This is a genomic window from Pseudanabaena sp. Chao 1811 (genome assembly GCF_027942295.1).
In the GTDB taxonomy this organism is placed as follows: domain Bacteria; phylum Cyanobacteriota; class Cyanobacteriia; order Pseudanabaenales; family Pseudanabaenaceae; genus Pseudanabaena.
The window spans coordinates 1,613,397-1,671,067 of sequence record NZ_CP101416.1; the positions used below are offsets into that span (position 1 = coordinate 1,613,397).

A 57,671-nucleotide genomic window follows, 5' to 3' on the forward strand; every position below is an offset into this window, starting at 1 on the left:
ACAAACGACTGGCTCGAAGAAGCCGAATCACGCGATCATGATCTAACCAGTGGCGAAGTAATTGGCTATCCTGCCAGCCAAGTATTTGCAGACCTTCACGACTATCTCAAAAACCTAGAAGACTACGAAGAAAAACTAGTGCGCGGTGAAATCCAATGGTAAAAATCATCAGAAGCGATACCGTCTAATCGATCAATCTAGAGTTTGCAAATTAGAGAGTTAACCCACATGAAAACAACAACCATCTCCCGCCATGTCACCCGTAACCCTGAAATCCTCTCAGGCGAACCAATCATCAATGGAACCAGAACACCCGTTAGAGCGATCGTCGAAAACTGGCGCTTAGGAGTTAGACCAGAAGAAATTCCATTACACTTACCACATCTCAATCTCGCGCAAATCTTTGATGCCCTTAGCTTTTACCTAGACAACCAAGCCGAAATCAACGAATACATCGAACGCAACCACGTCCCCGATGAGCTAGTACATCCACTTATCAAAGCTAGACTAAATCAAAAATGACAAATGCAGCCAAACTTCAAAACCTTCCAGCCTATACAGTAGCCGATGCCGCCCGTTACTTGCGAATTCCATCGGGTACATTACAAGCTTGGCTATACTTTGACTGGGAGTAGACTTTATTTTTCAAAAGGGGAAGAATGGAAGAAACGTTAACTTTGTTCCAAGATGATCCGACTAACATTTACCAAAGAAGAAATAGATGCGCTACATTACGAAAGATTCCATCATCCGCATCCACGAGTACAGAGAAAAATGGAAGCACTATACCTAAAAAGTCAGAACTACCCACACAAAGAAATCACAAAACTGCTAAGAATCAGTGAACCGACACTGTTGAGCTATTTACGAGATTATAAAGAAGGTGGGATAAGCAAACTCAAAGAACTAACCTTTAATCCCCCCCAGAGTGAACTAAAAAAGCATCAAGAAAGTATAGAGATATATTTTCGAGAACATCCACCCAAAACACTAGCTCATGCAGCAGCAAAAATTAGCGAGTTGACAGGGATTGTCCGAAGTCGAGAACAGGTGCGTCATTTCCTGAAATCGATGGGAATGAGTTGTCACCGAGTGGGTCTAATACCTGCTAAGGCTGACCCAGCAGCACAAGAGGAATTTCTCAAAAAAAACTAGAACCACGCTTAGAGGAAGCTAAATCTGGACAAAGAGCCATTTTCTTTGTCGATGCGGCACATTTTGTCCTCGGTGCTTATTTAGGCTTTTTGTGGTGTTTTGAACGCTTGTTTGTCAAATCTGGGGCTGGAAGGCAGCGTTTTAATGTCCTCTCTAGCGGGACAAGATTTTGCCTGTGCTGCTGACGCGATCGCTGCTGCTGAAAAATTATCAACCCAGATGAAATGGCACAAACTCGCAAATATTCAGACAGTGGAAAAACCTCATTATGCAAAACGGGGGAAGCCACAACCCGATGCGATACCCATCAGCATTAGTTATCGAGTTACGGCGACCGTGATTCCTATAGATTCTGAAATCTTGGCTCAGCGTCAGCGTTGTGGCAGGTTTATTTTAGCCACGAATATTCTTGATTCCTTACAATTTACGGCTGATGACGCTTTACGGCAATATAAGGCTCAGCAGGGCACTGAGCGTGGTTTTCGTTTCCTCAAAGATCCTTTGTTTTTCACTTCCAGTGTTTTTCTCAAGTCCGCTAAACACATTGAAGCTTTGGGCATGATTATGGTGCTGTGTTTGCTCGTTTATAATTTAGCTCAACGTCAACTCAGACTTGCCTTAGCTATCGCTCAAGACACTATTCCTAATCAATTGGGAAAACCCACTAATTCTCCAACTTTGCGTTGGGTTTTTCAATGTTTTATGGCGATTCATTTAGTCTCTTTTCAGGGAATCACTCAAGTTTTTAATTTGTCTCCTCTCCGCTTTCACATTTTGAATTTCTTTTCTCCTGCCTGTCAACGCTACTATCTCCTCCCTGTCACTGTTTCGTAATTGTTTTTTCCCTTCCATTACGAGCGGAATGTGGGTTTTACCCTTTCATTGCGATACAAGTAAATGTGCTGTGGCTAAACCACAAGCTCTCTGAATTGGAAGAGCTGCCGCTAAATCAAAGGCAGCTTGTCTTGCGATCGCCCCATCAATAGTTGTCGTGACCACCACATCTAAACCAGATTGTAGGGCAATTAACGCAGCATGATGCGCTGTGAGGATACCGCCTAATGCCATTGGTTTGAGAATGATAATATCGGCAGCTTGGGTCTGAATCACTCGTTGTAGTTGAGCGAGAGTATTGACGGATTCATCGGCGGCAATGGGAATTGATTGCGATCGCCGCACTTCCGCCATACCCGCTAAATCAGCAGCAGCGACAGGCTGCTCGACATATTCGATGTGGAGCGATTCTAATCTTTTTAAATTAGCGATCGCCTCAGCCACAGACCAGCCCTGATTAGCATCAATCCGAATTTGAATATCATTACCCACCTGCGATCGCACTGCTGCGACTCTTCGCCAATCCGATTCAAAATCTTGAGTACCGACTTTAATTTTGAGACAACGATAACCTTGCTCGATATAGGCTTGGGCTTTGGTAGCGGCAAGGTCAGGGGCGATCGCCCCCATCACCGCATTCACAGGGACTTGAGCGCGAACTGTACCATTGCATGAATTAGCTAATAATTGGGAAAGAGTTAGTTCTTGAGATTGGGCTAATAGGTTTAGTAAAGCTAATTCGATGCCATGTTTAGCCGCAGGTGTGCGATCGCAGTTTTTAAGTAAGTTCTCAATATCTTTTAGGCTTTTAATTTCAGCATTAATAAGTGACCTCTGCAATCCCTGTAAGACTTCTTCTGTTTCAGCCAATGATTCCATTCCAAATCCCACAAGTGGTGCAGCTTCCCCTAAACCAATCCGATTTTGGCGATCGCGAATCTCAATTACAAATCCTTCTCGATGGGAGAGTATTCCTAAGGCAGTCTGAAACGGTTCGCGAAAGGCAAAACGATAGAGATGAAATTGAATAGATTGGATTGTGAGATCCACAGTTAGAGAATTTAATTTAGAGTTTAGAAAATTTAGAGTTAAAGTCAGTTAAAAGTTATCAAAAAGTTATAAGAGTTGAAGCGAATAATAAAAATTATATTTTATAGATTATAGTCAGATGAAAACCTACTCTAGAGTGTTTAACATGATAATTAAACGCAGTCTGTTGGTCTCTACAAGCGTACTCGCTCTGAGTCTAGTCGCTAATGTTGCTTCTGCTTCTGCTGAACAATGGTATTTCTTCGTTAAGAATAATAGCAACTCTACAATCAAAAGATTATTGGTAGCTGAGCCGAATAAAAGTTGGGGAGAGTTTGATATTGGTTCAGGCATTGCCCCAGGGGAAAACACTAAGATGCTCTGGGATAGTTCCACCAACAATCAACAATGTAGACAATGGATCAAAGCTACATTTGCTGATGGTAGCGAAAGTACTCCATCAATAATCGACTTCTGTCAAAATCTAGACGATCCAATTGTATTCCAGTAACCTACGAACTAAGGTAGTGCTAAAAAGGTAAGGATGGGCGGCGCTTTGCGCCGCCCATCCTTACCTTTTTAGCGAATTAACTCTAAGCAGAAACTAGAAACTATTAGTAAAAAATCGCGATCTGAGTTTCTGTTAAGTATTACGTGAGTTCGATAATGCCATTTGCGCAGCGCAAATGGCGGAAAATGGTAAAAATCGCTAAGCGATTTTTACCATTTTCCGCTTTCGGTGAACTGACGTGATGTTACGGGGAAGTTTCTAAAGTAGGGGTGGGTTTTACATATAGATCTTGTTTTAGCCCAGAATTATCAACTAAACCCGATCCTACTTCAGGTGGGAGATCTACAGTTTCTGTACAGGGTAGATCGATCATAAAGCAACTACCAACTCCAATTTGGCTAGTTACTCCCACATCACCACCATGTAGTTCGACTATGCGTTTTACAAAAGTAAGCCCTAAACCGATTCCTTCATATTGACGATTAAGATCGCAATCAAGCTGCCTAAAAGATTGAAATAGCTTGTCAATATCCTCAGGAGCGATCCCAATCCCTGTATCAGTGATTTCAAAACGAAGATAAGTTTTTTGCCCCTTCCATTCTTGCTTCAAAATTGGAAATTTCACCGTTAAAGAAATGCTACCGCCTTGAGGTGTAAACTTGACTGCATTTTTCAATAAGTTGATTAATGCTTGGCTGAACCGTCTCTTATCTACCCTGATGTCAGGCAAGTTGATTGGCAATTCATTGAGCAGTTGAATTCCTTTTTTCTGGGCTTGTTCTTGAATCAAAGCTAAACTAGCTTGGCAAAGTTGGTCAACACTGACGTTACTATAATCCAGATTGATTTGACCTGATTCAATTTTAGCAACATCTAGAATATCCGTAATCAAAGATAGTAAATGAGAAGCACTACTTTCTACAATTTGTAAAGCTTTAATTTGTTGTTCATTCATCCCTCCAAAAATTTCATCTTGCAATCCTTCAGTAATTCCTAAAATAGCATTGAGCGGTGTACGCAGTTCATGACTCATATTTGCTAGAAAGTAACTTTTGGCAACATTTGCCCTCTCAGCTTCTTCCTTTGCCTCCTTCAAAGAAACAATCTGAGCAGCAACTTCCTGTTCTAAATGTTGAGTGAGCTTATTTAGTTGCAAATGAGTTCTAATTCTTGCCAGTACTTCACGAGCTTGGAATGGTTTAGTCACATAATCCAATGCCCCTAGATCAAACCCCTTCATTTTGCTCTCTAAATCTGTTAAAGCAGTCATAAAGATGATCGGAATGTGACAAGTTTGCGGATCTGCCTTCAAGTTTTGACAAACGCTAAAACCATTCATATCAGGCATTTGGATGTCTAACAAAATTAGATCGGGTAATATCCGCGATATTTGCAATAATGCACGTTCTCCACTAGTTGCGATCGCCACTTCATAGCCCTCTGCACTCAGCGTTTCCGAAAGCACATCGAGATTAGCAGGTACATCATCGACAATGAGAATTAGACTAGATGATTTATGCAGTTGGTCAGACATATATTTACTCTTTTTCTAATGTAGTGTTGCCTCTAATGCTTCTCAAACTGCAAATATTGCATCATTAGCGCTTCAAGTTCTTCAATTTGAAACTGTTTTGCCATCTGGATGATCTTCATCGTAAAAGGCAAATAGCGATCGCTCTGTTGGTTTATCTGTTCCGCAATTTGCACTAATTTCATTAGTAGTCCCTTCTGGGTTAAATCCAAAAGTTGGCGCAAATACTCTGGAGGAGGAGCGACTATCTCAATATCTTGCTCCTGATTGGCTGATGTCAGTGAGGGTAATGGCTGTGTTTGAGTATATTGCCATGACAATTGGAGGTGTTTGGCAATGAGCATAAATAACTCCTCCGCATTGACAGGCTTAGGCAAGAAGTCATTACCACCCATATTTAAGCTTTTTTGGCGATCTATGTTAGATACAGATGCCGATGAAACGATTACAAGCAATGATTTCGTAGACTCTTCATTGCGTAATATCTGCAAGAACTCAAAACCATCCATCACAGGCATGACAATATCGGTGATCACCAGATCAATAGGCTGTAGTCGCAACTGCTCTAAAGCCTGTTGTCCATTTTCCGCTTCTATCACTTGAAAGCCAACAGCTTCCAATAAATCAACTAATACTGAGCGATTTTCCCAGCGATCATCAACAACTAGAATTTTACGGGATGCGCCATCATACCCAGTTATTTGCTGGTTAAGTTCGCTCAAAATAGTTTGAGTCCAGTTGCCAGACAGCGCAAACTCACTCTCAAAACTAAAGGTGCTGCCTACTCCTAGTTCACTCTCAACTTGAATTTGGCTCCCCATGATTTGCACAATTTTTTGGCTAATCGCTAAGCCTAACCCTGTGCCTTCGATATAGCGTTTTTTGTCGCCGACTTGTTCAAACGATTGGAAAATATTCTCTAGATCCTTAGGGGCTATACCAACGCCTGTATCTATAACTTGAAAAAGAATGCGCGTAGATGTTAAAAACGGAGTAGATGTAGTTACAGTAGGTTTCGCAATAAAGGTAACGTTACCATTGTGCTCAGTAAACTTAATCGCATTATTTAGAAGATTGAGCAACACCTGGCGCAGACGTTTTTCGTCAGCCAAAATGGCTGTGGGTAGATTTTCATCCACTTCATAAATAAACTGGATATTCTTTTTGTCAGCCCTAACGCGACAGATTTCGGCTACATCTTGCAAAAAAGAAGGTAAATGAATCACCTCAATCTCTAGATCCAGCTTGCGAGCTTCAATTTTTGATAGATCGAGAACATCATTAATTAAGGTAAGTAAATGTGTGCCACATTGATGAATGATATGGATCCCATGCTGTTCTTTCTCAGATAGACCTTTAGAACGACTGAGTATCTGGGTATAGCCGAGAATTCCATTGAGGGGAGTACGCAATTCATGACTCATGTTAGCGAGAAACTCACTCTTAGCATGGTTTGCAGCATCAGCGATGTCTTTAGCTTCTTGAATCTTGTCTGTATAGTTTTGTTGTGCTTGCAGAAGATCCTGCACATAATAAATCATCTGATTGAGAGAAGAAGCTAGTAAGCCAACCTCATCATTAGTTTCCACAGGAGCCTGAAGATTAAAATTTGATTCACTGGTAACTTGCAAAGCTACTTTATTTAAAGTTTGAATCGGACGCGCGATCGTCTGACTGATATACAGAGCAATAAAAACAGCAATTATCAGTGAGATACATAGACTTCCAATAATTATGTGGGTACGGAGCTTTTCGGCATTAATTAAGCTCAGTTCAGCTATATTTTCTAATTTTTCCGATTCCTCATAAAATGTTCTGAGGCGATCGGGAAACTCAATAAACTTAACAAATTCTTTGCTTTGAACTAAATTGACAACTAGTGTTTGTAGTTTTTGACGATCGATTGGCTCACTACTGAAAATGGCATCACTCTCTTCAATAAAATTTTTAGTAGTCTTCGAGAATTCTTTAACAGTTACTTCATAGTCCTGTAAGAGTGTTTGTAATCCTTCAAGAGTAGATAATTGTCCAGATTGATTATGATTAGTTACCAGTGACTGTATTTTGTTAATGCGTTCTACTAGTTTCAAGCTTTCTTGCCGAAAAGCCTGTGGATTTTTAATCAGTGGTGTTAGTTGTTTTGCAGGGCGATTATATAAAATATCAACCTGCAATGTACTTAGCAATTTTCGTTCTCTAAAAGCATTTTGTTGTGCTTTTAAGGCTTTGTGTTGATAGTAGTTTCCTATAAGTAACCCCCCGACAGAACCGATAAAAGCTATTCCTAATGCAAGTACATAGCCACAAATTATTTTACCTTTGATTTTCATATTCTCTATCTCTTTCTAGTTGACTGATTAACTATTAAAGTTATTAAGATGAATACCTCAACATAATTCAGTACAAGATCTAGAATCTGCTGCACACATAGTGTGGACAACAGATTTTAGGGTTTTATATTTAATTAAGTTTGCTTACTTATTACTGTCAAAGCAGTCAAATATATCCCCCCGTTACCTCCTATTATAATTATTATTTATCTCTTTGTTATTATTTTTTTGATAACTATTATTGCTATTGAGCTAGATATAAGAATGAGAAATTGTTTATACAATTCAATATACTTAATATATTTAGTTATTGTTGAGATGAATCTACTAAAAATGTCACTAGTGGTGAACACATAACTGTGGTCACGATCGCCATAATCACCATGATCGTAAATAAAGTTGGTGTGATTAACCCCTGCTCTAAACCAATATTTAAAATAATTAATTCCATCATCCCCCGCGTATTCATCAAAGCCCCCACGGTCATCGAATTGCGCCAATTCTCGCCTGAATATTTAGCAGCAAGTGTACAGGCTAGCCCTTTGCCCAGTACTGCAATCAGGATAATTAGCAAGGCGATCGCCCATAAATGGGGTGAATTCAGTAGCCCCAATTGCGTATTTAAACCTGAAAACACAAAGAAAATAGGTACGAGTAATGAGGTGGTGAGATATTCCAGATGCTTATGGACTGATTCGGCGAAATGACCGCGTGGCATGACAATCCCTAAAACAAATGCTCCAAAAATGGCATGAACACCTACAAAATCGGTGTAATAGGCGCAAACCATCATGATGATAAACACAAAGGTTAAGGTTTGCATCGTTACTTCACCATCACGTCTTGTCCAATAACTAAAGATGCGAAGAATGCGTTGCCCGAAGAACCACATGAAGATCACATAGGCTAATGTGCCACCGATCGCAATAATCGCCACGTTAATTGAGCTTTTAATACTGGCGAGAACTAAGGCTAGTAAACACCATGCGATCGCATCATCAAGGGAACCTGCGGCTAACACCAACGTACCGAGTTTAGTTTTGATTAACCCCCGTTCATGCAAAATTCTTGCCAACATCGGAAAGGCAGTAATCGACATGGAAGCGCCCATATACAAAGCGGCTGCCCAAGGCGTAATGTTGGGACTGAATAAGTCCTTGCCATGCAAACCAAAAGCAGCGATCGCCCCCAAGCTAAACGGTACGAGAATTCCTGCGATCGAGACGATGCCTGCACTTTTTGCCCGATTGCGTAATAGATCCATGTTTAGGTCTAAGCCCACCAAAAACATGTAAATCATCAACCCAATTTGGCTGAGCGCATACAAAATCGACATCGAAGGATTCGGTAAGAGATGTGTTGCATCGGCAATAATTGGGCTTTTGGGAAATAGCCATTGCTGGAGATCTGGTGCAATTACACCAAATAATGAAGGTCCCAGCATAATCCCCGCCAACATTTCCCCTACGACCTCAGTTTGTCCTAAATAGCGTTTTCCAAAGTAAGACACTAATTTGCAAGCAGACAAAATTACAGTCAATTGCAACAATAGCTCAAGCAGTAGTTCTGAATTTGTCATAAATTCTGGTGCTTTAATAGGGCGATCGCAATAAAAAAAGTATCCTCTCGCAAGGATACTTGAAATATCGAGATATTACAAAAAAGAAAAAAAGGTGGTTTAGCACCTTTTTTAAGTTTATGGGGTTGATTCAAGAACGCGATCGATCAGACCATATTCCAGAGCTTCCTGTGAAGACATGTAGTAGTCACGGTTCATGTCCCGCTCAATTTTTTCGAGGGGCTGACCAGTGCGCTTAGCATATTCCTCATTCAACTTATGGCGAATGCGAATAATTTCCTTTGCCTCAATCTCAATATCAGAAGCTTGACCTCTTGTACCACCTGAAGGCTGGTGGATCATGATCCGTGCATTGGGCAGAGCATAGCGCTTACCCTTGGAGCCAGCCATCAGCAGGTAGGAACCCATCGAGGCGGCAAGACCAACGCAGATAGTGGTGACATCTGACTTGATATGCTGCATGGTGTCAAAGATTGCCAAGCCTGCGGAAACTGAGCCACCGGGGGAGTTGATATACATGTAGATATCTTTGTTTTGATCTTCAGAATCAAAGTAGAGTAGACGGGCAATGATCGAGTTTGCCATGCCATCTGTAACTTCTCCACTCAAAAAGATGATGCGCTCCATCGATAGACGCTCGTAGATGCTGATCCACTGCGTAAAGGAGTCACCGGGATAGCGATAGGGAACTCTAGGAACACCGATAGGCATAAGTTTAATTACGAATTAAAAATTACGAATTACGAATTACGAGTTACGAATTACGAATTAATAATTCGTAATTCGTAACTCGTAATTAAGAAACAAGGGCAGGAACAGCTTTCGGTAAGTCCTTAGTACTTTCGAGAACGCGATCGATGATGCCATATTCCTTGGCTTGCTCAGGAGTCATGTAGAACATCCGATCCATATCTTTAGTCAGTACTTCGGGCGTTTTACCAGTAGTACGCGATAGAATGCGTAACATCGCTTCGCGGTTAGTTAAGACTTCCTTTGCCTGAATTTGGAGGTCAGAGGCTTGTCCTCTGGTTTGACGACGGGCTTGGTGCAGGACGATGCTGGCATTGGGCAAGCTGGCGCGGAAACCTTTAGTGCCACTGGCGAGGATCATCGCTGCTGTTCCCATGGCTTGTCCGAGGCAAATGGTATGGACGGGAGGCTTGATATAGTTGAGTGTGTCACAGATGGCAAAGGCTTCGGTTTCAAAGCCGATCGCATCACCTGTGTACCAAGATGTCCCCGTGGAGTTGATATATAGGAAAATCGGTTTTTCAGGATCTTCGTATTGCAAATAGAGGAGTTGGGCGATGAGCAATTCTGTAACATCGACACCAAGCTGCTGTTTGTATTCGTCGGGTGATACAAGAGGCAACCCAAAGTAAATAATCCGCTCTTTTAGCAATAGCGAAGGTAAGTCAGGCGGCGGTGTGCGTCCGTATGACGAATCCCCGTAATAGGCGGCTTGTGCGGCTTGGGGAACAGAGCGAGAAGGTCGATCCATGTTTATTCGTGTTAATGACACTAACACTGTTAGCTTATCACAGCGATCCCACAGCAATCGCCGATCTGAGCCAAGATTGATGTAGGGTTAGCCGCCTAAGTCTCGATCTTTGATGGCGATCGCCTCTAGTGTCAGCAAGCCAATTTTCTCGTTTTAATATCATTGATGTGACATCTAGAGCTTTTATCTTTGCTGCATCTTTAACTGCTAAGAGACTGCTAAGAGCGATCGCGTTGTCGTCTCAGCTTGCGGTTTGGTCAACTAGAAATTATTTAGCGGAGCAGTCAAGGCGGGTGAGTTGGGATGCATTTGAGAAAGTGTTGGCGAAAGTGCCTAATTGGGAAACTGATGAGCACGATCGCTTGTAAGCGATCGCCAAAAATAATGCCAATCTGTAGGGGTTAAGCATTTGCACCACAATATTCAAACTCCTCACCACAATATCGATCCGCAAATGCTTAACCCTCTTTGCTCTCACCGATAAATTGTGACTGCGTTGTGAGGTTTGGGCGAAGCATTACCGTTTGATGATCGCAATGATCTGCGTAAATGGTGACGATATTCTTGCATGTAAAATTCGCTAAAATAATCCGATGCGAACTGACACGATCTTTTTTCAGTTATTTCAAACCTTTGATGGCTTGCTATTTGAGTTGGTGGGATTACCACCCGAAACCGCAGCAGGATATCGCTTTACTTCTGTGGAAATTAAGGAAAAAGCCTTTCGCTTCGATGGCATTTTTATACCAGAAGCATTGGATAAAAATATTTGGTTTGTGGAGGTGCAATTTCAAAAACGTGCCGAATTTTATTGGGAGTTTGTTGGCGAGATATTTCTATATTTGAGCCAATACAAACCAGAGCATGATTGGCAAGCTGTCGCGATATTTGCAAAGCGCAATATTGAGCCTGAAGTACCAACACAATTTAGAACACTGTTTACTGATGGACATATTGGACGGATATATCTGGATGAGTTACCAGCAAATCAGTCGTTGCATTTAGAACTAGTGAGGCTGATCGTTGCCCCGAAGAAAGAAACAGTAGCTTTAGCAAAGCGGTTGGCTGGTCAGGTGGGGCAAGTAGATCGCGAGAGGATGATAGAATTTATTGAGACAGTTATGCTGTACAAGTTTCCCCAAATGAGTCGAGAGGAGGTTGAAGCGATGTTTACATTAGGTGATCTCAAGAAAACAAGGGTTTATCGGGAGGCAAAACTTGAAGGCAAACTTGAGGGCAAGCTTGAGGGTGAAAAGATTGGGACACAGCGTGGTCAAATACTAGGACTGAAGCAAGCTGTAGTAAGACTATTAACTCGAAAGTTTGGTAAGGTGACGCTGAAGACGCTTAAGCGGTTGGATAAGCTATCGGCGGAGCAGTTGGAGGATTTGGCGGAGGCGGTGTTGGATTTTGAGAAGGTGGCGGATTTGGAAGCATGGTTGTCAAGTAGAAAGTAAAAAATTTGCAGGGGTTAAGCATTTGCACCACAATATTCAAACTCCTCACCACAATATCGATCGCGAAAAATGCTTAACCCTCTTTGCTATCGCCGATCGCTTGTGGCTGCGTTGTGAGGTTTGGGCGAAGCATCACCGATTGGAGGTTGTGGTAAAATGCCTAAATGGTGGCGGTAATGCTGCGCCCCTAAGATAATTTTCACTTTCTACTTTTTCCTTTTTCCTTGCTTGGGTGAATGTTTAAAAAAATCGGGGAGATGGAAGTACAAGAAAATTTAGTGATATATTGACTGTGCGGATCGTAGGGTTGAGGATGTAATCGCGCCCAAAAGCCCCGAAAATCGACCACTTTTTTCTTTTACCTTTCTACTTTTTCCTTGCCAAATTATGATGCCCCATCGCAAGAAATCATCTAAACTCGCCCACTTTTTTCTTTTGCCTTTTTCTCTTTGCCTTGTTGGTGGTGTGGCGATGAGTGAGGTGGTGCTGGCGCAAACAGCAGAGGAGCGCAAGGCAGAAGAAGATCGAGTCTTAAAGTCATGTCGCGATAATTTGGATGCTCAAAAGTTTCAGGAAGCATTATTGGCTTGTCAGGGGGCGTTAGAGGATTTCAAGAAAACTGATAACTTGAGGGGGCAGGGGCTTTCACTTAATAACATTGGTGTTAACTATAAAGCTCTCGAGCAGTATCAAAAAGCGATTGATAATTTTCAACAATCTCTAAAAATCGTAAGAGAAGTTAAAGATCAACGAATTGAAAGATTAGTTGTCGGCAATCTGGCAAATAGCTACGAAAAGCTGGGCAATTATGACAAAGTGATTGAGTATCGGTTGCGCGGATTGGAGATGGTAAGGGAAGTTAAGGATCTCAATGGAGAGGCGGATTCACTCTATAATCTTGGGAATACATACCGTGACCTCAAACAGTATCAAAAAGCGATTGAGTACTACCAACAATCTTTGGTCATTGTGAAGCAGCTAGGCAATAAGAAGGCTGAGCAAAATGTTAATTTCATCATTGGGATTAGTTACATTTTATTAGAGGATGCTGTTAAAGGTCGAGAGTTTTTGTTGACGACGCAAGAGTTAGCGAAGAAGATTGGAGATCGCGATACAGAAACAAAGGTGACTAATTTACTGAATGAAATTAGCAAACATGTATCGTCATCTTCAAATAGTCGTCGCAAAGCAGAGGCAGATCGACTGTTAAAGCAAGGAATTCAGCAATGTCAAACTGGACAGTGCGAGGCAGCATTACAGTCATGGCAGCAAACATTGACAATCTATCAAGAAATCAAAAATCGTCAAGGTGAGGGAAAGGCGCTGGGAAATCTGGGAGTTGCTTACTATAGTCTCGGCAAGTACGACAAAGCGATCGAGTTCCAATTGCAAAGCTTAGAGATTGCGCGGGAAATCAAAGACCGTCAAGGTGAGGGAGCATCGCTGGGAAATCTGGGAAATGTTTACAATGCCCTCGGCAACTATGACAAAGCGATCAAGTTCCAAATGCAAAGATTAGCGATCGCGCGCGAAGTCAAAGACCGTCTCGGTGAGGGACAGTCACTGGGAAATCTGGGAAACGCTTACGATTCCCTCGGCAAATATGACAAAGCGATCGAGTTCCATCTCCAAAGCTTAGCGATCACACGGGAAATCAAAGACCTTAGTGGTGAGGGAAGGGCGCTGGCAAATCTGGGAAATGCTTACAATCTCCTCAGTAAATATGACAAAGCAATTGAGTTCTACTTGCAAAGCTTAGCGATCGCACGGGAACTCAAAGATCGTCTTGGTGAGGGCGCATCGCTGGGAAATCTGGGAATCGCTTACTCTTCCCTTGGCAAATATGACAAGGCGATTGAGTACCATCTGCAAAGCTTAGCGATCGCGCGGGAACTCAAAGATCGTCTTGGTGAGGGCGCATCGCTGGGAAATCTGGGAATCGCTTACTCTTCCCTTGGCAAATATGACAAGGCGATCGAATATAAACTACAAAGATTAGAGATCTCACGGGAAATCAAAGACCGTCAAGGTGAGGGAGGGGCGCTGGTAAATCTGGCAAATGATTACGATTCCCTTGGCAAATATGACAAAGCGATTGAGTCTTATCTACAAGCTTTAGCAATCTTACGGGAAATCAAATACCGTCAAGGTGAGGGAGCAGCACTAAAAGGACTAGGAAACACTTACCAAAATCTCGGCAAGTCTGACAAAGCGATCAAGTTCCATCTACAAAGTTTAGCAATTGATCGGGAAATCAAAAACCGTCGAGGTGAGGGAAGTTCACTCGGAAATTTGGGAAATGCTTACTATTCCCTTAGCAAATATGACAAAGCAATCGAGTATCACTTACAACACCTAGCGATCGCGCGGGAAATCAAAGACCGTCGCGGTGAGGAAACAGCGCTGGGCAATCTGGGACTCGCATACCAGTTCCTCGGCAAATATGACAAAGCGATAGACTCACAACTGCAAAGCTTAGAAATCGCGCGAGAAATCAAAGACCGTCGCGGTGAGGGAAGATCGCTGAGTAATCTGGGAATCGCTTACAGTTCTCTTGGCAAATATGATAAAGCAATCGAGTTTTATCTGCAAAGCTTAGAAATAAAGCGGGAAATTAAAGACCGTCAAGGCGAGGGAATATCACTGGGTAATCTGGGAATCGCATACCAGTTCCTCGGCAAATATGACAAAGCGATTGAGTATTTGGATCAAGTATTAACGATCACACGGGAAATCAAAGACCGTCTCGCTGAGGGAGCATCACTTGGCAATTTGGGAAATGCTTACTATTCCCTCGGCAAATATGATAAAGCGATCGAGTACCAACTGCAAAGCTTAGAAATCACAAGGGAAATTAAAGACCGTAACGGTGAAGGAAAGGCACTAAATAATTTAGCTGAGGTTTACGAAAAACTAAATCGAGATCGAGAAGCGATGATTTCTTTTAGGCAAGCCTTGTCTATCGCTAGAGAGATTAGCGACAGAAGTAGCGAAGGCTTATCTCTTGGAAATCTAGGGGATATATCATCCAAAGTAAAACAACCCGAACTCGCAATCCTCTTTTACAAACAATCGATCAACGTCCGCGAAGCGATCCGCAAAGACATTAGAAAACTCGATAAAGACATCCAACAATCTTACTTAGCCACAGTCGAAAAGACCTATCGCAACCTCGCCGATCTCCTCCTCCAACAAAACCGCATCATCGAAGCCCTCCAAGTCCTCGACCTCCTCAAAGTCCAAGAACTCGAAGACTACCTCAAAAACATCAAAGGTAGCGACAGATCCGCACAGGGAGTCAGACTATTAGCACCAGAACTATCTCTTAGCGATAAGCTGTTAGCTGTTAGCTTTGAGAATGCTCCAGAACTCAATCGACAACTCGCCAATCAAATCCAACAACTTCCCAAAACCGAAATCAACAAAGTTCCCGACTACCTCAACCAAATTCCACAGGGAACCGTATTACTCTATCCATTCATTTTAGGCGATCGCCTCGAAATCATCCTCTTTGCCCCCAACAATCTCCCCATCCGCCGCACCACCAAAATCTCCAAAGACCAACTAGAAACCTTAATTGTTGATTTTAGGACAGGACTCCTTGATCCTAGCTCCGAAGACTTCAGAGAGCCATCACTACAACTCTATAACCTCCTGATTAAACCCATTGAAGCCGAACTCGTTCAATTCAACGCCAAAACGATCCTCTATGCACCTGATGGACAGCTACGCTACATCCCCATCGCCGCACTCTATGACGGTAAACAATTGTTAGTTGAGAAATACCAGATTAGTAACCTCATCGCCTATACCCTCTCCGACTTTACACCACAACCTAAAAACGCACCCAACATCCTCGCAGGAGCCTTTGGTGGTAAAGCAGGCGATCGCAAATTTGGACAAACAGCCTTACCCGCAACCGTTAGAGAAGTCCAAGCGATCTCAAATTCATTTCAAAACTCAGTCACCCTCATCGAAGATCAATTTAGTCGCAAAGCCATTGAATCGAAGTTCAAAAACCATAATATTCTCCACCTAGCCACCCATGCCGAATTTAATGTTGGCTCTCCCGATCAGTCCTTCATCATCTTTGGTAACGGCGACAAAATCCGCCTCAATGAAATCACCGATTGGCAGATTCCCAATATCGATTTGATTATCTTGAGTGCCTGTCAGACGGGAGTAGGAAAACTCGGCAGTGGCGTAGAAATCTTAGGCTTTGGCTATCAAGTCCAAAAAGCAGGCGCAAAACAAGCGATCGCTTCTCTTTGGTCTGTCAATGATGATGGGACTCAAGCTTTGATGGCAGCTTTTTATCGGGAACTGCAAAAAGGCGATGTCACAGCGATTGAGGCTTTGCATAGAGCACAAGTTACCTTGATTAAATCAGATAAGTTTAATCATCCGAATTACTGGTCAGCATTTTTTGCGATCGGTAATGGCTTGTAAGTATAAGTAGCTCAACTTAATTAAACCCAAAAACTAGAAGTTTGTTCCGCCCGCGTAGCGGGCGGAACAAACTTCTAGTTTTTGGGTTACTACTGAATACGGAACAAAATTGCAATTTTTCAGACTATTTTGAACGTAAAAGCATCTGGTGCTAAACAGAAATTTGTATGAACTACCCAAAGATCATCGCGGCAAGTTTAGTAGCTTTAGTTCAAGCCTGTAGCACAACTTCCACCAAGGCTCTAGACAATACCCCAATATTGCAGGAATCGATCACAGGATCTGGGAGTAAAGCTCAAGTTGCGCCTAATTCTGCTCAGAATCCAATTAATGGAAGTTCTGCCCAAAAGATCAATACTACACAGCAAAATGCTGAATTTGAGCAACAGAGCAATGCACCTCTACCTGCCTCCTGTGCAAAAGAGGAATACAAGAGTTTCTTTGAGCAGTTTGTGCGTGGCAAAGATGATCAGGGTAATGAGATTCGCTATACCTTTACATCGCCCTATGTGCAAGTTAGAGATTATCAAGATCCTAGTAAGCTTTTGGAGATGATGAGTAGGAAGAATGATGAATTTAGTATTTCTCTCAGAGATTACACTTGGGTACAGCTAGTTCCGTCTCAAGTTGACAATGCTCCCTATACACGTTTGAAGTTAGACATTCAGCGAGTGAATGATAAAACCTTTCGCGTGGATTACATCAAGGCGCAATACGCAGGAGCGCATGAAAAGGAACGGCTAGTGCGAACCTATGGAGAACCCAATGCTTATATTTTTGAACATCGCAATGGTTGCTGGAATCTCACCCAAAAATTGCAATCAACTAATCGATCGCCAAATGATAATGCTCCGACAAGTAGCAAAGCGGCGATCGCATCCCAACTAACGCAACAAATGCCCTATGGCGATTTACGGAATATTTTACTGAAGAATGGTTGGCAACCTGTAGTTACGCCAGATTGCAAAATCAACGTTGGTGGCAAAGCGGAAGTCTGCGATCAACTCCCTGAAGTCGAGGCATGTAGTGGCGATGGATATTGTCTAATGAATTTTGCGAATCAAAGTGATGGCTCAAAGCTGACGGTTACAACCTATGGCGACTATCGCGATTGGCGCACCACAGGTCAAGAGTCGAAATTGCGGGTGACACGTTGGCAATAACAGAAGTTAATTTCCCCGCCAAAGGCAGGGAAACTAACCAAACGCTATAGATGGCATTGAAGATCGAAAAAAATTCGGGTATCGTTTATTGAGACTGCGAAAAAGCATTTTACTAATCAGGTTTAAGGCTATGAATCAAGGTTTGGGTATCGCCATTGCAGTATTGCTAGTTAGCTTACCTGTGCAGGGTGTGATCAGCGAGGCAACAATGGCTCAAGCAGCACCAGAAGACCGCAAAGTAAATGCAGATCAATTGCTTAATTTAGGTCGTCAAAAATATCAAGCTGGTCAGTTTGAGTCAGCCTTACAGGTATGGCAACAAGCCTTGGCAGTCTATCGAGCAATTAAGGATCGTCAGGGAGAAGGAAAGTCGCTAGATAATCTGGGAAAGGCTTACGAGTCGCTTGGTAAATATGATGAGGCGATCGCATCGCATACAAAGAGTTTAGAAATTGCGAAAGAGCTTGGAGAGCGTCGCAGCGAAGCAGAATCGCTAATCAATCTAGGTGTGGTCTATCGCTCTCGTGGTAACTATGCTCAAGCGATCGCATACCATGAACAGGGTTTAGCCATTGCCCGTGAAATTGCCGATCGCCGTGCGGAAGGCTCAGCCTTGGGCAATTTGGGCATGAATTACTATGCTCAGGGCAACTATCCGAAAGCGATCGATTACCACGAACAGCGTTTAGTGATTGCCCGCGAAATCAAGGATCGACAAGGCGAAGGCAATGCAATGGGCAATCTTGGCAATGCCTACCGCGCTCAGGGCAAATTTGCGAAAGCCATTGAATATCAAGAAAAGCGTTTAGCCATTACTCGCGAACTCAAGGAAGTACGCGGCGAAGGACAGGCTCTCGGTTTCCTCGGACTAGTTTATCGTTCCCTTGGCGACTATCCCAAATCCGTCGAATATTACCAGCAGAGCTTAGCGATCGCGACCAAGATTAATGATCGACTAGGCAAAGCCAAGTCTCTGGGGTACTTGGGTAATGTGTATTACGATCTAGGGGACTATCCAGAGGCAATTAAATATCACCTATCCAGCTTAAAAGCTGCTCAGGAAATTAAAGATCGGCGAGGGGAAGGAAAGTCCTTAGGATATTTAGGCAACGCTTATGAAGCTCAAGGGAAATATGATGACGCGATTAAATACTACAATTCCAGTTTAAAAATTGCCCGTGAAGTTAAAGATATCCGTGGAGCAGGAAAGACATTAAGCTCCTTAGGAAGTGCTTACTATCATCTGGGAGACTATAACCAAGCGATTACCAATCATCGATCAGGATTAGAAATTGCGCGTAGTATTAAAAATCGTGATGGCGAGAGAATTGCTCTTAGTAATCTTGGTTTGACTTTCCAAAAATTAGATCAACCTGATTTAGCGATTGTTTTCTATAAGCAGTCAGTCAATGTCAGTGAATCCATCCGCCAAGATATTCGTAAATTAGATCGCGATTTACAGAATTCCTATTTAAGTAATATTGAAGGTTCCTATCGCCGCCTTGCGGATTTATTGCTGAAGCAGGGTCGCGTGATGGAAGCGCTCCAAATTCTCGATTTGCTCAAGGTGCAAGAACTTGAAGACTATCTCAAAAATGTTAAAGGTAGCGATCGCTCGGCGCAGGGAGTGAGACTATTAGCACCAGAGAAGGCGATTAGCGATAAGCTATCATCAGTGAGCTTTGACAATAGCAAGGAAATCAATAGCCAACTTGCCAATCAGATCCAGAAACTTCCTAAATCAGAAATCAATAAAGTTCCTGACTATTTGCAACAAATCCCACAGGGAACAGTCCTTGTTTATCCCCTAATTTTAAGCGATCGCCTTGAGATTATTCTCTTCTCACCAAATTCGCTACCCATTAGCCGCACTGTCCAAGTCTCAAAAGAACAGCTTGAATCTCTAGTTAGCGAATTTAGGGCAGGACTGAGAGACAGTTCTTCAGAAGACTATAAAGAACCTGCGATCGCTCTTTATAAAATCTTGATTAAACCCATCGAAGCTGAACTCACACAGGTGAAAGCTCAGACCATTCTCTATGCGCCCGATGGAACTCTGCGCTATATCCCGCTTGCGGCTCTCTATGATGGTCAAAAATGGATGGCGCAAAGGTATCAAATTAGCAATCTGATTGCCTATAGCCTCTCCGACTTTTCATCCAAGTCCAAAATCATGCCGAATATCCTTGCAGGAGCCTTTGGCGGTAAGGCAAGTGAGAAGAAGTTTGGACAGCAAGCCTTACCTGCAACGATTAAAGAAGTACAGGCGATCGCCAATACCTTCCAAAATTCCGTTGCCCTCATCGAAGACGAGTTTAGCCGCCAAGCTACGGAAGCTAAATTTAAGGACTATAATGTGCTGCACTTTGCGACCCATGCCGAGTTTAACCAAGGTGTGCCAGACAACTCCTTTATCATTTTTGGCAATGGTGACAAAATTGGTTTAAGTGAAATCGCGGCTTGGCAGATTCCCCATGTGGAATTGATTGTACTCAGCGCTTGTCAAACTGGAGAGGGCAAGTTGGGAAGTGGCGTAGAGATATTAGGCTTTGGTTATCAAGTGCAGAAAGCAGGCGCAAAAACCGCGATCGCTTCTCTCTGGTCTGTCGATGATGTGGCAACACAGGTACTGATGAAGTCTTTTTATCAAGAATTTCAAAAGGGTAATGTCTCTACGACGGAAGCTCTAAATAAGGCACAAATTTCCTTAATTCGTTCATCAGAGTTTAATCACCCTATATACTGGTCAGCATTTTTTGCGATCGGCAATGGACTGTAGAGATAAAGAATTGTAGTTACTACGAGGTGAGGTATGCGTGGAAGTTTGGCGATCGCACTTTTGACCGTCTTATGTTGTGGGCAAGTGCAACTAGTCGTATCCGATGCTGCGCGATCGCAATCTATCCAAGATCGTAAAGCAGAAGCCGAACGGCTTTACCAAAAAGGAAATCAGCAATATCAAGCTAATAAATATCAGGAAGCATTACAAGCTTGGGAGCAATCTTTACAAATTTATCGCGAGATTAAAGACCGCAAGGGTGAAGGTAACTCATTGAATAGTCTAGGGAAGGCTTATGACGCACTTGAAGATTACCCAAAAGCGATCAAGTTCTATGAGCAGTCCTTGGTAATCTTGAGAGAGCTTAAGGTCATAGATCCCCTTGATGAGAGTACAACACTTTTTCGCATAGGATATGCTCACTCAATTCTAAATCAATTCGAGAAAGCAACGATATTTTATGAACAAGCTTTAGCCATCAGGGCAAAAATCAGCGATCTCCCTCACGCCTACTTGAGAGAAGTTATCGGTGAACTTGTGCTTATTTATGCTGATTTAGGACAATATCCAAAAATAATCTCAGTTTATGAGCAAGAATTAGCGATCGTGCGGCAGAGAAAGCTTCTGACGGAACAAGTAAGAGTAGTCTATAATCTCGCCCAAGCTTATCAATTTTCTAGAGACTATGAACGTTCCATTAAGATGTATCAGCAAGCCTTGGTAATTGCGCGGGATCTGAAAGATCAGGAACAAGAACGTAACTTGTTAGATAATTTAGGTAACGTTTATCTGAAGGCAGGAAAATATGAGCTAGCAATCACAATTTTTCAGCAGGTGTTAGCCAGTTCAAGAATGTCTCCAGATCCTACTAGTCAAGCTGGAGCCACAATCAGTCTAGGTGATGGCTATCGCAACTTGGGACAATACACACAGGCAATTAAGTTCTATCGACAAGGCTTAGATCTGTCTAGCAAACTGACAGATCGGATTGCTCAAGCAGGAATATTGGTTAAACTCGGTAACGCTTATCTGAAGTTAGGAAAATATGAACAAGCGATCGCGCTTTATCAGCAGTCTTTAGCGATCGCCCGCAGCATTGATCATCGAGATAGCGAAGGATTGCTTAGTAATATAGCTAGGGATCGACTTTACGATAGCTTGGGACAGGATGAAATCGCAATTCGTTTTTTTGCGCCACGATATTATGTGATTCTGCCAGAAATCCAAGCTCGGATGGCGGAAGGTATCGTACTCAGTAATTGGGGGCTAGCTTACGAAAGATTAGGTCAATTTGACAAAGCAATTGCCCTATATCAGCAAGAACTAGTAATTGCCCGCGAAATCAAAGATATAGCCCGTGAAGGAGCAGTACTCAGCAATCTCGGTAATGCCTATGACAGTTCCCAACAATTTGACAAGGCAATTGTCATGCATCAGCAAGCTTTGACGATAATGCAGAAAATCAAAGACAATGCTAATAAAGGTCGAGTACTGGTCAATTTGGCGAATACCTATCGCAATTTAGGTCAGAATGAGCAGGCGATTGAAATTTATCAACAAGCTTTAGCGATCGCCAGAGAAATTAAAAATCGCGATAGCGAAGGTACAGCACTCCGCAATCTGGGTATAGCTTATGTCAATCGTGGACAGCATCAGCAAGCGTTGGAGGCATATCAGCAAGCTGTAACCATCGCTAGGGAAATCGGCGATCGCGACGGTGAAGGCACGGTACTTAGCAATTTGGGTAAATTACTGGCGATTAAACAACAACCTGAATTAGCTATTTTCTTTTACAAACAATCGATCAATGTCCGAGAGTCTATTCGCAAAGATATTCGTGGATTAAGCCAAGACGAACAGAAATCTTACCTATCTACGGTCGAAAATTCCTATCGCGATCTTGCCGATCTCTTACTCAAACAAGGTCGCATTATGGAAGCCCTACAAGTTCTCGATCTTCTCAAAATCCAAGAACTTGAAGACTATTTAAAAAATATTAAAGGCAGCGATCGCACATTACAAGAAGTAAGACTTTTAGAGCCAGAGAGAGCGTTTCGCGATCAGCAATTCGCGATTAGCTTTGAGCAAATACCTCATCTCAATCGCCAACTTGCTAATCAGATTCAGCAACTGCCGCAATCAGAGATCAACCAAGTCCCCACCTACCTCAACCAAATTCCCCAAGGGACAGTATTGCTTTATCCTTTGATTTTAAGCGATCGCCTCGAAATCATTCTTTTCTCTCCTAATACTTTCCCCATTAGCCGCACTGTCAAAATATCGCAAACAGAACTAGAACCTCTAGTGACTGATTTTAGAACTGGACTACTTGATGCTGGCTCTGAAGATGTCAAAGAACCTGCGGCAAAACTTTACAACTTACTGATTAAACCCATCGAATCTGAACTAGTTCTAGCGAAAACTACCACAATTCTTTATGCCCCCGATGGTATCTTGCGCTATATTCCCCTTGCGGCTCTCTATGACGGCAAACAATGGCTAGCAGAGAAATGCCGCATTAATAATCTCATCGCTTACAGCCTCTTTGACTTTGCCCCAAAGCTAAACATTCAACCCAACATCCTCGCAGGAGCATTTGGCGGTAAAGCTGACGAGAAGAAATTTGGACAAATTGGCTTGCCTGCCACACTTAAAGAAGTGCAAGCGATCGCAAATTCCTTTAATAACTCAGTTACTTTAATCGAGGATCAATTTAGCCGCCAAGCGATCGAGTCTAAATTCAAAAATCATAATATTCTCCATCTTGCTACCCATGCTGAGTTTAATACGGGTACACCTGATAACTCTTTCATCATTTTTGGCAATGGCGACAAAATCCGTCTTAATGAAATCACTGATTGGCAGATTCCAAATATCGATTTGATTGTGTTGAGTGCTTGTCAGACTGGTGTTGGTACGCTCGGTGATGGGGTGGAAATCCTAGGCTTTGGTTATCAAGTCCAAAAGGCTGGAGCAAAAAATGCGATCGCTTCTCTCTGGTCTGTCAATGATGAAGGCACTCAAGCCTTAATGGAAACATTTTATAGTGAACTCAAAAAAGGCGATGTCACACCCACTGAAGCATTGAATAGAGCGCAAGTTGCTCTGATCAAATCACCTAAGTACAATCATCCAAATTATTGGTCAGCATTCTTTGCGATCGGTAATGGGCTATAAAATAGAAAGTGTTATGACAGGCGCTTCGCGCCTCAGATAACTTAACAAAGGTAAAGGGAAAAATATATGGTCATCGCAGCAGCAAAACCCCATAGCCTAGAAGCATTTCTAGAACTACCTGAGACCAAACCCGCCTCAGAATTTATCAACGGACAAATTACTCAAAAAGTCATGCCTCAAGGAGAACACAGCCGCTTACAAGTTAAGTTATGTACAAATATTAACCAAGTTGTTGAAACCCCAAAGATTGCCTATGCTTTCTCGGAATTACGCTGTACTTTTGGGGGAGCATCGATTGTTCCTGATATTTCCGTATTTCGTTGGGAGAGAATTCCCCGTAAACCCTCAGGACGAGTGGTAAACCGTTTTGAAATATATCCTGATTGGGCGATCGAGATACTTTCTCCCGATCAGAGACAAAATAAAGTGATAGCTAATTTGTTGCATTGTGTAGACAATGGCACAGAGTTAGGTTGGCTGCTCGATCCTGAAGATGAAAATATTTTGTTAGTGTTGCCTGAACGTCGCGTCCAAATTTTAGAAGGCTCTCAGTCTGTACCCGTACTTAGGGGAATTGACTTAACTTTGACGGTTAGCCAGATTTTTGATTGGCTCAGTTTTTAAGACACAAGCAGCTATAAATCCAAAATATAGTTACAGCAACTCTATAGCTATAAAATGGACTATGACCAACGCTGTAACCAACCATTCCATGTTCACCTTCGCACTGCCCAAAGGCTCACTCTTAAAAGACTCAATCCGCTTACTCCAAGGCGTAGGACTCGACTTTAGTGGGTTTCTTGATCCTACAAATCGTCAACTGCAAATTTTAGATCCCACAGGAACCGCTAGAGCCTTGCTGGTCAGAGCGCAGGATGTACCTGTATATGTAGAATATGGACAAGCCCAAGCAGGCATCGTTGGCGAAGATGTCTTGCGTGAAAAAACGCCCAAAGTAGCCAAATTATTAGACTTAGGATTCGGTGGCTGTCGGATGTCGATCGCTGTTTCAGGAGAGAGTCGCTATCGATCACCCCTAGATTTGCCACCCCATAGTCGCATTGCCTCAAAATATGTCGGTTGCGCCCGTGAATACTTTGACAGCATCGATTTACCCGTTGAGATTATTCCCCTCTATGGCTCCGTTGAGCTGGGGCCAATCACAGGTATGGCTGAGGCGATCGTTGATTTAGTTTCTACGGGTAAGACTTTAAAGGATAACGGACTGATTGAAATTGAAGTGTTGTATCACAGTACCGCGAGACTGATTGCCCATCCCCTGAGTTATCGCTTATATAGCGATCGCTTTAGCGAGTTAATGGAAAAGATGCAGGTTAAAGCATAAAGAAAGGGGCGCTAAGCGCCCCTTTCTTTATGCTTTGAGTTTCTTCGATTCAACTACAAGAGAGTCAATTAATGGCTGGAGAATCAATTCCATTGCCATGCCCATCTTGCCACCGGGGACAACCAAGGTGGTATGACGAGACATGAAGGAATCATGGATCATATCTAGCAAATAACGGAAGTCGATTTGGAACTTCTCGCGGAAGCAGCGATTGGTGTGGATAATTACAAAGCTTTCATCAAGGGTGGGAATGTCGCGACAGATGAAAGGATTGGAAGTATCAACGGTAGGAACGCGCTGGAAGTTGATGTGAGTATTGGAGAACTGAGGCGCAATGTAATTTACATAGTCGGGCATACGACGCAAAATTGTATCGACGATCGCTTCAGCACTATAGCCACGTTCAGCATTATCACGATGGATTTTTTGAATCCATTCTAAGTTCACAATGGGAACAACACCCACTAACAAATCAACATACTGAGCAAGGTTAATATCTTCGGCGACTACACCACCATGCAAACCTTCGTAAAACAGCACATCGGTATTAGCTTCGATGCTTTCCCACGGGGTAAATTCACCAGGTTGATTGCTCGTACCTAAGCGACCATTGTGATACTCGGCTTCTTCAGGGCTGTGCAGATAGTAACGTCTTTGACCACCACCAGTTTGACCATATTCCTGAAACAAAGCTTCGAGCTTATCTAGCAAATTGGCATTCAATCCAAAGTGGCTAAGACTACGACCTTCTGCCGCAGCTTGTTTCATGGCTTCGCGCATTTCTAAGCGGTTGTATTTGTGGTAGCTATCACCTTCAATAACTGCCGCTTGAATATTTTCTAAACGAAAAATATGTTCAAAAGCTCGCTTAACGGTGCTAGTACCAGCACCCGATGAACCTGTTACCGCAATAACTGGATGTTTTTTAGACAAATTTTTTCTCCTTAAATTTATATATAAACCTTATTACCCTTGTGGGTTAAGGTGAGACGAAATTATTTAGAGATTGTGGAGATTACCAGAGGCACGTCAGCCAAAGGTGCAAATCTCTTAAACCATTTAGAATTACTATACCTTTGTATATAGCGCCAAAGAAAGCAAAATTTGCGAACATGATTTCGGCTACATCTAAATTACAGCAAAAATTCGCTGAACCTTTAACTATTGGCAATGTCACCCTCAAAAGTCGGGTGCTACAATCGCCATTGTCAGGAGTGACGGATTTGGTATTTCGGCGATTGGTGCGGCGCTATGCCCCAGACTCAATGCTCTACACCGAGATGATCAGCGCTACAGATCTGCATCATATGAAGGCTTTGCCGAAGCTTATGGAGATCGATCGCCATGAAACCCCGATTAGCATCCAGTTATTTGATTGTCGTCCTGACTTTCTTGCTGAAGCCGCCCAAAAAGCCGTATTAGAGGGAGCTGACACCGTAGACATTAATATGGGCTGTCCTGTGAATAAAATTACCAAAAAGGGTGGTGGCTCATCGTTATTACGTCAGCCTGAACTAGCGGCGCAAATTGTGCGATCGGTGGTCGAGGCAGTTGATATTCCTGTGACAGTGAAAACACGCATCGGATGGGATGACAATGAAATTACGATTCTTGACTTTGCTAAGCGCATGGAGGATGCAGGAGCAAAGATGATCACTGTCCATGCTAGAACGCGATCGCAGGGCTATACGGGTAATGCCAAGTGGGAATGGATTCGCAAGGTTAAAGAGGTGCTGACGATTCCTGTAATTGCCAATGGTGATATTTTCTCGGTGGAAAATGCGATCGCCTGTTTAGAGCAAACGGGAGCCGATGGGGTGATGTGTTCGCGGGGAACCTTGGGCTATCCCTTTTTAGTGGGGCAAGTTGATCATTTTTTAAAAACAGGCGAACGTTTGCCTGACCCTTCGCCAATTGAATGTTTGCAAGTTGCCAAGGAGCATTTGCAAGGACTCTGGGACTACAAAGGCATTCGCGGAATTAGGCAATCACGCAAGCATATGACTTGGTATGCGAGGGGATTTGCGGGGGCGGCAGTGTTACGAGATCGCCTCTGTCGGATCGAGTCTTTGCAAGATGGGATGGATTGTCTAGATGGTGCGATCGATGAGTTGCAGGTAGAGGTGAAACCACTTGTATAGATAACATTGCGCCCGAGTCTTGGGAAATACAGTTTCAATCGCATTAGGAAAACCAGTAAAGTCATCGACACTTGCCATCAAAATATAGCCGTAGCCAGTTATGTTAGGACAAAAACAAAAACCAGAAGAGAGTTGCGGCGCTTTGCGCCGCAACTCTCTTCTGGTTTTTATGTCTTAACTTACTTGGCTATAGCTATATCTGTGACTCCACGGTTATGAATTTCGATGAGTACCGACAAATAGAATTTCGCTCCCTTATTGGGAGAAATCCACATCCTCAGTAATAGGAATCGCTCAACCTAAGATGTCGGTTTTGATCAATTGCAAGTTATCAGGATTCTCGGCTGTGAGGTTGTTTAGGTTTTTAAATTCTTTAGGTCGTGATGTGGAGATTGTGGTAAAAGATAAGCCTAAATCTCGTTCTCAAGCACGTACTCAGGTTATGATTAGATAAGGGGCTTTATTCTGATTGTTGGAAGTAGTGGTATAAATTAGCGATCGCCATATTCAGACGATTATTTAACTACATCTTCTACTTTTAAAGCTTTTGCTATAATTCTAATGGCTAAGCAATATTCAATCAATTTAGCCAAAGACAAAGATATTTTTATGATTATCGTTCGAGAGCCTACTACTTCAAAGAATCAGAGAAATGGCAGAACCATTCTTTGGTCTGAAAATTAAACTTGCAGTCGATGTGACTAGAGAAATTCTGGATGGTGGTGAACTTCATTTTGATTGTGAGCAGTTATTGCTAGATGCTGGTATTCAGCAAGAAAATATCTGGATTGCGGATTTGTATCCTCAAACGAAAGAGGTTAGGGTTGAGTCAATTATTAACATCCGTCCTCGTCAACAAAATATGACGATGGAAGTCAGGAATTTACAACTCAAAGTGAGAATTGAAAAAATAGTTCGTTATCTTCTGGAGGTGATGTAATGGAACGCCAAAGTCTGTATGAAAGATTTAAACTTCTAAATTGGCAGCAGCAGGTAGGCAATATCGCTTCAACTCTCGCTATGCAGATTCTCCATTTAGCAATTGATTGGTGTGTGCCAAATGTTCCACAACAGTTTTTTCACCGCTTTGTTGACTATGGGCAGCAACTTTGTCGCGAAACCAATTGAATGCTTTCCGAAGTTGATGCTCTGAAGCATTCAATCCACGCACAGGCATGGCGACAAGCGGTACTAGATAGGTCTGATAAAAACGATTGTTATGACGGTTTAGTTCTAGTTTGGAACGCGGTACGAGTGATACAGGATCAACATAACCGATGTAACTATTTTGGAGGTTTTCTTTACGTCTTTGATTTTTTTCAGGCTCGATCGCTAGGTTAACCAATTTTTGCAAATGATCGAGAGCTGCGAGAATAAGAATGCTAATTGTAGTTAAGCGCTGTTGCCCATCGATGATGTCAAATTGCTTATTATTTAGAGGATTGCGGCACTAGATAGCCCATGTAATGTGCTGTCTCGCCATCTTCGGCAAATAGTCCGAGAATGTCTTGCCACAGGTCATCCCATTCTTCGTCTGTCCAAGAGTAATCGCGCTGAAATGGGGGCACACGATAAAGTAAGCCGTTACCTAATAACTGACGCAAGGTTTGATTGGATGTATTAAAGTTCATTGGAGACATAATATCAATCCTTGATCGCTTCAGTTCTTGTCAGCGTCTTTAGGAATGCGCTAAATTTAACAGTTTATTTTCATTTTATACGAAGCTCAGCGAGGCGATTGTTACTCAAGCCTTGGGCTTGAGTAACAATCGCCTCGCTGTTTGGGGAGCAATTACTGACCATACCAACGCTGAGCTAAATCATCTAATTGCTCCAAAATAGTAATAAGTTCCTTTGCCTTTTCTGTTAATCCATAGGTTACTTGGGGTGGAACCGTGGGTTCGTAGTGACGATATAAAATCTCTTCCTGTTCTAACATCCGCAGGCGTTCGGTTAGCATCTTTGTGGAGATGCCTGCGATTTTACGTTTCAAGGCTCCAAACCTTGTTGGTCCCGAATTTGAGAGCACCCACAAAATATACATAGTCCAAGGACCTGACAATAAGTTCGTCAAAATACTCACGGGACAAGGATTAAGTTCTCGCGATCGCTGCACCATGACTAGTTACCCGAAAGTGCCTATTAGTTACGAAAGAGTACCTACTTTACTTTCGTAGGTAGTTACTTTTAGTATCTAAATCATAACCCACATAAACAACTCACAGAGGTTGCTATGACAACGATCGCCATTGTTTATTTTTCTGGTTCTGGTCACACTCACTTAACCGCCGAAGCGATCGCTGAGGGAGTTCGCAAAGTTGGTAATCAAGTGGACTTGCTCCGCATTACTGGAGAGCAAATCACCAATGGACGTTGGCAAAACGACGAGATTATGACAAAACTTGATCGTGCCGATGCGATCATCTTTGGTTCCCCAACCTACATGGGCGGAGTTGCTGCTCAATTCAAAGCATTTCTAGATGCAGCAAGTTCTGCTTGGTTTACCCAACAATGGAAAGATAAAATCGCTGCGGGATTTACCCACTCTAGTTCGCTCAGTGGCGATAAGCAGGGAACTCTGATGTATCTATCGATCTATGCAGCACAGCATGGCATGGTATGGGTAAGTGCAGGTGAGTTGCCTAGTCATTACCAAGGTAAAACCGATGGAGTCAATCGCTTAGGTTCGTTCCTTGGCATTATGGGGCAAACCCCTATGAATATGTCTGGAGGAAATCCAGTTCTAGACTCAGGCGATCGCCTAACCGCAGAATATTTCGGGCAACGCATTGCTCAAGCTACCAAGCGTTGGCATCTAGAGAAAGTAGCGATCGCTGCTTAAATTAATTCCCAAGAGAAATGCTAAAGAGGTGCACCAAATTTAGCAATCTAACTGCGTTTTATACAAAGATCAGCGATCGCTCTCCTGCGATGACTTCACCGATTCGATTGGTGGTAAATCCTTGATCTTGAAAATAGGCGATCGCCTGATCTACTTTTTGGGGATCAACGACTACCGCCATGCCGATCCCCATATTAAAGGTATTGAACATATCGGCTTCTGGAACTCCCCCTTGTGCTTGTAGCCATTGGAATAGTGGCGGAATTTGCCAGCTATTGCGAGTAATCTGTACTGCTTGACCTTCACCGAGGCAACGGGGAAGATTTTCGGGTAAGCCGCCACCTGTGATGTGAGCAAGTCCATGAATGCCTAAATCAGCTTTGAGGGCAGCCAAAACGGGCTTGACGTAAATCTGGGTCGGTGTGAGAAATACTTCGGCGAGGGTTGAGTCGGCGGTTTCAGGAGAAATGGCTAACTTCGCGCCCCAACTGTAACCTTTAGTTTCGATGATCTTACGGACAAGGCTATAGCCATTGCTATGGATTCCCGAACTAGCTAGACCGATGACCACATCACCGATATTCACCTGTGTGCCATTGAGCATTTCCGACTTTTCAGCGATCGCTACACAAAAGCCTGCTGCGTCATATTCGCCAACGCCATAAAATCCGGGCATTTCCGCAGTTTCGCCCCCCAACAAGGCACAACCTGCCATCTGGCAACCATCGGCGATCCCCTTCACCACTTCGGCGAGTTGATCGGGTTCGAGCTTGCCTGTGGCTAAATAATCTAGGAAAAATAATGGCTCGGCTCCAGAGGTCAGCACATCGTTAACGCACATGGCGACGAGATCGATGCCGATGGTGTCGTGCTTATTGGCAGCTTGAGCAATTTTGAGCTTTGTGCCCACACCATCCGTACCTGAAACCAGAACGGGTTGCCGATAACCAGCAGGAATTTCAAAACAGCCACCAAAACCACCGAGATCGCCTAATACACCTGCACGATGGGTTCTGGCGACTGAATCCCGAATTTTTTCCACGAAGGTGCGTCCTGCTTCAATATCCACACCCGCCTGACGATAATCCAAAACCTCTAACTCCCAAATTTCACGACCAAGCCATTGCAACGCAATGGCTTAAAAAACTACTATTTGCCTAACTCATCAGCACGACGAGTTGCCGCAAGTACGGCTTCTATCATAGCGGAACGCAAGCCCGCTTTTTCTAACTGAGCGATCGCTGCAATCGTCGTACCCGCAGGACTCGTCACTTGATCCTTTAACTGCGCGGGATGTAGCTTTGTTTCGGCAATTAATTGGGCTGTCCCTAAAACAGTTTGGGTCGCGAGTTGTAGTGCGATCGCTCTGGGCAAACCTGCTGCAACCCCACCATCCGCCATAGCTTCAATCATTACTGCTACATAGGCAGGCCCTGAACCTGATAGTCCAGTCACAGCATTCATTAGCGATTCGGCAACTTCTACCACCGTGCCAACCGCACCAAAAATCTTTCGGGCTAACCCTAGATGCTCACTTGTCGCCAAGGCATTTGCCGCGATCGCAGTTACTCCTGCACCTACCTGAGCGGGTGTATTTGGCATTGCTCGGATAATTGACTTAGAGGGAAACATCGTCTCTAACTGAGCCAAAGTTACACCAGCTAAAATTGACACAACACAAGGTGCAGGAGAATCAGCTAGACCAATCGCCGCCGCATTTAACGACTGAGGCTTAACTGCTAAAAGCATTATCTCTGCTTCAGCAGCAACTAAATTATTGGGCGTAGTCTGTACGCCATATTTTTTTGCGAGGAGATCGCGACGCTCTGACATCGGATCACTAACACAAATATCGGATGGTGAGTAAATATTACTGGTAATCAGACGAGACAAAATTGCCTCACCCATCACGCCGCCACCGACCAGACCAAGTTGAAATTTCAAGAATTCACCAATAACTAACTACAAACCAATAAGGTAGATGTGGCGCGAAGCGCCGCATCTACCTTATTGGTGTTTGATTGTTTTTAATCATAACGGCGATTGTTGTAATTAAGTTAATTATTGTGCGAAACGACTCACAGGGGCTTCAGCAGACCATGCAGGAGCGGGAGCCGCAGTTGGACGTACACGAGGCTGAGGCATAGGAGCATCATTGAGTACAGAAGACTGCGAAGTAACTTGAACACAGGAAGGGGCAAATAGGAAAATACTGTCACCGATACGTTCTTGATGACCATCGAGGGCATAGGTTCCGCCTGCTACGAAGTCAACAGCACGCTGTGCTTGATCGGGGTCCATCATGGTGAGGTTCAGGACAACTGATTTGCGCTCACGTAATGCTTGGATTGCTTGAGGCATTTCTTCAAAGCTGCGAGGCTCCATTACCATTACTTGGGACAAACCATTTGTTGCACCAGGCATACCAATTACATTGCTCATACCGTCAGAAGTTGCTCTTAATGTTGTAGGACGTTCACGGGTGCGGCGAGTTTGTGGCTCCTCTGGTTCTGGGGCAGCGATCGCACCATTTTCTTCTTGGTAAATGTCTTGGTATTCACGGCTAGAGGCTTCGTCGTACTCATATTCGTACTCTTGAGCTTCAGACAAACCAACAAAATCCTTGAGCTTTGTAAAAATTCCCATCGTAATTAACTCCTAGTGTTTGCTCCTCAGTTTTGGCTCGGAAACCGAAACATCATACTTCTAGACTAGATGAGGAGTGCAATCTATATAAAGCAATCTCATTAAAGCAAAGAGTTGCTTTGTCTAGGTATGTTGGATTGTTTTTACTGTCTAAAACAGTATTGACAAAATGTTTACCCGCAAACTTTAACCGATAACAGGGAAAAAAGATAGATAAACTTGTTAAATTTTTCAAATACGACAAAATACGACTTTTCGTGCATAAAGCCTTGTTGTATATAGGACTTAACTACTTCAGTAAAGTATTTACCTATGAAGATATCCTTTTAATACTTAACAAGTTTTTAATAATTTGGCAAACTTACTTACCAATAAGGGATCTGCACAATCAAAGCTGTTCGCATTAAGAGTCTCTATGTGAGTCTAAATGATGATAATTGGAGGATGTGATATCAAGATTTAGATTTGTTCAAATAGAGATACTCTGAGAGTCATTTGTATTAATAGTCGCAAAAGATTAAAAACATAACATAGAATTGGTTAGCTATTTTTGCTTAGAACTAAACATAATTGCTGACCTTGATGCTGTTACTGGTTTACGATGCTTGCTAAGTATTCTAGGCTACAAAAAATGCGGATATTTAATGTTTTATTTGAAGGTTTTCAAACTGATTACTATAGAGAATTACCATAGTTACCATGAGTGTTACCAGATAAACGATTAAATATGCAGGATTATTATTTAGCGAAGAACGCTAAAACTTATAACAGGTTTGGGGATATCTGGCAAGTAAAAAATAATTGATAGTGATTTTCAAGCAAGAGAGGTACAGAAGTTCGTTTTCCTGACGAAGGCAATCAGATCTGACGGATACAGTCTGTTGAGGCTTAAAGTATCCAGAGAAATTTTTGAAAGTGCGGCTTCTCCGCACTTTCAAAAATTTCTCTGGGTTTCAATTCAGCGCTTTGCGCTGTATCCGTCGAGCTATGGTTGTGTTGGGGTAGAGGCTTTACTAGCTTCACGATCAATAGGCAAGATTAAAGGTGGGTTCTGATTATTTCCTAGAATTACGAGTTTTGAGTTTTGAGATTGTGCCAGTTTTTCGGTTGCCTCAATCTGACGCAATTGCAAGACTGCAGGTGTTAACCCCTCCGCTAGAATTTTTTGAGCATCTGCACTACCTTTGGCTTCGATGCGCTTGCGTTCTGCTTCCTGCGTCTCCTTTTCTAAAATAAATTTCATCTGCAAAGTTTCTTGCTCTGCCTTAAGTCTTTGCTGAATTGCAACCTGCAAGGTTTCAGGAATTTTGACATTACGGAGGAGAGCCTCATCGACAATGAAGCCAAGGGGGGCAAGTTGCGATCGCAGTTTTTCAGCAAGCTTCAAGCTAACTTCCTCACGTTTGGTTGCATATACCGCTTCGGCTGTATAACCAGAGACGATTTCCCGTGAAATTGACCGAAAGCGTGAGATTAGGATTTCCCTCTCTTCTAAGCCAATATTTTGATAAACACTTGCGGCTTTAGCAGGATCAATGCGGTATTGAATGCTGACATCAATGCCTATGGCTAGTCCTTCCTTAGAAGTTGCGGCAATTTCTTCTTTAAGATCGCGCAGTCTTGTTGAAAATTGCACCACATCAGCAAAGGGGTTGATTGCATGAATCCCTGCGTTTAAAGGACGATCGCTAACTTTGCCCTGAAAGTCTTCAACACCGACGCTTCCCGCAGGTATGACCACCAATACACGGCTCAAAGCATTTATGCCTGTGGCTAAGGCGATTACCCCTGCGATCGCTTTGATTACTAGTTGGGTGACACGATGATCAACTAAACGTTTGCTATTAAAAAATACAAGTATCGATACTAATGAGGCGATCGTCGAAACGATAAAGGACATTTAGATATACCTGTGATGGGAAAACCCTGATCGCTGATTAATTTTCTAAATTATATCTACAGTCAATCTTGGTGAAAGTGTGGCAAAACACTCTCTTTGAATACAGCTATAAAATCTTGAAGGTAATGCTTTGCGGCACTTTCGAGATTTAGGACTGTAAATAGCGACGATCGCAGTTACAATCGAGAATATCCCGCATTATGAGGTCTTTCAGAGTGCAAATTACCGACGGTAAATTGTTCTGAAACTATGGAAATCGAAGCTTTGCGATCGCGCCAGTGGTTTAAGCTCATTTGTGGTGCGAGTTATCAACATTTACCTGCAATACGACATTTAGCGCTGATCTATACCTTGGCGGGAGCTGATTGTATTGATATGGCTCCAGACCCTGCCACCATTGCCGCAGCTAGAGAGGGAATTGCTGCGGCAATGGATTTAGGCGCGACGCGATCGCCTTTGGTGATGGTTAGTTTTAATGATGGCGAAGACCCCCACTTTCGGAAAGCAGTTTTTGATCCTGAACTTTGCCCAACGAACTGCTCAAGACCTTGTGAGAAAGTATGTCCCACCACAGCAATTAAATTTGGGAATGATTACAATGGGGTTATCTCTGATCTTTGTTATGGGTGCGGTCGTTGTTTGCCGCTATGTCCAGTGCAGATTATTCAAACTCGCGAACAGGTTTATGTCCCTGAAGATATTTTTGATGAAGTACTTAACCAAAAAGTTGATGCGATCGAAATTCATACACAGCCCAACCGCACTCAAGAATTTGCTGCATTTTGGCAACGCCTAAGTCCGATCATTCCCAAGCTCCAATTGATGGCGGTCAGTTTCCCCGATTGCGAAAATTTACGGGATTATCTCATATCGCTAATCGCAGGAATGCAACCGCAGCCGCGATCGCTAATCTGGCAAACCGATGGTAGACCCATGAGTGGTGATATTGGTGATGGGGCAACGAGGGCAGCCCTACAACTGGGGCGAAAAGTATTGGACTTTCAGCTCCCCCTTGGCTTTGTGCAACTCGCAGGGGGAACCAATGCCAGCACCGTTCCTAAACTCCGCCAAGCGGATATTCCCGTCGCGGGAGTCGCCTATGGCAGCTATGCTCGGAAAATCGTGATGGATTTTCTCGAAGATTCAGGGGTAGAAATTCCCGATCGCCTTGAAGAGAAATCTTGTCTACTCTGGCAAGCCGTAGCGATCGCCAAACAATTAGTTTCCCAAATCAAACAAAACTGAAAGTACTGCTTCGCAGTACTTTCAGTTATAAAACCTAACCGTAAAACCTTTAAAAAGCCTAATGGACTCCATCCGCAAGCAAGTTACAGACAACCTCGATCAACTCCTCGATATTCTGCCACCACGCATCAAAAATAGCCTTGAACTCTGCGGCGGGTTAGAACAACTTGTCGAAATTGTGATGGACTTGGGCAGGTTGCCAGAAGCAAGGTATTTTGACAGTACTAAATATTTAACCGATGACCCAATTACCAAAGAAGATTTAGCGCATTGTGTCAAACAGGTTGGGGAATTTGGCGGCGATAATCGTGCAGGTATTGAGCGCACCCTCCACCGCATCAGCGCTATCCGCAACCGCAAAGGCGAAATTATCGGCTTAACCTGCCGTGTCGGTCGGGCAGTCTATGGCACGATCGCCATGATTCGCGACTTAGTGGAAACAGGTAAATCGATTTTATTGCTCGGTAAACCGGGGATGGGCAAAACTACGGCTCTGCGCGAAATTGCCCGTGTCCTTGCCGATGACCTCAATAAGCGCGTCGTCATTATCGACTCATCCAATGAAATCGCGGGCGATGGCGATATCCCCCACCCTGCGATCGGTCGCGCAAGAAGAATGCAAGTCTCTCAGCCAGAACTGCAACACCAAGTGATGATCGAGGCAGTAGAAAACCATATGCCCGAAGTGATTGTCATCGATGAAATTGGTACAGAACTCGAAGCTCTTGCCGCCAGAACGATCGCCGAACGGGGTGTGCAGTTAGTGGGTACAGCCCACGGTAATCAACTTGCCAATTTAATCAAAAATCCTACGCTTTCGGACTTGATCGGCGGGATTCAGTCAGTCACCCTCGGCGATGAAGAAATGCGGCGGCGCGGCTTGCCCCAAAAGAGCATTCTCGAACGCAAGGCACAACCCACCTTTGATATTGCGGTGGAAATGTGGGAGCGTTACCGTTGGGCAGTGCATAGCGATGTCGCAGGAACCATTGATATGCTCCTACGCGATCGCGACCCTGGGCGACAAATTCGTTCCGTCAGTGATGGGGGCGAAGTGACCACCACCGAGGAAAAGCCTAAAAATCCTGAAGTAATGCGTAATCCTGCGGTCAAGGGTTGGCGGGCAACAGGCAAGCTCAAACCCATCCCCCTCGATCCACAGGTACAGATGCGTTCTGAAGTTGCAAATTTGAGCAGCAAAATTAGTCAGACTTCAGTAGCAGAAATCAGCGAATCCAGCGATGAGGATATAGAGGAATTTAGCGATATTTCCTCTTATAGCGCTATCCAAGAGAGATTTGGCACACTCTATGTCTATCTCTATGGAGTCAGCCGCCATCAAACTGAGCAGGTAATTCAATCGATTAATTTACCGATCGAAGTCACCAAGGATCTCGATGAGGCGGATATTGTGTTGGCTTTGCGATCGCAAATTCGTACTAGTTCTAAAGTACGTCAAGTTGCCGAAGCACGGCAAATCCCGATTCACGCAATTAAAACCAGCACCCTACCCCAAATCAATCGTGCGCTCCGACGGATCTTGCATATCGATGAAAGCCCTGCCGACACGATTACTGATCTAAATATGTTTGCCTATGGCGACTCTGAAGACGAAATCGAAGCCCTCGAAGAAACTCGCCTCGCCGTTGAGCAAATCGTCATTCCTAAAGGTCAGCCCGTCGAGCTACTCCCCCGCTCATCAGTAATTCGCCGAATGCAGCATGAACTTGTTGAACATTATCAACTGCGATCGGAAAGCTACGGCTCTGAGCCCAATCGCCGTTTACGAATCTTTCCAAATTCATAACGTCCGTTCACTTATGGGCTGAGAGTTGCTGCTACGCAGCAACTCTTAGCCCATAAAACTTTAGAGGCAGTGCTAAGCACTGCCTCTAAAAAATAATCTCAACACAAAAAACTCTATTAGGGTAATTAACCGATTACCACAAAGCGGGCACAGGCGCAGCAGGTACTGCGGCTGGCGTTTCTACTCTAGGAGCAGGAACGGCAGGGGCTGGCTCTTCAGGAGCAGCACAAGCATTAAATCCTTCAGCAAGTAACGACGAGCAATAGGAGCTTGGCAAATCACGGGTGCGAATAGTCGCATCACTAAGAGTTTGCAAGTCCATCATTTCCCGATGAACTGCTCGCATAGCATTTGCTTGACGTTCAATCCATTGATCCCTAAATGTGGTTTGAAAATAGGCATCAGGTAAATTAGGATCAGAGGTCATATCCAAAACTTTGTTCTGTACCTGAGGGTAGGTAGCAGGAAAGTTCCGAGGATATTCATCCTGATCGGTAAGTCGGGGATCGGCAAGAGCCGCACCACTAGCTAGCAGCGTTGATGCTACAACTAGTGACGAAGCAAGCCAAGAGAACCGAGTACTCATATAAATACACATCCTCACAGTTGGACGCTGACTAATGTAGCAGATCCAGTCAATTTATGGCTGGTTTCCTAAAATTTGGGTATGTGGGATTGGAGCTAGACTGCCAATTCAATTTTGTGTGGCGAAGGGAGTGGCAACCTTTAAACTTAGAAAAAGCATATAAACAGCTATAGCCAGTTATGTTACAGCGCTTTGTATTTAGATCTGAATCAAAACAACTCTTAAAAGTCTTGCATAGTAGGACTTTTAAGAGTTGTTCTATGGTTCTTTTGCAGGCAAAGTCTCAAAACAAAATCTATAAAGAGAGTTGTGGCACAAAAGGCTGCAACTCTCTTTTGAGTTATGGCTATTAAAACTTGAAAACTCAGTACCTAAGTAAAAGTTGTGGAACATTCAAATCGCGAAAAATTACTAGACCTGTTTTGCCGTCTTGCTTATAAAAGTGGCGACTTTACCTTATCGTCTGGTCAAAAAAGTACTTATTACATTAATGGCAAGTTGGTGACATTACATCCCTTTGGGGGATTATGGACAGGTCAGGTTTTATTGTCCAAGTTACCAGAAGGAACGGGGGCGGTGGCAGGTTTGACATTAGGTGCTGATCCGATCGTGAGTGCAGTTAGCGTTGTCTCTGCTTACGAAAATAAACCAATTCCTGCTTTGATCATCCGAAAACAACCAAAAGGACATGGTACAGGGGCATGGATTGAGGGACCAGAACTTGCGCCTAATACCAATGTGGTAGTGCTGGAGGATGTGGTGACAACAGGGCAATCAGCTTTATTTGCGGTCGAAAAATTGCGTGATGCAGGTTATACCGTGACCCATGTATTAACACTGGTCGATCGCCAACAGGGTGGGGCTGAGCTTTACGCGAAGGAAGGTTTACAATTTGGTGCAGTATTCGATATTGGCGAAATTCAAAACTATGCAAAAGGGATAAGTTAATTACAAGTACTTTGCACTTTAGTCTGAACTAATAGTTTCAAAGTACGGCTTAGCTGTACTTTGAAACTATTAGTTCATAAAAGTTAAGTCTCAGTTATTTTTTGGAATTTATATTTTTGTCTGAGGCAAAATATAAATTGCTATATAGAGCTTTTCTCGCACAAGATTTACAAGACGGGTGTTCCTAACCCCATGGTTATTTAATATAAAGATTTAATTACAGGTTTAAAAAATGGTGATTACAAATCTATTACATCGGTTGTGGTGCTTCGTTCAAGCATTGCCAAAGATAACAAACAGATGGCAAAGGCTCAGTTGTGGGGCGATCGCATTATTAATTAGTTTTAATTTGTTGGCAGTTCCAGCTTTTGCTTTGCAGGTATCGGATATTCCCGACCTTTCCGAAATCAAGACACTGGCGGATCAGACTTGGGTGATTGATGACTCAGAAGTATTAAGTGCTTTGACCAAAAGTACAACCGCGAGTAAAGCTGCAAAACTAGCCGAACAGACGGGTATTGATGTGCATGTGGTGGCAATCCAGCGCATTGATTTAGGACAGCCCACTTCCGAGTTTGCCTCCGAACTATTTGATAAATGGTTTCCAACAGAATCAGATAAAGCTAATCAAGTATTACTACTGCTTGCTACAGAAGACCATCGCACTGCTATTCAAACTGGCTCTAAGGTAAAGGAGTTATTACCAGACAGCATTGCTACTAGTATTGCCGATGAGACAATGCTCTATCCTGCACGTAAAGCCAACTATAACCAAGCAGTTAATGAGGGTATCTCTCGCTTAGAAGCAGTGCTAAGGGGTAAACCAGATCCCGGTGCACCGCTTTTGGTGGTAGAGGAATCGGAGACCAGCAATTATGCAACAAAAGAGGAAACTGAAGCGAGTTCATCAAACGTAGTTGTGATCCTACTACTGATATTAGCCACACTATTACCAATGGCAACCTACTATTGGTTGCAAGGTAAACCATAAATCATTAAAAATCATAAAACATTAAAAAAACGTCAGTTCGGGTTAAGCTGGCAAATTTTAAATCCCAAAAGAAAAGTCTTGCTACGCAAGGTTTTTCTTTTGGGATTTGAGAGAGGGTTTGCTACGCAAACCCTCTCTCAAATCCCGTTTCAAATTATCTCGAACTCAAGTTAAAAAAGGAGCGCTTTGCGCTCCTTTTTTATTCATAAACATCTTGTACTAAGTTTGGTGGAGTCACGGCGCGAGTCACGCGCACTTTATGGCTTTCTCTCTGAGTTTGAGCCTCGATCGCGATCGCTTCAAACGCAACATCGATACTGCTAAGGGGAATAGAAATATTCGTGCGGGTTTCGATAAATTCTGTATTAGGAACCACACTAAAATCTAATAGCCAACGTGGACCATCAATAATTGTGCGAGTTTGCAAATCCTTAATCCAGAACTTCACAAAGAACTTGGGTGCGATCGCAGGTAAGCGGACAGTCACGATCATTGGTGTACCAGAGACGATTTCACCTGCGGGAACAAGCAACTCAGGGACTGGAATTGGCTCTTGCTCTGAGAGAGGCTGAGTTGAAGATTCTTGAATATTACGGATTGTTTGAGCCGTTTCAGAAAGGGCTGCCGCAGCCGCATTGGCACTTCCACTAACTGGAAAACTATTAGAGTCAATAGGATCTTCCCAAACATATTCATTGAGAATATGATCGGAGAAATCGGTTTCTGGAGCAAGTAATCGGTCAAGTTCTAGATCAAGTTCGCGATCAAGTTCAGCGAGACTAGCTTCCTCAGCAATCGTAAGTGGTGGTTGATTGGGGTTATCTAAGTCAATTGATAAGCCCGATAGATTTTCAGGTAAGTGATCAGGAGAACTCAAGGGATCACTAGTTGGGAACTTGTCAAGCAGTAACTCTTCATTACGCTGACTTTCTTTTTGAGCGGCGATCGCTTCAGCTGATAGAGTTTGGAGTTTATTTAGAAAACGATTGTTACGCCCACGCGAATTCTCAGACCTATTCTGACGAGGCAGTATTGGCGGATTGATAGATGCAGTTTCTCGTTTAGGTTTCTCTAATAGATCCTCATAGTTTTTGGGAAGCTCTTCCTCAAAACTATAGAATAGTTCGGGTTCCTCTGCCGATGGCTCAGTATTAGCAGGTTCTGAAAAATCAGTTAAGGCAAACTCTGCCTCTATTTGCTGTAACTCATCGAATTCTACCTGTGGAAAACTCTGCGGATATTCCTCGGATATAGGAAGATTTTCAAGGTTAACAGGATTATCGATAGTCCTATTTTTGAGTGATGGTAACGGTGGTAACGATAAAGAAGTTGGTGGATGTTGAATCTGTTCTGGCTCGATCTCAGAGGCTTTGGGCTTCCTAGAAGGTAAAGGCGGCAGACTCAACGAAGGTGTTGTTTTTGCTTTTGGGGTTGGTTCGGGTGTAGGATTTTGCGCGCCCCTTGATACCTGTGGAAAACTTTGTAAAGACTGTGGATAACTAGAAGAATTACTTGATTCTTCAATGTTTACAGCATCATAGGAAGAACTAGAGCTATCTTGAGTCTGATACTTCTGTGCTTCTTTCAGCATCTCAGGGAGAACTCTTGACGCAGGATAGGAAACGGCGATCGCCTGCTGGGTGATAAATAAGTCTCCATACTGCTGAAAATCTTGCTGCGGATGAATCTGCACTTCTCCAATCAAGACTTGGATTTCCGATGGTGGTGGCACATTGACTTGGTAAGAAAATGGAATGGCTCCTGTTGCGGTATTGCGATTACCGATATTGGCGATCGCATAGCGCTCATGCACAACGACCTCAAGGGTTTGGGGATCCTTGAGGCTGACTTCAATCTCTCCGTTAGTATAAGCATCGCCAGCTAGATTGAAGCTATTATCGTCTTTGATAATATATTGAGGCTGTTGGAGGCGAAGTAAGATGCGTGGTTGTAGGGGCGCTTCAGAGGGAAGGTCAGACTGCTCACCTGCTAAGGGATCTGGATTTGCTAATTCATCACGATTGAGGCGATCGCTAGTAATTTCTTTAGAATTTGTTGATTCCGAATCATCACTCTCATCATCTAGTTCATCGGTAAACAGTGCAAACTCTTCAAACATTGATTGCACTAGTTCAGTCGATCGCTGCTCAGCGATGTCTAGAATCGGGGAACTATAACTAAGCGGAGTTGGCTCAGTTTGCTCGATACCCAGTGCATTAGTATGTATCTCGTTGGGAAACTCTGACGGAGTTTCCGCATCTTCTTCAGGGTCACTGTCAATATATTGCCATTCTGAACCAAAGTCCGCAGAGATGGGAATTACGTCAAACTTAACTGTTTTTTTCCACGGGGGAAGATCATTCGCATTGTCCGATTCAGACTCATCCCCAGTATTAGATTGCTCAACATCAGATTTTACCGAGAGACAATCAATTTGCCATAGCCCCGGCACAAAATTGGTATAGGGCATAACGATTACCAAACCGTCATGGCTGAGGCGTTTGACTAATTTCTGCTGAAGAGGCTGATGCCGCACATCAGCAAGCGGACGATAGGCGATCGCAATACCAACTAGCACGTTCGCTAAATCAGAGCGTGCAGCGAGTCTGTACTGCCCTTCCAAAATCTCCACAGTTGGAGATTCTAGGGGCAACCAGGACTTGTCACCTTTTCGTTGTAACAAAAACTCCCAGTTTTCCATGGCGGCGATCGCGAGTTAAATCGGTAAGGTGTGTTTAGTTGCAAATACTAACCCATCTGGGCAGGTATAGCAATTAAACAGAGCTGTGAAGTGTGAGTTTTATCTAAGGTAAAACTCACACTTCACAAGGGCTAGATCGAAAGCCCTAATTTCAGACCTAAAGCCGCATGAACAAATAATAAGAGTACGATCGCACTACCTAGATAAGCATGGGCATTACGGAGTAATGGCTTATTACCCCCAAATCCAGTTAGAGAGATAGCTCCATTAATTGCCAACAAAGTCAGAACTACTGAGCCTGTGATGAAATGAGGACTCTCAAGAAGGGGTTTGCCTTGCATTACTAGGGAAAGTAAACCACCACTGTAGCCTAGAGCCAAGAAAGTAGTCATTAACGGGGCAACCTTGCGGTGATCAGCTTTATTTTTAATCGCAACTTCAGTATCTGTGACCATGCGACCACGCCATCCTGAAATAGCAACAAATGATCCCATCGCAAAAATAACGATCGCCATGAAAAATGGATGTCCCCAGTGAGTCACTGGTGCAGGAATATTCAGAGATTTGAATTGATCGGCAATGGGCTGAAGGGACTCAGCCATCTTAGTAGCAAATTCAGTCATAGATTTGTGCAGAGTTTGATGCAAAAGTGCAATGAACAATTATTAAAAATCTTTACAATTTTTAATAATTGTAGCGGCTCTCTGGGATCTCGCTGTCATCAAATAACAACAAAAGTTTTGAAAAGTTTTTCCCTTTTGATGGCGTGGCTTTTCCACGCTATCAAAAGGGGCTTTGTAACCTAATTAACCACCATGCTATCGAGAGGATCAGACATATCTGTATGCAAAGATGGTTCGGGAAGATCATCAACTAACTGATGCTGTGGCGGGACATAGGAATGGCTCACCGAATCGTAGGCAAGCACTTCACCAGTTTCCAGATTGTAAACCCAGCCATAAATATTTAAACGTCCTTGATATAAACGAGATCGCACCAGTGGATAGGTTTTGAGATGATCGATTTGCGTTAATACATTTTCGGCACTAGTGATTTCTAGTAACTCTTTATTCCGTAAATGGCTATAGTTCTCTTTCACCAAGCGTCGCGTCCCTTCTGCAAGTTTTAGCCATTCATAAACGATCGGCATTTCTTCTCGCAAATGCTCCAGCTTTAATAAACCATTCATCGCTCCACAGTGAGTATGTCCACAGACAATCACCTGCTCAATCTCCAAGGATTGAATGGCATATTCAATCGTTGCACCTTCACCGCTTAAACTACCATAGGGTGGGATAATATTACCTGCATTGCGCATAATGAAAAGCTCTCCCACATCCGCTTTAGTCAGCAAGTTAGGGTCAATCCGTGAATCAGAACAGGTAATAAATAAAACTCTCGGTTTCTGTCCCATTCCTAACTTCTCAAACAGTTCTAAATGGGATGGAAAATGATTATCTTTAAATTCGCGCAAACCCCTAATTAGTTTTCGCATAGAAGCACTTTTATTACTTTATTTATTAACCATAGAAGCTACCACAATGCTTAGAACAACAACGTAAACTAGAAATGCTTCTTTGCAATCAAATAGTTAACGCGAGTTCGAGATAATTTGCAACGGGCTTTGAGAGAGGGTTTGCGTAGCAAATCCTCTCTCAAACACCAAAAGTAAAAGCCTTGCGTAGCAAGGCTTTTACTTTTGGTGTTTTAAAATTTGCCAGCTTAACCCGAACTGACGTTAGTTATTCAAACTGCGATCGCTATTAAATGTAAGTAAGAATTTTTTGATCTTACGAAGGTTGTAAAGAACAGTTCTGTAAATAAACAGAAACCAGAACATAAATGTTCTTTTTATAATATATTGACGAGAATTATTAGAGCAGGTATGTAAATTCTCAATTGTTGATGCCTCTGCACAGTAAAGCTTATAGCCTAAAATCAAGAACTCCTTATCTTGCCAATAGGATTCACCATATTGGTTCAGGGTATCATTGCGGACATCACTGCGATGCAAATGATGGGAAACAATGCTTAAACAAGGATTAGCAACAACTAGGCTTGCTTCCACTGCGCGTTGGGCAATCATCTGATCACAGCCTAAAATACCTAAGTGGTAGTTAGACTGAAATGAGCGCAGTGGAGTACGGAATACCCAGCAATCATGGGAACCAATATCAGCTTTTTCAGTTAATACCCATTGATTTTCCCCTTCCTCGTCATAGCGAGAAATTGTCCAAAAAGAATCGCTAGAAATATTGTTAGCTAAATCCAGTCGGCTATTTTCATCAAAATAGATATCTGCATTACAGATAGCAATTACTTGATCGTTTCCAAGCTGATTTGCGATCGCAAAAAAATCAGAATAAAGTGGTCTTTGATCAATTTTAATGATTTCTAACTTCTCGTCCTTAATTTCATTGAGCAAATTTAGATCTGCTTCATTATGGTTGTTTTTTACTTCCAATAAGACTTTAATCTGTTTGATGGATGGATTGGATAGATTAATCTGGAGACATCTAAGATATTCAGCAAATCTTTTACTCTGACAAGGAATGTGAAAAGTCGTAAATAGCGTAACCATAGTTAGATCTTCAGTAATTCTAGATTCCCAATTCTGCATCAACGCTCGTTGATGGGTACATAGGTTACATCATGTAACCCTGTGTACATTTGGGTAGGACGGAACAATCGGTTATCGGAAAGTTGTTCTTTCCAATGCGCTAGCCATCCAGGTACACGAGCGATCGCAAAAATTGTAGTAAACAAATTACTGGGAATTCCCAACTTCTTGTAAACCAATCCCGAATAGAAATCAACATTAGGATGAATTCCCTTACTTGCAAGCTTCTCATAGGCTTGCTTTTCCAATTCTAAAGCAACATCGTAGTAAGGATCGTGACCGAATTTGTCAAACAACTCATGTACTAATCCCTGAAGGACAATCGCACGCGGATCTTTCACTTTATAAATACGATGTCCAAAGCCCATAAGCTTCTCTTTCCGCTCAATTTTGCGTTGGAGATAAGAAGTTACGTTATCGACGGAGCCAATTTCTTCGAGCATATTCATTACCTCCTCATTAGCTCCACCATGCAAAGGTCCAGCCAGAGTACCGATCGCCGAAGTCATCACCGCATAGGGATCAGTTAAGGTCGAAGCAGTCACCAAAGCGGCGAAGGTCGAAGCATTAACTGTATGCTCAGCATGGAGAGTCAAACATACATCAAAAATACGTGCCGCCAGAGGATCAGGAACCTTCTCATTTAACATGTAGAGAAAATTGGAAGCATAATCTAAATCATCACGAGGCATCACAGGATCATTGCCTTGACGCATCATGTGAAAGGCTGCCACCATAGTTGGGACTTTAGCTAACAGTCTCACTGTTGCTTGATAGATATAGTCTAAGTCATGGAAATTCCCCAAAGGATAAAACATTCCCAACGCCGCAACACTAGTTTGTAGCGCATCCATAGGATGAGCATTATCTGGAAATGACTTAATCATGTCGCGAATACGATATTTGATTCTTCTTCTATGGGTAATATCGTGTTCAAATTCATTTAGTTGAATGGCTTTGGGTAGATCACCGAAGATTAATAAGTAACTGGTTTCAAGGAAATTACTATACTTGCAAAGATCCTCGATACGGATACCCCGATATTCGAGCAACCCTGCTTGACCATCAACATAACTTATGTTTGATTGGGTGGCAGGCACTCCTTCTAAACCAGGCTTATATTCTCCGATTGCCATATATTAGCTACCTTACAAGATTGATTTTGTTGATTTCTGGGATTATTTTATCGTTTGAATGCTTATGATTACGCATCTAGTGCTGCAAGAATGTGTGGCAGATTGCACTAACGCAATTTTAGCGCTGTAAAAATGCAACTTGTAAATACCATCACTTTCTAAAAACTGGTATGAGCGCAAGCATTGCTCACGCTCATACCAGTTTTGCTTAAGGCTTAGATAGGCGATAGATTGTAACTATCTAAATTAACTATCTAAATTTTTATTGAAATGGGTTATTGCCATATTTGCCAAAGAGAGTAGCTTCACCCTTAATAACGGCTTTACCGAGGTTAAAGGCTGCCCAGAAAACTACCAAGACAACTGGTCCTAATACAACTAATACTCTCCAATCCATATATTTACACCTTAAATAAAATTAAATAGAAATTGCTTTTAGCCCCTATTATGACAGTAAATCTGTCCAAAAAGTAGATGAGCAGGGGCATGTCCCACTACTTTGTCAACGTTATTTGACTAGTTCGTGATATATGTCATCTGTCTAGTTTTAATTTTTTATGGAATACTGGCAAGCTTTTATTTTGGGGATTGTGCAAGGACTGACTGAGTTTTTGCCTATTAGTAGCTCAGCACACCTGAAGGTTGTCCCCGCCCTTCTGCGATGGAATGATGCTGGAGTATCTTTTGATGCTGTGATCCAGCTTGGGAGTATTGTGGCTGTGGTGAGCTACTTCTGGAAAGATCTCAGCAATATTACGCTTGGGAGTATTGTGGCTGTACGCAAGAAACAGTACAAATCGCAGGAGTTTAAACTCGCTGTGGCGATCGCCTTAGGGACAGTTCCGATTTTATTTGGCGGCTTGCTGATTAAAGTATTGGTAAAAGATTACGACAACTCACCTTTACGGAGTTTGACCGCGATCGCGATCGCCTCAATCTTTATGTCGATCTTGCTTGCCCTAGCTGAGCTATTTGGACAAAATAGCCAAAAAGAAAAGCGCCATTTTCAAAGAGTCAGAGTTATTGATGGGATCTTGATGGGTTTAGCCCAAACGATGGCACTTGTTCCGGGGGTATCCCGTTCTGGTTCGACCTTAACCGCAGGTTTATTTCTTGGTTTAGATCGAGTTGCCGCCACGAGATTTTCATTTTTGTTAGGGATTCCTGCAATTACGATCGCAGGTTTGGTGGAGTTGCTGAGCATTATCAAAAAGGGCTTTGATGTTGGCGCAGGACAGTTAGCTGTTGGACTATTCTCTTCAGTGATTTTTTCCTACTTGGCGATCGCATGGCTCCTCAAGTTCTTTCAAACCCATACTACATGGGTGTTTGTTGGCTATAGACTAGCTTTTGGGGCATTACTACTCACAGGTGTAGGCTTAGGCTGGTTTAAATAAAACCCAAAATTTAGAATAAGGAATCGATTCTTAGTGGCACGGCAAAGCCGCGCCACTAAGAATCGATTCCTTATTAAATCTAAGTATGAATTCTCTAGATCAACAAATAAATTTTTGCTAGAGCAAAAATTTATTTGTTGATCTACTGTATAGTTATAGATCGCACGATCTTTTATGCTCGGATCGGGTTGTTTGTAAAATTGGTGAACTTCACTCGCCAATACCTGTACGGCATCTACTGAATATTTAAAAACCATGAGTTACGCAATCATTGAAACAGGCGGTAAGCAATATCGCGTCGAAGTCGGCAGATTTTATGACGTTGAATTACTTGAAGCCGAACCAGACAGTAAATTGACCATTGATAAAGTTTTGTTTGCCAACTTAGACGGTGACATTTCTATTGGTCAGCCTATCGTTGATAATGCAAGTGTCGAAGTTACTGTACTGCGCCACCTAAAGGCAAAAAAAGTAATCGTTTATAAAATGCGTCCCAAGAAAAAAACTCGCAGAAAGAACGGTCACCGTCAGCCCCTCACCCGCATCATGGTTGAAGCAATCAATCTAAGTGGTAAGGCTGCTTAAGTATATAAAAAAGGCGCAAAGCGCCTTTTTTATCAGTTTCTGTTAATCATTACGAGGATCAAAAACAAATGGCACATAAGAAGGGTACAGGTAGTACAAGAAACGGTCGTGACTCTAATGCTAAACGCCTTGGCGTAAAGCGTTATGGTGGTCAAGTTGTTAAAGCTGGCAGCATTCTAGTGCGTCAGCGTGGCACAAAGTTCCACCCTGGTAATAATGTTGGTCGTGGTAGCGATGATACTCTATACGCAACCGTTGACGGCATTGTCACCTTTGAACGTTTTGGTAAAACCCGCAAAAAAATTAGTGTTTATGCTCCTGTAGAAGCTGCATAAAGCATATACATCTATCGTCTGTGTTATAAACCCAAGAAGAGAATGGCGACGCTTCGCGTCGCCATTCTCTTCTTGGGTTTTATGTACTAATACACTTGGTGGCAGATATATAAAGCCAATAAAAAAGCAGCGCTTAGCGCTGCTTTTTTATTGGCTATTTTTGAGAGCCTCATATTGCTGTAAAACGCTTCTGAGTTTATCGATCTGAATTGGTTTGCTAATGTAATCATTCATGCCTGCCTTGCGACAGACATATTGATCATCATGGGTTGCATTGGCAGTAATGGCAACGATCGCAATCGGTGACATTTGGGATTCAAGTTCCTGATTACGAATATATTGAGTTGCTTCTATACCATCCATTTCAGGCATCTGAATATCCATGAGGATCAGATCGTAGGATTTATTGGCGATCGCTTTAATTACTTCTTGACCATTGCCCACCACATCAGCTTCATATCCCAAGTGCTTAAGTACACGCAGAGCTACTTTTTGATTGACAAGATTGTCTTCAGCTAACAGGATGCTCAAGGGGGTATGCACTGATGAAGAAGAGGAATTGCTGAGATCGTCACTAATATTGCAATCTGGTGTTTGATTGCTCGTTGACTGATCTAGGTTCCCTAAAGTATCCATAACTTATAGTGGGTATACTGAGTTCTCTTGCTAACCCATGATTTGGGGGACACGGAAAAAGTCTTCCTCGCGATCAGGGGCGCAGTTGAGTAAGACTTCGCGATCAGCAAATGGTTGCAATATATCAGGACGAGTAATATTGACTGTATTAACTGCTCTTGTGGTTGGTTCAACTCCTTCTAGCAAAGGATCTAGTTCATTTAACTGTTGAAAATAGTCCAAAATACTATCCAGTTGCTTAGTAAAGGAAATTTCTTCAGCTTCAGTTAGTTGTAAACGTCCCAAGCGGGCAACGTGGCGAACTTGCTCTCTGTCAATCATGATAATTACATAAATTATAAATTTAAATAAGCTTAGTTGTGGTGTCCAACTTTAGAAGAAAAGATTAATATCAGCTCTACCTGTTGTTTTTAACCAGTTTTGCGCTTCGATATAGTTGTTAGGTGCGAGGCGGATGGCTCTTACCCAATGATCGGCAGCAGTGTTGAAGTATTCTTCCGCCTGTTCTTCATCCTGAGCATTTTCGCCTTTGTGGTGATAAATCACAGCAACATTGTTTAGAGCTTGGGGCATCCGAGGATTAAGATCGATCGCTTGCTCATAATATTCCAGAGCCTTGTCATGATCGCCATTACTAGCATGGATTAAGCCCATGTTGTAATAAATGTAGCTGCGATCATAGGCATTTTCTTCAAGTTTGAGAGCTTCTTCGTAGTTGCTTAAAGCTTCAGCATATTCACCATCGCCTTGGGCAGACATCCCATCACGGTAGTAGGCAAAGGCTTCTTTTTCTTTCTGACTTGCAGGAAAGAGTTTTAAAATCGTGTCAGCAATAACGGTAAAGGTTTGATCGACGAAGTTGTCATTACGTTGCGATCTAGGCATAGTTCTTTATAAATTGGCAGTCAGTTGTTAACCAGCATATCAAATAAAGATGTAGGGGTAATTCAGGAATTGCCCCAGATGCATTAGTAGCCAGTTATGTTAGCTAAAAAGCAGAAGAGAGTTGCGGCGCAACTCTCTTCTGCTTTTTAGCTAGAAGCACTTGTATAAAATCTCAGCGCAAATTTCCAGAATTTATTTGAAGCATAAAGCAAGACGATCGCTAAAAAGCTAGACCCAATAATCCAGACTGCTTCACCACGTCCTAGCAAAGCTTCCGCAGGTACAGTGGTCAAAAAGGCGATCGGCACAACGAAGGTAAAAAAGAAACGGTAAGAAGCAGGATAAGCTGCCATCGGATATCTGCCAGCCTCCATCAGTCCTCGCAGAACCTCGGTAACGTTATAAATTTTTACAAACCAGATACTAGTTGCCCCCAACATAAACCAAATGCTATAGAGGCTGATAAAACCAAAGGTGAGGGGAATTAAAGTTAATAGATAATTGCTAAGTGCTAAACCGAGCTTACTGCCTGCATAGAACAGAATACAGGAACCAAAAACGAGGTTAGGAAATCCCCAAGGCGAAATTACCCTTGCTGATAGCCAAAACTGGCTACTGATAGGCTTTAACAAAACAAAGTCTAATGTCCCGTTCTGAACATGCTCAACGATTTTACTGAGATTTGGGGCTAGAAATGTGGTCGAAAATCCTTCGAGGATCGTGAAGATACCAAGGACAACGATCGCTTCTTCCCAACGCCAGCCCGCAAAGGTGTAACCAGTGCGGTAAAACAAAAACAAACCAAATAAGCTACCTGCTAAGTTGCCGATACTACCAATAGCAGCGATCACAAAATTAATTCGATATTCCAGTTCCGCAGCGATCGCCGTTGACCAGAACAGCTTAAGGGTATGTAGATATCTACTCATAATTTAATTTTGCATTAGAAACAGCCAAGAATGAAGACAACACCCTTGGCTATTTCTAATGTGAGCAATTAATTAGGCTCTAGGCGTAGCCACGACCTCTAGGGCGATCGTTAGTACGTTCACCACGAGGCTTAGCCTTATTAACGCGCAGGGTACGTCCCAGCCATTCAGCCTCATTAAGTGCAGCGATCGCAGCTTCTTCCTGAGCATCATCCTCCATATCCACAAAGGCGAAGCCCCGAACCCGACCTGTTTCTTGGTCGGTAGGCAATTGCACACGCTTTACAGTGCCGTAGTCTGAGAAAACGCTTGTCAAATCATCCTTAGCAGCTTGATAAGACAAATTTCCAACGTAAATAGTCACAGTCAGTTCGCTCCAAAAAAGAGATCGATATAATAATTTAGCCAGTCTTCGGAAAAGACTCGCTCGATCCGAGATCTCACAAATCCAACCTAAATTTCAGCTTTGATATAAGTTTACCGTTTACCCGCAACAATTTGCGTAGGCTGTATTACAAAGCTTTGTATAAGTGATGATATGCAGATATCAAAGTGGACAAAAAAATAAATTCCTTACTAGAAGCGGTATTTACGGCGATTTGAGACCACTTACAACCCTATTTTTCTGGGCTTAAATTCAAATTTCTTTCCAAAGGTATAGGTTAAATTAACTAGACAACGTGGGATTTTCCACTAAATTTCATCTTATTTAATAAGACATGAAAATTTTTTGAGAAATAGTTTTAAGAATTCTCTGTCAAAACAATATTGATAATCATGGATATTGCAAACTACATAAAAATTTATAGAAAATCATGAATGCACTTAATCAGTTATTGTCTCTTTTTGAAGTTTTGACTAAGTACAGAGAAATTTTTGAAAGCGTGGCGAAGTCACACTTTCAAAAATTTCTCTGGTTTTTAATTCAGCGCAACGCGCTGTATCTGTGGGGTATGATGACAGATGTCTCAAAATATCCTCTGTTTAATCTAGCTTGAAGTAAAGCTACAAAAGCGATACAAAAGCTATACCAAAAAGCTATACAAAAATATGGGTAAACAAAGCCGCCTGCTTGCCTTCGTATTGGCAATCTTATTAGGGGCTGTGTATCTAATCGTCATGTATCCACCTAAATTAGGTTTGGATCTACGAGGTGGCGCACAGCTTACACTCCAAGCAAAAACTAATCCTGAACAAGGTATTAATGAAATTACGCCGCGCATTATGGAAACCGCCAAGTTTGTGGTGGAGCAGCGTATTAATGGTTTAGGAGTTTCCGAAGCCACAATTTTGCTAGCGGGTAATAATCAACTGATCGTCCAGTTACCGGGGGTCAATGATCCTGCCCAAGCTGAGCGCGTACTTGGCACAACTGCTCAACTTGATTTTCGGAAGCAAAAAAAAGGCACGGAAGGTGAGCTAAGAGCAAGATTGCAAATTCTACAGGCAGCAACGGTTCAGCGCGAGATCCTCAAAAATTCTGGTGATCAAAAGGCGATCGCGGAAAATGAAGCCACATATAAAAAGAGCATTGAAGATCTTAAGGGCATCTTTGAACGCACAGGATTAACTGGCAATATGCTCAAAGATGCCGTTGCATCGCCGAGTGGCAATGGTCCCGACTCTTGGCAGGTTGCTCTAACCTTTGATGATAAGGGTGGTGATCTATTTGCTAAAACTACTGGCGAAATCGGTGGCACTGGCCGAGTCTTAGGAATTTTCTTAGATGACAAATTAATTAGCTCTCCCTCAGTTGGTCCAGAATTTCAAGGTAAAGGCATTTCAGGTGGACGAGCCGTCATCACAGGCAACTTTACGTTAGATTCCGCAACTGAATTAGCGTTGCAGCTACGCGCAGGGGCTTTACCCGTACCCGTCGAAATTGTCGAAAATCGCACCGTTGGTGCAACCCTTGGGGCAGATAGCATTCTCAGCAGTATCTATGCTGGTGTATCAGGCTTAGCACTAGTCCTGATTTTTATGGTGCTTTACTACCGCATTTTGGGCGTAGTTGCCGATATTGCGCTAATTACCTATGCGGTGATTACCTATGCCTTGTTTAGCTTGCTCGGTGTGGTACTGACCTTACCAGGTATTGCAGGATTTATTCTCAGTATTGGGATGGCTGTGGATGCCAACGTCCTAATTTTTGAACGTACTAGAGAAGAGTTGAAAGCAGGACGCACACTTTATAAATCCGTTGAGGCAGGCTTCTATCGCGCATGGTCAAGCATCCTTGATAGTAATGTAACTACCCTAATTGCTTGTTTAACTCTGTTTTGGTTGGGTTCAGGATTTGTGAAGGGCTTTGCCGTCACCCTTGGGGTAGGGGTAATCGTCAGTATGTTTACGGCAATTACTTTGAGCCGATCGCTAATGTTAGCGATGATTAGTAACCCTCAATTCCGTAAGCCTGAATACTACGGCATGAAAGCTTTTGGCAAAATCTCGACAGTGACGACTGATATTGAAGCCGAGACAGAAGTAGTGGATGACCAAAACGATAAGACAGACAATACAAAAGACAATACAAGCGGTGCAGTTCTATGAGATTAGATGTAATTAAAAACGCGCGTCTTTACCTCACGATTTCCACAGCAGTGATTGTGGCGGGAATTGTGGCGATGGTGTTGTCCTTTCAGCAGTTAGGCTCTCCATTACGCTTAGGAATTGACTTTACAGGTGGTTCTAGTGTGACGCTTGGCTTAGCTTGTAATGGAGATACTTGTGGCAAACCCATTGATATTGCGGTAGTACGTCAGGCCGTAGAAAGTAAAGGATTTGCGAATAGTGTCATCCAATTAGTTGAAGGCAAGGACTTAAAAGGAGTCTCAGTACGTACTGCGCATCTCTCGACTGAGGAGCGCGAAAAGCTGAAGTCGACACTAACGGAGTCTTTGAAACAATATGGCGAAGTCGATCCCAAAAAGTCACAGCTTGATGAAGTTGGTGCAGCGATCGGTCAACAAGCGCTTCGGAATGGCTTATTGGCAATTTTGCTTTCCTTTGCAGGTATTGGTATTTATTTAGCATTCCGCTTTCAGCTAGATTATGCAACCTTTGCGGTGTTAGCACTCTTTCATGACATTTTCGTGACGGTTGGGACTTTCTCGATCTTGGGTTTGACTTTGGGCGTAGAGATTGACAGCTTATTTATTGTGGCGATGTTGACGATCTGTGGCTTTTCCGTCAATGACACCGTGGTAATTTACGATCGCATTCGCGAAAATGTAAAACTTGATACGGGTAACACGAGTTTTAACGATCTAGTTAATGCCTCGGTCAATCAAACTCTAGGGCGATCAATTAATACTTCACTGACAGCGACATTACCTCTGATCGCAATTTTCTTGTTTGGTGGTGCAACCTTAAGGTTTTTCTCCCTAGCTCTGATCATTGGCTTCTTATCTGGTGCTTATTCCAGTATCTTTAACGCCAGTATCTTGCTGGCATGGTGGCGCAGTCGTCAAACTTCTAAACTCAACCAATCAACCGTCGAAGCAAACTAAGTCATAGAAAGGCTCCCACATGGGAGCTTTTCTGTAATTGCAACAGTATTCACATCAAAAAATGGCACTGAGTAATGGATAGTGAAGATATTGATACGGTTTCTAATGAGCTAGAGGATTCATTCTCTGAGCAAATTCTAGAGCGTCAAGTGCAAAGGCTGATTGAGGTGCAAACCTATTTGCGATGGATTTTTGATGTCTTTTTATGGCTAACGGTGGGAACGGCAAGTATTTGGGCTTTGCGATCGGAAATAGAGCTATGGATTGCAGCCTTTACATGGGCGGCAGTCCGCATGAGTTTGGTTTATAATCGCTTGCCAATGTTGGGCTTGGGGATATGTATTGCGATGACTTTGGCAACTCTGGTATGGCAGAGTTCGATTATTTTGTGGGGGGTGAGTCCGAGAGAAAAGCGATCGCTAATTAATCAAGTCAAAAGCATCAGGGAAGCAGGGAAAAGTCATCCATTATGGCGCTGGGTCTGTGAAGAGAAGATTACCAACTAAGAAAACTTAGGACTGCCATAATTTGAGTTCACATTCCTTTTTCAAAAAGCTCCCAAAGAAGACAAAAGCCACTAATCTTTTGGTTTTAATGCATTTTTAAAGCCTAAAACCAGCAAAATATTAGTCATTGTCAAAAATGACTCCGCACTGCCATGTAGCCAATCAACATTAGCTAATACATCATGATATTGATTCTGAGCGTAAAGCCCTGCGGGAATTGTAATAGCTACAAATACTAAAGTTCCATAAAAGCCCCATAGTCCTAGCTTGGGAAATTGCTTTGATTTTGTGGCAAACCACAGAAAGGCAAGGTAGGGAAATAGAGATAGTCCAAATAGGGTTTCTTGAGACATAGATTTATCAAGTTTCGACGGATCGCGAAATCTTCCAGATGAAATAGGTAGCGATCGCCAAAGTACAATTGCCAAATAGAGTCATAGCAGCTTGCACTGTCACTAGCCATTTCAGGGAATCAGCATTATCAAAGAAATGCCAAGTTACCGCACACATGGCACTGACTAAAGCAGGAAACATACCCCATGCTAATCCACGCCATCCGCGATCGGGATTTTGCTTGTCATATTGCCAAATGAGCCAAATTGCTAAAGCCCATTCAATTACGCTAGAAATATGGATAACCCATGTGGGTAAAGATAAAGAGTGCATAATTTTGTTGATAATTTCTTGATACAAAGCGTCAAGAAATTATGATTAATGTTTTGACTCGCGCATGGCTAAGAATTCACGAATTTGGCGATCGCTTGGTTGACCTGTGATCGCACCAACATCTAGCGTAGACAATGCACCTGCGGCACTAGCATAGGAGATGACCTCTTCTGCAAATTGCGAATCCTGTAGATGTGTAAGCGGACGATGATAGATCTTGTGAATGAAAGCAGCTAAGAAAGCATCCCCCGCACCAGTCGTATCGAGGGAATAGACAGGAAAAGCAGGATATTTACTTTGTTTTTCGCCTAAATAATAGCGACAGTCTTTATCGCCATTGGTAATAATGATGCCTTCAAGATGGCTATAGGCCTGTGCGATCGCCGCAGGACTAGTTAAACGAAATAGCAACTTGGCTTCATCTTCAGTCAGTTTTAAGAAATCGGTATATCGTAGCAACACTGGTAAAAGCTTTGCCACCTGTTCAGGATGCCTCCAAAACATCGCGCGCCAGTTGACATCAACGACCACCTTTACAAAATTTTCTTCGGCAAGCTTCAACGCTCGACCGATCGCCCGTGAAGTTAGAGGATTTGATAATCCAAGTGTCCCTAGCACTAAAAACTTCGCATCGGCAAATAAATGGGCGGGTAAATGCTCTGCCGATAGTAGAGTGTCTGCAAATACTGTCTTGGCATCACCGTTAAAGCGATTAAATTGGCGATCGCCTTTGGCATCACGGGTGACATATACCTCACGGGTGGTGGATTCTGGATGCACCTGCACGCCCGAAGTTTCCACCCCTGCGGCTCCCAATTGCTTGAGTAGATCTGATCCTGTGGCATCTTGCCCCACAGCACTAATTAGACTAACAGGTGTTCCCAGTTTGGCTAAACCACAGGCAACATTAGCAGGCGCTCCTCCTAAATAAGGCTTCCAAGTACTGACTTGGTCATAGGGAACACCCACATCTTCAGCAATCTGATCGATTAAGACTTCGCCAAGGCAAATTACACGCGGCATAGGCGACTTTATGACAATTATTATTGCAATTTAGACTTTCGCGATTCAATGATAGCAATAGCTGCATCCACTTTATCGGGGAATACAACGACAAGACTGCTTTGAGGAGCGCTATCCAAAGCGGCTGTGAGGGCTTCCGCTTCATCAAGAATTGTAATACAGGGAATATTGCCATTAACTTCTTCCACACCTTGACGGAGGAGATCAGCCACCACCCTTGGGCTACGTCCCCGCAAGTCCTTATCTTCTTTAATAAAGATGCGGCTAAACATATTTGCCGCTAGCTGTCCTAGTTCGATAATGTCTTCATCGCGACGATCGCCTGGTGCACCAATTACACCGATCGCTTCACCTTCCCATTTTTGGATAAAATCGGCGATCGCTTTAAATCCCGCAGGGTTATGAGCATAGTCAACTAAGGCATGATATTTACCCAAGTCAAACAAGTTCATACGTCCGGGGGTTTGGGCGCTAGAGGCAACGAAGGTAGCTAATCCCTGACGAATCTGCTCGATCTTTACGTCTTGCGTAAAAGCTGCCAAACTTGCGGCGAGAGAATTTTGAATATTGAAAGCAGCACGACCACCAAGGGTTAAAGGCACATTAACAGCCTCTTCAATCCGCAGTTTCCAATCACCTTTGAGAATTGTTAAATAGCCCTCTTCATAGACTGCGGCTACCCCTCCTTGGGCAATATGGGATTGAATTAAAGGGTTATCAGGATTCATACTGAAGTAGGCAACCTTGGCTTTTACTTCTTTTGCCATAGCGACAACCAATGGATCATCGGCGTTAAG

Annotated in this window: 53 protein-coding genes and 4 pseudogenes (2 of these 57 cut by a window edge); 28 read left to right on the top strand and 29 right to left on the bottom strand. The window is 43.0% G+C overall.

Annotated features, from left to right (window positions below):
* From NMG48_RS07610 to NMG48_RS07625, 4 genes and pseudogenes are all read left to right on the top strand, one after another.
* Positions 1-162 carry the 3' portion of a hypothetical protein gene (locus NMG48_RS07610; RefSeq protein ID WP_271254675.1) on the top strand. 57 nt of this gene lie to the left of the window's left edge, so 162 of the gene's 219 nt are visible here — the last part of the coding sequence; the start codon falls outside the window, past its left edge; the stop codon is at positions 160-162.
* A 66-nt stretch (positions 163-228) separates the two neighbouring features.
* Complete coding sequence (locus tag NMG48_RS07615) at positions 229-522, top strand: DUF433 domain-containing protein (RefSeq protein WP_271254676.1); 294 nt, start codon at positions 229-231, stop codon at positions 520-522.
* Between the two features lie 165 nt (positions 523-687).
* Positions 688-1,313: pseudogene (locus NMG48_RS07620) on the top strand (helix-turn-helix domain-containing protein); the annotation flags it as partial.
* A pseudogene (locus NMG48_RS07625) lies at positions 1,309-1,989 on the top strand (IS1634 family transposase); the annotation flags it as partial. The pseudogenes NMG48_RS07620 and NMG48_RS07625, both read left to right, overlap by 5 nt.
* A gap of 45 nt (positions 1,990-2,034) precedes the next feature.
* Here NMG48_RS07625 and menC read toward each other — a convergent pair.
* Positions 2,035-3,039 carry an o-succinylbenzoate synthase gene (gene menC / locus NMG48_RS07630; protein WP_271254678.1) on the bottom strand — a complete coding sequence of 335 codons (1,005 nt, stop codon included), beginning with the start codon at positions 3,037-3,039 and terminating at the stop codon, positions 2,035-2,037.
* A gap of 145 nt (positions 3,040-3,184) precedes the next feature.
* Here menC and NMG48_RS07635 point away from each other — a divergent pair, with 145 nt between their 5' ends.
* Complete coding sequence (locus tag NMG48_RS07635; protein WP_271254679.1) at positions 3,185-3,529, top strand: hypothetical protein; 345 nt, start codon at positions 3,185-3,187, stop codon at positions 3,527-3,529.
* Between the two features lie 244 nt (positions 3,530-3,773).
* Here NMG48_RS07635 and NMG48_RS07640 read toward each other — a convergent pair whose 3' ends face one another.
* The 5 genes from NMG48_RS07640 to NMG48_RS07660 form a co-directional block, all read right to left on the bottom strand.
* Positions 3,774-5,063: an ATP-binding response regulator gene (locus NMG48_RS07640; protein WP_271254680.1), complete on the bottom strand. Its 1,290-nt coding sequence runs from the start codon at positions 5,061-5,063 to the stop codon at positions 3,774-3,776.
* A gap of 32 nt (positions 5,064-5,095) precedes the next feature.
* Positions 5,096-7,390: an ATP-binding protein gene (locus NMG48_RS07645; protein ID WP_271254681.1), complete on the bottom strand. Its 2,295-nt coding sequence runs from the start codon at positions 7,388-7,390 to the stop codon at positions 5,096-5,098.
* A 307-nt stretch (positions 7,391-7,697) separates the two neighbouring features.
* Positions 7,698-8,969, bottom strand: coding sequence for a cation:proton antiporter (locus NMG48_RS07650; RefSeq protein ID WP_271254682.1), 1,272 nt, complete (start codon positions 8,967-8,969; stop codon positions 7,698-7,700).
* Positions 8,970-9,086: 117 nt separating this feature from the next.
* Complete coding sequence (locus NMG48_RS07655; RefSeq protein ID WP_126389625.1) at positions 9,087-9,680, bottom strand: ATP-dependent Clp protease proteolytic subunit; 594 nt, start codon at positions 9,678-9,680, stop codon at positions 9,087-9,089.
* Positions 9,681-9,765: 85 nt separating this feature from the next.
* Positions 9,766-10,470: an ATP-dependent Clp protease proteolytic subunit gene (locus NMG48_RS07660; protein ID WP_271254683.1), complete on the bottom strand. Its 705-nt coding sequence runs from the start codon at positions 10,468-10,470 to the stop codon at positions 9,766-9,768.
* A gap of 167 nt (positions 10,471-10,637) precedes the next feature.
* Here NMG48_RS07660 and NMG48_RS07665 point away from each other — a divergent pair, with 167 nt between their 5' ends.
* From NMG48_RS07665 to hisG, 9 genes are all read left to right on the top strand, one after another.
* Positions 10,638-10,838, top strand: a complete 201-nt coding sequence (locus NMG48_RS07665; RefSeq protein ID WP_271254684.1) for a hypothetical protein — start codon at positions 10,638-10,640, stop codon at positions 10,836-10,838.
* A 225-nt stretch (positions 10,839-11,063) separates the two neighbouring features.
* Positions 11,064-11,927 carry an Rpn family recombination-promoting nuclease/putative transposase gene (locus NMG48_RS07670; RefSeq protein ID WP_271254685.1) on the top strand — a complete coding sequence of 288 codons (864 nt, stop codon included), beginning with the start codon at positions 11,064-11,066 and terminating at the stop codon, positions 11,925-11,927.
* A 22-nt stretch (positions 11,928-11,949) separates the two neighbouring features.
* Positions 11,950-12,123 carry a hypothetical protein gene (locus tag NMG48_RS07675; protein ID WP_271254686.1) on the top strand — a complete coding sequence of 58 codons (174 nt, stop codon included), beginning with the start codon at positions 11,950-11,952 and terminating at the stop codon, positions 12,121-12,123.
* A 191-nt stretch (positions 12,124-12,314) separates the two neighbouring features.
* The gene (locus NMG48_RS07680; protein WP_271254687.1) at positions 12,315-16,376 is read left to right on the top strand and encodes a tetratricopeptide repeat protein; all 4,062 of its coding nucleotides are present in this window, start codon (positions 12,315-12,317) and stop codon (positions 16,374-16,376) included.
* A gap of 167 nt (positions 16,377-16,543) precedes the next feature.
* Complete coding sequence (locus tag NMG48_RS07685; RefSeq protein ID WP_271254688.1) at positions 16,544-17,539, top strand: hypothetical protein; 996 nt, start codon at positions 16,544-16,546, stop codon at positions 17,537-17,539.
* 130 nt (positions 17,540-17,669) lie between these two features.
* Entirely contained in the window at positions 17,670-20,318 is a 2,649-nt protein-coding gene (locus tag NMG48_RS07690; protein WP_271254689.1) for a CHAT domain-containing protein, read from the top strand.
* Between the two features lie 33 nt (positions 20,319-20,351).
* A complete protein-coding gene (locus tag NMG48_RS07695; RefSeq protein ID WP_271254690.1) occupies positions 20,352-23,495 on the top strand; it encodes a CHAT domain-containing protein in 3,144 nt (1,047 codons plus the stop codon).
* A 66-nt stretch (positions 23,496-23,561) separates the two neighbouring features.
* Entirely contained in the window at positions 23,562-24,119 is a 558-nt protein-coding gene (locus tag NMG48_RS07700) for a Uma2 family endonuclease (RefSeq protein WP_271254691.1), read from the top strand.
* Between the two features lie 88 nt (positions 24,120-24,207).
* The gene (gene hisG / locus NMG48_RS07705; protein WP_271255256.1) at positions 24,208-24,840 is read left to right on the top strand and encodes an ATP phosphoribosyltransferase; all 633 of its coding nucleotides are present in this window, start codon (positions 24,208-24,210) and stop codon (positions 24,838-24,840) included.
* A gap of 27 nt (positions 24,841-24,867) precedes the next feature.
* Here the strand turns inward: hisG and NMG48_RS07710 are convergent, their stop codons facing one another.
* Complete coding sequence (locus NMG48_RS07710; protein WP_271254692.1) at positions 24,868-25,773, bottom strand: phosphoribulokinase; 906 nt, start codon at positions 25,771-25,773, stop codon at positions 24,868-24,870.
* Positions 25,774-25,952: 179 nt separating this feature from the next.
* Here NMG48_RS07710 and dusB point away from each other — a divergent pair, with 179 nt between their 5' ends.
* The 3 genes and pseudogenes from dusB (at position 25,953) to NMG48_RS07720 (ending at position 27,921) form a co-directional block, all read left to right on the top strand.
* Entirely contained in the window at positions 25,953-26,981 is a 1,029-nt protein-coding gene (gene dusB / locus NMG48_RS07715; RefSeq protein WP_271254693.1) for a tRNA dihydrouridine synthase DusB, read from the top strand.
* 286 nt (positions 26,982-27,267) lie between these two features.
* Positions 27,268-27,435, top strand: a pseudogene (locus NMG48_RS21675) (XRE family transcriptional regulator); the annotation flags it as partial.
* A 198-nt stretch (positions 27,436-27,633) separates the two neighbouring features.
* On the top strand, positions 27,634-27,921 hold the full coding sequence (locus NMG48_RS07720; RefSeq protein ID WP_271254694.1) for a DUF5674 family protein: 288 nt from the start codon (positions 27,634-27,636) through the stop codon (positions 27,919-27,921).
* A 165-nt stretch (positions 27,922-28,086) separates the two neighbouring features.
* Here NMG48_RS07720 and NMG48_RS21680 read toward each other — a convergent pair.
* Positions 28,087-28,621 (bottom strand): annotated as a pseudogene (locus tag NMG48_RS21680) (DUF262 domain-containing protein); the annotation flags it as partial.
* A 152-nt stretch (positions 28,622-28,773) separates the two neighbouring features.
* Positions 28,774-29,100: a winged helix-turn-helix transcriptional regulator gene (locus NMG48_RS07735; RefSeq protein ID WP_271254696.1), complete on the bottom strand. Its 327-nt coding sequence runs from the start codon at positions 29,098-29,100 to the stop codon at positions 28,774-28,776.
* Between the two features lie 114 nt (positions 29,101-29,214).
* Between NMG48_RS07735 and NMG48_RS07740 the strand changes: the two genes are divergently transcribed.
* Positions 29,215-29,823, top strand: coding sequence for a flavodoxin family protein (locus tag NMG48_RS07740; protein ID WP_271254697.1), 609 nt, complete (start codon positions 29,215-29,217; stop codon positions 29,821-29,823).
* Between the two features lie 58 nt (positions 29,824-29,881).
* On the opposite strand, the gene purM is transcribed toward NMG48_RS07740, so the two are convergent.
* The 4 genes from purM to NMG48_RS07760 all read right to left on the bottom strand — a co-directional run bounded on the left by purM (position 29,882) and on the right by NMG48_RS07760 (position 34,369).
* Positions 29,882-30,913: a phosphoribosylformylglycinamidine cyclo-ligase gene (gene purM, locus NMG48_RS07745; protein ID WP_271255258.1), complete on the bottom strand. Its 1,032-nt coding sequence runs from the start codon at positions 30,911-30,913 to the stop codon at positions 29,882-29,884.
* Between the two features lie 59 nt (positions 30,914-30,972).
* Positions 30,973-31,767: a pyrroline-5-carboxylate reductase gene (gene proC / locus NMG48_RS07750; RefSeq protein WP_271254698.1), complete on the bottom strand. Its 795-nt coding sequence runs from the start codon at positions 31,765-31,767 to the stop codon at positions 30,973-30,975.
* A 117-nt stretch (positions 31,768-31,884) separates the two neighbouring features.
* Positions 31,885-32,469, bottom strand: coding sequence for a cell division protein SepF (locus NMG48_RS07755; protein ID WP_126389442.1), 585 nt, complete (start codon positions 32,467-32,469; stop codon positions 31,885-31,887).
* 985 nt (positions 32,470-33,454) lie between these two features.
* Positions 33,455-34,369: a prohibitin family protein gene (locus NMG48_RS07760; protein WP_271254699.1), complete on the bottom strand. Its 915-nt coding sequence runs from the start codon at positions 34,367-34,369 to the stop codon at positions 33,455-33,457.
* 249 nt (positions 34,370-34,618) lie between these two features.
* Between NMG48_RS07760 and NMG48_RS07765 the strand changes: the two genes are divergently transcribed.
* Both NMG48_RS07765 and NMG48_RS07770 read left to right on the top strand, forming a co-directional pair.
* The gene (locus NMG48_RS07765) at positions 34,619-35,614 is read left to right on the top strand and encodes a Light dependent period protein LdpA domain-containing protein (protein WP_271254700.1); all 996 of its coding nucleotides are present in this window, start codon (positions 34,619-34,621) and stop codon (positions 35,612-35,614) included.
* 61 nt (positions 35,615-35,675) lie between these two features.
* Entirely contained in the window at positions 35,676-37,421 is a 1,746-nt protein-coding gene (locus NMG48_RS07770; protein WP_271254701.1) for a R3H domain-containing nucleic acid-binding protein, read from the top strand.
* Positions 37,422-37,554: 133 nt separating this feature from the next.
* On the opposite strand, the gene NMG48_RS07775 is transcribed toward NMG48_RS07770, so the two are convergent.
* Positions 37,555-38,007, bottom strand: a complete 453-nt coding sequence (locus NMG48_RS07775; protein ID WP_271254702.1) for a hypothetical protein — start codon at positions 38,005-38,007, stop codon at positions 37,555-37,557.
* Positions 38,008-38,391: 384 nt separating this feature from the next.
* On the opposite strand from NMG48_RS07775, the gene pyrE reads away from it, so the two are divergent.
* Both pyrE and psb32 read left to right on the top strand, forming a co-directional pair.
* Positions 38,392-38,955 carry an orotate phosphoribosyltransferase gene (pyrE, locus tag NMG48_RS07780; protein WP_271254703.1) on the top strand — a complete coding sequence of 188 codons (564 nt, stop codon included), beginning with the start codon at positions 38,392-38,394 and terminating at the stop codon, positions 38,953-38,955.
* Between the two features lie 232 nt (positions 38,956-39,187).
* Entirely contained in the window at positions 39,188-39,946 is a 759-nt protein-coding gene (psb32, locus tag NMG48_RS07785; protein WP_271254704.1) for a photosystem II repair protein Psb32, read from the top strand.
* A 199-nt stretch (positions 39,947-40,145) separates the two neighbouring features.
* On the opposite strand, the gene NMG48_RS07790 is transcribed toward psb32, so the two are convergent.
* From NMG48_RS07790 to NMG48_RS07815, 6 genes are all read right to left on the bottom strand, one after another.
* Positions 40,146-42,647 carry a hypothetical protein gene (locus NMG48_RS07790; protein WP_271254705.1) on the bottom strand — a complete coding sequence of 834 codons (2,502 nt, stop codon included), beginning with the start codon at positions 42,645-42,647 and terminating at the stop codon, positions 40,146-40,148.
* Positions 42,648-42,778: 131 nt separating this feature from the next.
* Positions 42,779-43,270: a DUF4079 domain-containing protein gene (locus tag NMG48_RS07795; RefSeq protein ID WP_271254706.1), complete on the bottom strand. Its 492-nt coding sequence runs from the start codon at positions 43,268-43,270 to the stop codon at positions 42,779-42,781.
* Between the two features lie 179 nt (positions 43,271-43,449).
* Positions 43,450-44,142: a carbonic anhydrase gene (locus NMG48_RS07800; RefSeq protein ID WP_271254707.1), complete on the bottom strand. Its 693-nt coding sequence runs from the start codon at positions 44,140-44,142 to the stop codon at positions 43,450-43,452.
* Between the two features lie 243 nt (positions 44,143-44,385).
* Positions 44,386-45,228 (bottom strand): hypothetical protein, encoded by an 843-nt coding sequence (locus NMG48_RS07805; RefSeq protein ID WP_271254708.1) that lies wholly within the window; start codon positions 45,226-45,228, stop codon positions 44,386-44,388.
* Positions 45,229-45,266: 38 nt separating this feature from the next.
* Positions 45,267-46,403 carry a citrate synthase gene (locus tag NMG48_RS07810; protein WP_271254709.1) on the bottom strand — a complete coding sequence of 379 codons (1,137 nt, stop codon included), beginning with the start codon at positions 46,401-46,403 and terminating at the stop codon, positions 45,267-45,269.
* A 262-nt stretch (positions 46,404-46,665) separates the two neighbouring features.
* A complete protein-coding gene (locus tag NMG48_RS07815) occupies positions 46,666-46,800 on the bottom strand; it encodes a photosystem II protein Y (protein WP_126389466.1) in 135 nt (44 codons plus the stop codon).
* 160 nt (positions 46,801-46,960) lie between these two features.
* Between NMG48_RS07815 and NMG48_RS07820 the strand changes: the two genes are divergently transcribed.
* From NMG48_RS07820 to rpmA, 3 genes are all read left to right on the top strand, one after another.
* Entirely contained in the window at positions 46,961-47,800 is an 840-nt protein-coding gene (locus NMG48_RS07820) for an undecaprenyl-diphosphate phosphatase (RefSeq protein WP_271254710.1), read from the top strand.
* Positions 47,801-48,055: 255 nt separating this feature from the next.
* Complete coding sequence (gene rplU / locus NMG48_RS07825) at positions 48,056-48,385, top strand: 50S ribosomal protein L21 (RefSeq protein WP_271254711.1); 330 nt, start codon at positions 48,056-48,058, stop codon at positions 48,383-48,385.
* Positions 48,386-48,453: 68 nt separating this feature from the next.
* Complete coding sequence (gene rpmA / locus NMG48_RS07830; RefSeq protein ID WP_126389474.1) at positions 48,454-48,720, top strand: 50S ribosomal protein L27; 267 nt, start codon at positions 48,454-48,456, stop codon at positions 48,718-48,720.
* Between the two features lie 147 nt (positions 48,721-48,867).
* On the opposite strand, the gene NMG48_RS07835 is transcribed toward rpmA, so the two are convergent.
* The 5 genes from NMG48_RS07835 to NMG48_RS07855 form a co-directional block, all read right to left on the bottom strand.
* Entirely contained in the window at positions 48,868-49,356 is a 489-nt protein-coding gene (locus NMG48_RS07835) for a response regulator (RefSeq protein ID WP_271254712.1), read from the bottom strand.
* 30 nt (positions 49,357-49,386) lie between these two features.
* Positions 49,387-49,677, bottom strand: a complete 291-nt coding sequence (gatC, locus tag NMG48_RS07840; protein WP_126389478.1) for an Asp-tRNA(Asn)/Glu-tRNA(Gln) amidotransferase subunit GatC — start codon at positions 49,675-49,677, stop codon at positions 49,387-49,389.
* A 51-nt stretch (positions 49,678-49,728) separates the two neighbouring features.
* The gene (locus NMG48_RS07845) at positions 49,729-50,241 is read right to left on the bottom strand and encodes a photosystem I assembly protein Ycf3 (protein WP_126389480.1); all 513 of its coding nucleotides are present in this window, start codon (positions 50,239-50,241) and stop codon (positions 49,729-49,731) included.
* Between the two features lie 146 nt (positions 50,242-50,387).
* Positions 50,388-51,170: an ABC transporter permease gene (locus NMG48_RS07850; RefSeq protein ID WP_271254713.1), complete on the bottom strand. Its 783-nt coding sequence runs from the start codon at positions 51,168-51,170 to the stop codon at positions 50,388-50,390.
* Between the two features lie 79 nt (positions 51,171-51,249).
* Positions 51,250-51,534, bottom strand: a complete 285-nt coding sequence (locus NMG48_RS07855) for an RNA recognition motif domain-containing protein (protein WP_126389484.1) — start codon at positions 51,532-51,534, stop codon at positions 51,250-51,252.
* Between the two features lie 686 nt (positions 51,535-52,220).
* Between NMG48_RS07855 and secD the strand changes: the two genes are divergently transcribed.
* The 3 genes from secD (at position 52,221) to NMG48_RS07870 (ending at position 55,185) form a co-directional block, all read left to right on the top strand.
* On the top strand, positions 52,221-53,720 hold the full coding sequence (gene secD, locus NMG48_RS07860) for a protein translocase subunit SecD (protein WP_271254714.1): 1,500 nt from the start codon (positions 52,221-52,223) through the stop codon (positions 53,718-53,720).
* Positions 53,717-54,679, top strand: a complete 963-nt coding sequence (gene secF, locus NMG48_RS07865; protein WP_271254715.1) for a protein translocase subunit SecF — start codon at positions 53,717-53,719, stop codon at positions 54,677-54,679. The genes secD and secF overlap by 4 nt, the downstream gene beginning before the upstream one ends.
* Positions 54,680-54,753: 74 nt before the next feature.
* Positions 54,754-55,185 (top strand): hypothetical protein, encoded by a 432-nt coding sequence (locus tag NMG48_RS07870; RefSeq protein WP_271254716.1) that lies wholly within the window; start codon positions 54,754-54,756, stop codon positions 55,183-55,185.
* Positions 55,186-55,256: 71 nt separating this feature from the next.
* Here the strand turns inward: NMG48_RS07870 and NMG48_RS07875 are convergent, their stop codons facing one another.
* The 4 genes in view from NMG48_RS07875 to cphA are tightly spaced (at most 45 nt apart) and all read right to left on the bottom strand, a layout consistent with a single transcriptional unit that may run on beyond the window.
* Complete coding sequence (locus NMG48_RS07875; protein WP_271254717.1) at positions 55,257-55,538, bottom strand: DUF3593 domain-containing protein; 282 nt, start codon at positions 55,536-55,538, stop codon at positions 55,257-55,259.
* Between the two features lie 7 nt (positions 55,539-55,545).
* Entirely contained in the window at positions 55,546-55,851 is a 306-nt protein-coding gene (locus NMG48_RS07880) for a DUF2499 domain-containing protein (protein WP_271254718.1), read from the bottom strand.
* A gap of 45 nt (positions 55,852-55,896) precedes the next feature.
* Complete coding sequence (locus tag NMG48_RS07885; protein ID WP_271254719.1) at positions 55,897-56,874, bottom strand: carbohydrate kinase family protein; 978 nt, start codon at positions 56,872-56,874, stop codon at positions 55,897-55,899.
* Between the two features lie 20 nt (positions 56,875-56,894).
* Positions 56,895-57,671: the end of a cyanophycin synthetase gene (gene cphA / locus NMG48_RS07890; RefSeq protein ID WP_271254720.1), read on the bottom strand. The gene runs 1,812 nt beyond the window's last position; only the last 777 of its 2,589 coding nucleotides appear in the window; its start codon lies off the right edge, out of view — the gene reads right to left on this strand; it ends in the stop codon at positions 56,895-56,897.

Bases quoted from the DNA above. Each gene is read 5' to 3' on its own strand.
- NMG48_RS07615 (WP_271254676.1), top strand. From the start codon at position 229: ATGAAAACAACAACCATCTCCCGCCATGTCACCCGTAACCCTGAAATC.
- NMG48_RS07635 (WP_271254679.1), top strand. From the start codon at position 3,185: ATGATAATTAAACGCAGTCTGTTGGTCTCTACAAGCGTACTCGCTCTG.
- NMG48_RS07640 (WP_271254680.1), bottom strand. From the start codon at position 5,063: ATGTCTGACCAACTGCATAAATCATCTAGTCTAATTCTCATTGTCGAT.
- NMG48_RS07645 (WP_271254681.1), bottom strand. From the start codon at position 7,390: ATGAAAATCAAAGGTAAAATAATTTGTGGCTATGTACTTGCATTAGGA.
- NMG48_RS07650 (WP_271254682.1), bottom strand. From the start codon at position 8,969: ATGACAAATTCAGAACTACTGCTTGAGCTATTGTTGCAATTGACTGTA.
- NMG48_RS07655 (WP_126389625.1), bottom strand. From the start codon at position 9,680: ATGCCTATCGGTGTTCCTAGAGTTCCCTATCGCTATCCCGGTGACTCC.
- NMG48_RS07660 (WP_271254683.1), bottom strand. From the start codon at position 10,470: ATGGATCGACCTTCTCGCTCTGTTCCCCAAGCCGCACAAGCCGCCTAT.
- NMG48_RS07670 (WP_271254685.1), top strand. From the start codon at position 11,064: ATGCGAACTGACACGATCTTTTTTCAGTTATTTCAAACCTTTGATGGC.
- NMG48_RS07680 (WP_271254687.1), top strand. From the start codon at position 12,315: ATGATGCCCCATCGCAAGAAATCATCTAAACTCGCCCACTTTTTTCTT.
- NMG48_RS07685 (WP_271254688.1), top strand. From the start codon at position 16,544: ATGAACTACCCAAAGATCATCGCGGCAAGTTTAGTAGCTTTAGTTCAA.
- NMG48_RS07690 (WP_271254689.1), top strand. From the start codon at position 17,670: ATGAATCAAGGTTTGGGTATCGCCATTGCAGTATTGCTAGTTAGCTTA.
- NMG48_RS07695 (WP_271254690.1), top strand. From the start codon at position 20,352: ATGCGTGGAAGTTTGGCGATCGCACTTTTGACCGTCTTATGTTGTGGG.
- NMG48_RS07700 (WP_271254691.1), top strand. From the start codon at position 23,562: ATGGTCATCGCAGCAGCAAAACCCCATAGCCTAGAAGCATTTCTAGAA.
- hisG (WP_271255256.1), top strand. From the start codon at position 24,208: ATGTTCACCTTCGCACTGCCCAAAGGCTCACTCTTAAAAGACTCAATC.
- dusB (WP_271254693.1), top strand. From the start codon at position 25,953: ATGATTTCGGCTACATCTAAATTACAGCAAAAATTCGCTGAACCTTTA.
- NMG48_RS07720 (WP_271254694.1), top strand. From the start codon at position 27,634: ATGGCAGAACCATTCTTTGGTCTGAAAATTAAACTTGCAGTCGATGTG.
- NMG48_RS07735 (WP_271254696.1), bottom strand. From the start codon at position 29,100: ATGGTGCAGCGATCGCGAGAACTTAATCCTTGTCCCGTGAGTATTTTG.
- NMG48_RS07740 (WP_271254697.1), top strand. From the start codon at position 29,215: ATGACAACGATCGCCATTGTTTATTTTTCTGGTTCTGGTCACACTCAC.
- NMG48_RS07755 (WP_126389442.1), bottom strand. From the start codon at position 32,469: ATGGGAATTTTTACAAAGCTCAAGGATTTTGTTGGTTTGTCTGAAGCT.
- NMG48_RS07760 (WP_271254699.1), bottom strand. From the start codon at position 34,369: ATGTCCTTTATCGTTTCGACGATCGCCTCATTAGTATCGATACTTGTA.
- NMG48_RS07765 (WP_271254700.1), top strand. From the start codon at position 34,619: ATGGAAATCGAAGCTTTGCGATCGCGCCAGTGGTTTAAGCTCATTTGT.
- NMG48_RS07770 (WP_271254701.1), top strand. From the start codon at position 35,676: ATGGACTCCATCCGCAAGCAAGTTACAGACAACCTCGATCAACTCCTC.
- NMG48_RS07775 (WP_271254702.1), bottom strand. From the start codon at position 38,007: ATGAGTACTCGGTTCTCTTGGCTTGCTTCGTCACTAGTTGTAGCATCA.
- psb32 (WP_271254704.1), top strand. From the start codon at position 39,188: ATGGTGATTACAAATCTATTACATCGGTTGTGGTGCTTCGTTCAAGCA.
- NMG48_RS07790 (WP_271254705.1), bottom strand. From the start codon at position 42,647: ATGGAAAACTGGGAGTTTTTGTTACAACGAAAAGGTGACAAGTCCTGG.
- NMG48_RS07795 (WP_271254706.1), bottom strand. From the start codon at position 43,270: ATGACTGAATTTGCTACTAAGATGGCTGAGTCCCTTCAGCCCATTGCC.
- NMG48_RS07800 (WP_271254707.1), bottom strand. From the start codon at position 44,142: ATGCGAAAACTAATTAGGGGTTTGCGCGAATTTAAAGATAATCATTTT.
- NMG48_RS07805 (WP_271254708.1), bottom strand. From the start codon at position 45,228: ATGGTTACGCTATTTACGACTTTTCACATTCCTTGTCAGAGTAAAAGA.
- NMG48_RS07810 (WP_271254709.1), bottom strand. From the start codon at position 46,403: ATGGCAATCGGAGAATATAAGCCTGGTTTAGAAGGAGTGCCTGCCACC.
- NMG48_RS07815 (WP_126389466.1), bottom strand. From the start codon at position 46,800: ATGGATTGGAGAGTATTAGTTGTATTAGGACCAGTTGTCTTGGTAGTT.
- NMG48_RS07820 (WP_271254710.1), top strand. From the start codon at position 46,961: ATGGAATACTGGCAAGCTTTTATTTTGGGGATTGTGCAAGGACTGACT.
- rplU (WP_271254711.1), top strand. From the start codon at position 48,056: ATGAGTTACGCAATCATTGAAACAGGCGGTAAGCAATATCGCGTCGAA.
- rpmA (WP_126389474.1), top strand. From the start codon at position 48,454: ATGGCACATAAGAAGGGTACAGGTAGTACAAGAAACGGTCGTGACTCT.
- NMG48_RS07835 (WP_271254712.1), bottom strand. From the start codon at position 49,356: ATGGATACTTTAGGGAACCTAGATCAGTCAACGAGCAATCAAACACCA.
- gatC (WP_126389478.1), bottom strand. From the start codon at position 49,677: ATGATTGACAGAGAGCAAGTTCGCCACGTTGCCCGCTTGGGACGTTTA.
- NMG48_RS07845 (WP_126389480.1), bottom strand. From the start codon at position 50,241: ATGCCTAGATCGCAACGTAATGACAACTTCGTCGATCAAACCTTTACC.
- NMG48_RS07850 (WP_271254713.1), bottom strand. From the start codon at position 51,170: ATGAGTAGATATCTACATACCCTTAAGCTGTTCTGGTCAACGGCGATC.
- secD (WP_271254714.1), top strand. From the start codon at position 52,221: ATGGGTAAACAAAGCCGCCTGCTTGCCTTCGTATTGGCAATCTTATTA.
- secF (WP_271254715.1), top strand. From the start codon at position 53,717: ATGAGATTAGATGTAATTAAAAACGCGCGTCTTTACCTCACGATTTCC.
- NMG48_RS07870 (WP_271254716.1), top strand. From the start codon at position 54,754: ATGGATAGTGAAGATATTGATACGGTTTCTAATGAGCTAGAGGATTCA.
- NMG48_RS07875 (WP_271254717.1), bottom strand. From the start codon at position 55,538: ATGTCTCAAGAAACCCTATTTGGACTATCTCTATTTCCCTACCTTGCC.
- NMG48_RS07880 (WP_271254718.1), bottom strand. From the start codon at position 55,851: ATGCACTCTTTATCTTTACCCACATGGGTTATCCATATTTCTAGCGTA.
- NMG48_RS07885 (WP_271254719.1), bottom strand. From the start codon at position 56,874: ATGCCGCGTGTAATTTGCCTTGGCGAAGTCTTAATCGATCAGATTGCT.